Below are 56,140 nucleotides of genomic sequence, written 5' to 3' on the forward strand. Positions count from 1 at the left end.
CGGTGGCCGAGCACCATCCGGGTGGTGACGTCCTGCTTGCCGTGCCGGGCGAACTCGGGCCAGTAGCGGGCGATCGGCGCGTCGAGGTCCAGGCGGCCCCGCTGGGCGAGGAGGTGGGCGAGGATGCTCACCGGGCCCTTGGCGCAGGAGAAGACCGGGACGACGGTCCGCGGCGTCCACGGCCGGCCGGTGCGCTCGTCGGCCGTCCCGCCGTACAGTTCGACGACCTTGCGGCCGCCGACGAACACCGTGGCGGCGGCACCGAGTTCGGGGAACTCCTCGAAGTTGCGGGCGAAGGCGTCCGCGACCGCTCCGTAGCGTTCGTCGGCCCACCCCTGGTACTGCTGCATGGCTCTGCCCGTCCTTCCGGCCCCAAGATCATCGACCGGACCACGCTACGGGAGCGGTGCGACCGGTACGAGGGGTTTTCGCAGGCCGGGGTCGACGGGACGGGCGGAGCCCGCGCGGTGGGCCGCACCGGTGTGACGGACGGGGCCGGTGCGACGGACGGGGGGCGGTGACGAACGGGGGCGACGGGCTCCCGGCGGGGAGGGCGGCACCGCCGACTGCATCGGCCCAGGGGTGTACATCCGTGGGCCGACCCCCGGGCGGACGATCGACCGGCGGTCTGATGCCGCCCGCAGGAGGCGCGTGACAGCGTTCCCCTTGCCCACGGACCCTCCGGGGCACCCCGATTGACGACCCGCCACCACAGGAGGCACCGTGACCGCCACAACGTCCACCGGCCCGAGGGACGTGACGCGCCGCCGCGTGCTCGGAGCCGCGCTGGCCGCCGGAGCCGCCGTGCCGCTCGCCGCCGTCGCCGGCCCCGCCCGGGCGGACCAGGGCGCACCGGGAGCCCCGGCCGGCCCGGGTCCGTCCGCGCCCGCCCCGACCCGGCTCACGCTGCCCGCCCCGACCGGACCGCACCCGGTGGGCACCGTCCAGCTGCACCTCGTCGACCGGTCACGCCCGGACGACATCGCGGGCCCCGGGCACTTCCGCGAGCTGATGGTCACCGTCTGGTACCCCGCCCGGGACGTCGAACGGTTCCCGGTGGCGCCCTGGATGCAGCCCGCCCCGTTGAAGGCGTACCTCGACGCCGTGGGGTTCGGCGCGCTGGCCGACCTGGCGCCGGTCACCTCCGGCCACGTCGGCGCCCCGGTGCTGCGGTCGGGCCGGCGGCTGCCCGTCCTCCTGTACTCGCACGGCGCGCACAGCCACCAGGGCGACCACACGACCATCGTCCAGCAGCTCGCCAGCCACGGCTACGCCGTCGTGACGGTGGCCCACACCTACGACACCTTCGCGGAGTTCCCCGACGGGCGGCTCGTCGCCCCGCTCGACCACCCGACCGACGCCAGCCTCCCCAGGGGCTTCGCCGCCGACCTGCGCTCCGTCCTCGACGCCGTCGAGCAGCTCGCCGCCGGGTGCAACCCGGACGCCGAGCGGCGCGCGCTCCCGGCCGGACTGCTCGGCGGCCTCGACCCCCACCGCATCGGCGCGTTCGGCTGGTCGAAGGGCGGGTCCGCCACCGCCTGCGCGATGCTCGACGACCGGCGGATCAGGGCCGGGCTCAGCCTCGACGCCCCGATGCTGATGAACCCGCCGCTCACCGGCGACCTGGACCGTCCGTTCATGCTGATGACCGCCGAGAAGACCCCGACGCAGGAACCGGCCGTCGCCCGGTTCTGGACGCTCCTGCGGGGCTGGCGGCTGGCCGTCCAGGCCCAGGGCGCCGCCCACGTGTCGTACGGCGACGACGAGGCGCTGTTCCCGCAGGTGGCGAAGCTGGTCGGGTGGAGCGGGCAACAGCTCCAGGACGTGATCGGCACCCTCGACCCCGACCAGGGCGTGCGGATCCAGCAGGCGTACCCGCTCGCGTTCTTCGACCAGCACCTGCGCGAGCGCCGGGACCACCTGCTCGACGGGCCCTCCCCGGCCTTCCCGGCGGTGACCTTCCTCGGGTGAACCCGGGGCCGTGGGGCCTGGCCGCGGGGGGCGTGACCCTGGGGGGGGCGGCCGCGGGGGCGCACCGGCGGGGGCGCGGCCGCAGCCAGGAGTCCGGGCCTGCGCGACCGGGAGGCCGGGGACGCGGTGGAGCGGGGGCCGATCCGCCGGCCCGCCGCTCCACCGCGGGCGGGCTACTGCTCGCGGCCGGTGACGTAGAACGGCTTCATGTCGACGACCGCCGCGGTGGCCGTGTGCCCGAGGCCCTCGCGGGCGGCGTTGGTGAGCAGGCCGGGGTCGGCGGCGGCGTGCTCGGCGAACAGGCCGCCCAGACCGCGGGCCCGCACGTACTCCGCCTTGGCGCGCACCGAGCGCGGGGTGTCGAGGGAGAGGAACACGCCGCTGGCGGGGCTGTACAGGAAGTCGGCGTTGGCGGCGGTGTCGGTGTACAGCTCGAAGCCGTTGCGGCCCCGGCCGTTCTCCAGGTCCAGGTGGTGGCGCAGCACGTCGGCGTAGGTGCTCACCCCCGGACGGAACGAACCGAGCGTCCCGCCCGCGTCCCCCTGGTAGCCGCCGCGCAGCGGCGAGACCGCGTCGACCCGGGCCCGGCGCGCGTTGCGGGTGGTGGTGGCGTAGCCGACGTGGATGCGGCGCGGGTCCACGCCGAGCCCGTCGGTCAGCCGGGTGACGGCGGTGTCGACGTCGCGCAGCGAGGAGTGGTGGCCGAGCCCGGCCGACCAGGGGCTGCCGAAGAGGTCGAAGGACATCAGGTCGAGCCGGTCGGCGCCCGAGTGCAGCAGCAGCGGGACGTTCATCGCGGCCAGCTGGGCCGGGACGGCCGGGACGGCGACGGCGATGGTGGCGCGGACTCCGGCGGCGGTCAGCGCGGCCCTGGTCTCGCGGACCAGCGCCGCGTACTGCTCCGCACCGTCCGGCCAGCGCCAGTCCAGGTGGAGCGTGGAGAACATCGGGAAACGGCCGAGGAGTCGTGCGACCGAGTCCGCGAACCGGCGGCGCGCGGCGGCGTCCCGGGCGACGGCACCGAAGGCCTCGCCCAGCTCCCAGCCGCCCACGTGCAGCCCGACGGCCAGGCCGGGGCTGCGCTCCTGGAGGCGGCGCGCGGCACCGAGCAGGCCCTGCGCCCGCTGCTGGTCGAACAGGGCGCGGTAGTCGTTGGAGACCCAGCCGTCGAAGCCGTAGCCGAAGTAGGCGGCGACGGCGCTCCACGCGTCCGTGAAGACGACCGCGCCGTGGTCGGTGGCCGGGACGCCGAAGTCCTGCGCGGCCTGGGCGGTGGCGGCGGCCAGCGCGCCGCGGTCGCCGACGATGCCGACCAGGCCGAGGACGAGCTCGTCGAAGGCGCCGTCCGCGGCGACGATCCCGGTGAGGTCCGCACCCGGCCCGCCCTCGGCCCCGCCGTCCTGGGTCAGCCGGCTGTCGTAGGCCCAGGAGGTGTCCAGGAAACCGGAGACCGTCTGGTGGCCGCTGCGCCGGTAGGTGTTGAAGACGGGCTTGGCGACCCGGCAGGGCGTGTAGGAGAGGCGGCGGTCCTCCGTCGCCGGGTCGAAGCCGTTCTCGGCGTAGGTCCGTTCGGCGGCGTCGACGGCCAGCCCGTCGAGTCCGGGGTCGGACGGGTGCACCAGTTCGCTCATGGCGGCTCTCCCTCGGCGTTTTCGATCACGGAAAGTGCCCGGACGGGTGCCGGGCGTGGTCGCGCGGGCAGCGTAGCGGCCGGGCCGGTCGGTGCGGGCGGGTTCGGGAGAACGGGTTGACGGGCGGTCGGGTGCGTGCGAGCGTGACCGGCCTCCGGGCGTGGTGTCCGGCTCCCGTCGGGCGCGGGCTTCCGCGGTTTCTGTGATTGCCTTCCGGCTCCCTTCCGGCTCCCTTCCGGCTCCCTTCCGGCTCCCTTCCGGCTCCCTTCCGGCTCCCTTCCGGCTCCCTTCCGGTTCCCGTGCGGTTCCGTGCGGTTCCGTGCGGCGAGTTCGCGCCGTCGCGGCTACCGGACCCCGCGGTCGGGCAGGCTCGGTCGGACACCGAGCGAAGGAGCCCGCCATGGCGGCAGTGCACGAATCCGTTCTCGACGCGATCGGCGGGACGCCCCTGTTCCGCCTCGCCCGCCTGGGCGCCGGGCTCGCCACGCCGGTCTACGCCAAGGCGGAGTTCCTCAACGTCGGAGGCAGCGTCAAGGACCGCGCCGCGCTCTCGATGGTGCTCGCCGCCGAACGGGACGGGCTGCTCCGACCCGGCGGGACGATCATCGAGGCGACCTCCGGCAACACCGGGATCGGCCTCACCATCGTCGGCCGGCAGCGCGGCTACCGGGTCATCGCCGGAGTGTCCGACCGCTCCAGCGCCGAGAAGTCGGACATCCTGCGGGCATACGGCGCGGAGGTGGTGACCGCGCCCACCACGGTGCCCGCGGAGGACCCGGCGCACCTGTTCAACGTCGTCGAGCGGCTCGCCCGGGAGATCCCCGGCGCCTGGCTCGCCAACCAGTACGACAACCCGGCCAACCCGGACGCCCACGTGCGCGGCACCGGCCCCGAGATCTGGGAGCAGACCGGGGGCCGTATCACCCACTTCGTCGCGGGCGTCGGCACCGGCGGGACCATCTCCGGCACCGGCGGCCACCTCAAGCGGGTGTCCGGCGGCGAGGTGACGGTGATCGGCGCCGACCCGGAGGCCTCGCTCTACGGCGGCGGGGACGGCAGCCCCTACTTCGTCGAGAGCATCGGCCACTTCCTCCACCCCGACACCGTCGAGGACCGCTGGCCGCAGGCCTACCGGCGGGACGTGGCGGACGCCTTCGAGCGCGTGCCGGACCGCGAGTCCCTGCTGACGGTCCGCCGGCTCGCCCGGGAGGAGGGCATCCTGGCCGGCCCCTCCTCGGGCACCGCCGTCGCCGCGGCCCTGCGGGTGGCGCGCCGGCTCGGGCCGGGCGACCTGGTCGTGGTCCTGCTGCCGGACTCCGGGCGCTCCTACCTGTCCAAGGTGCACAGCGACGACTGGATGCGGCGGTGGGGCTTCCTGGAGGAGCCGGGGGAGGGGGCGCTGCGGTCCTTCCTGGACACCGCCGGCCCGCTCGCGACGGTGACCGCGGACGCGACCGTCGGCGGGGCGCTGGAGGCGCTGCGCACCGCGCCGGGCGGTGTCGCGCCGGCCGTCCTGGCGCGGGCCGCACGCCCGTACGGGGTGAGCGCGACGGAGGTGGTCGGCTCGGTGTCGCACGCGGTGCTGGCCGCCGCGCTCGCGGACGGCACGGCGAAGCCCGGCGACCCGGTGGCCGGGCTGCTGGGCCCGGCGCTGCCGACGGTCGGGGTCGGGCAGTCGGCGGCCGAGGTGCGGGAGGCGCTCGGCGGGACGTACCCGGCCGCGCTGGTGCTGGTGGACGGGCGGGCGGTCGCGGTGCTCCCGGCGGGGGCGGTCCGCTAGGCGCCGCGCCGCGCCGCGGGCGGGCCGGGGGCAGGGGGCGGTCAGGGGGTGGGTCTGCCAGGAGCTCTTCGGCAACCCCTCCGCCGCCGGCGACGCCTGGCCCGTGCAGCACGCCGTCGCGGCCTCGCTGCTGTGGAGCGCCGTGCTGCTCACGCTCTGCGTGCCGCTCGCCGTAAGGAAGTTCGCCACGCACGGGCGGTGAACGCCACCGGGGCGGCGGGGTCGGCGGGGTGGTGAACGCCGTCGGGGTGGTCAGGGGCCCCGGGGCCGTCCCGGAGGGCGGGATGTGCTGGACACCGGTGCCGGTGCGGCCGAAGGTGGAGCCCATGGAGTTCACCCACCTCGGCCGCACCGGCCTGACCGTCTCCCGACTCTGCCTGGGCACCATGAACTTCGGCCCCTACACCGAGGAGTCCGACGCCCACCGCATCATGGACACCGCCCACGAACGGGGCATCAACTTCTTCGACACCGCCAACGCCTACGGACGCGACGGCGAGGGCAACCTCAAGGGCCGCACCGAGGAGATCATCGGCCGCTGGTTCGCCCAGGGCGGCGGCCGCCGCGAGCGCACCGTGCTCGCCACCAAGGCCTACGCCCCGATGGGCGACTGGCCCAACGAGGGGCGGCTCTCCGCCCTCGCGATCCGCCGGGCCGTCGAGGCCAGTCTGCGCAGACTCCGGACCGACCACATCGACCTGTACCAGATGCACCACATCGACCGGGACACGCCCTGGGAGGAGATCTGGCAGGCGATGGAGCTCCTGGTCGCCCAGGGCAAGGTCATCTACGTCGGCTCCAGCAACTTCGCCGGCTGGCACATCGCCCAGGCCCAGGAGGCCGCCCGCGCCCGGCACTTCCTCGGCCTGGTCAGCGAGCAGTCCCTCTACAACCTGCTCGACCGCACCGTCGAACTGGAGGTCGTCCCCGCCCTCCAGCACTACGGCCTCGGCCTGCTGCCGTGGTCCCCGCTGCGCAGCGGCGTCCTCGGCGGCATCCTGCGCAAGGAACGCGAGGGCACCCGCGTCCGCGGTGCGCTGGAGCACGCCGGCGCGCTCCTGGAGACCCACCGCGAGCGCCTCCAGGCCTACGAGGACCTCGCCGACGAGCTCGGCACCGACCCCGCCGACCTCGCCCTCGCCTGGCTACTCTCCCGCCCGGCCGTCACCGCCCCCATCATCGGACCCCGCACCCCGGCCCACCTCGACGCGGCCGTCGCCGCCGTCGACCTGAAGCTCGACCAGAAGACCCTCGACCGCCTCGACGAGATCTTCCCCGGCCACCGGCCGGCCCCGGAGGACTACGCCTGGTAGCCCGCGCCCGCCGCCGCCACCGACCGGGTCCTGCTGGCGGTGGCGGTGGCGGTGGCGGTGGTGCGCGGTGCGCCGGTGCCGATGGTGCGTGGTGGTGGTGGCGGCCGGTCGTTGTGGTAGCAAGGCGGGTATGACGGAACGGCCTGACGGGCGCAGCTCGTACCATCACGGGTCCCTGCCGGAGGCGTTGGTCGGGGCGGCGTTCGAGCTGCTCGACGAGTGCGGGCAGGACAAGGTGAGCATGCGGGAGGTGGCGCGCCGGGCGGGGGTGTCGGCGGGGGCGCCGTTCCGCCACTTCGCGGACCGGCAGGCGTTGTTGACGGCGCTGGCGGACCGGGTGCTGGCGGACTTCGCGCGCTGGCAGGAGGCCGAGGCGGCGTCGGTGGAGGCGGCCGGCGGCTCGGTGATGCGGGCGATCGGGCTCGGGTTCGTCCGGTACGCGCTGCGTCATCCGCGCCGCTTCGAGCTGGTGCGGTCGCGGGTGTTCACGGCCTCGCGGGAGCCGGAGCTGCGGGAGCAGCTGGACGGCATCGACCGGGCGCTGACCGGGATGATCGTGGCGGACCAGGAGGCCGGCCGGCTGCGCCCCGGGGACCCGTTGCTGGTGGGCCTGGCCGGGCAGGCGCTGGTGTACGGGCTGGCGCAGATGATCGTGGACGGGTACCTGCCGGCCGAGAAGGCGGAGGAGCTGGTCGTGCAGGTGCTGGACACCTTCGGTCAGGGGATCGCCAACCGCCCTCCGCAGTAACCGACTTGTGCCCGCGGGGAGCCTTGACCGGGTTACCGGGCCCTGATGTAATCACCGCTTACATGGGGTGCGGAACGGGTACGGGGAGGTCGGGATGTCCACGGGAACGACGTTCGTCCGCTCGATGTTCGCCAAGGCGGCACCGGGCTACACCACCGCGGCCGCCACCGGCGACACCGTGGTGCTGCTCATCGGCATGCGGATCAACCGCTTCTGGGCCGTCCACCACTGGGGCCCGGTCATGTTCGCGATGTTCCGGATGCTGCACGAACTCGCCCGCAGCCCGGAACGGGGCCTGCGCGGGCGCATCCTGCTCACCGCCTCGCCGCGCACCTACTACGTCGTGCAGTACTGGGAGTCCAAGGAGAAGCTGTACCGGTACGCCACCGCGCCGGACGGCTTCCACCACACCGTGTGGGGCATCGCCAACCGCAAGCTGCGGGAGGGGAAGGCCCGGCAGCACGTCGGGCTCTGGCACGAGACGTACATCGTGCCGGAGGGCGGATACGAGTCGATCTACTTCGACATGCCGCCGTTCGGCCTCGCCGGCGCCACCGGCTCGTTGCCGGTGGAGGAGCGCGGGCGGCACGCGGCGGCGCGGCTGGCGTTCCGGTCCGGGACGGAGGGCGGGGCCGGGGCGGCCGGGGCGGCGGGAGGGACCGGGGCGGCCGGGGAGGGCGGCGTGGGTGAGACGAGCGGCGCGTCGGCCGCCGGGAAAGCCGCCGGGAAGGCTGCTGGGAAGGCCGCCGCGGAGGGCGGCGCCGCCTGACCGGGGGCCTGCAGGGAGTGTCGCGGGTCGGTCCGTCGGCGCGGTGTGGGAGCGTCGGGGGATGGCGGACGAGGCTGTGGTGCACCAGGTGCCGTACCACTCCCAGTGGGAGTCGGCGGAGCTGGTGCGGGCGATCATCGACGGGCAGGTCGACGCGGCCGAGGACCCGCGCTGGGGGCAGTCCGGCGCGGGCACCCCGGAGGAGTACGCGTGGTGGTCGTGGCGGCTCTGCGGGGTCGCCTGCCTGCGGATGGCGCTCGACCACTGGTGGGGCCTGGCGCCGCCGGCGCTGACCCTGGCCGAGGAGTGCGTGGCGGCGGGTGCCTACGTCCGGGACGGCGAGAGCCTGCGCGGACTGATCCACACCCCGTTCGCCGCCTACGCCCGGGAGCGCTGGGGACTGGCCGCGCGGGCCGCGGAGTTGACGCCCGAGGAGGTCTCCGCCGCGGTGGCCGACGGGGGGCTGGTGATGGTGTCGGTGCATCCGGCGATCCGCGAGCCGGCCGGTCCGGAGCCGGTCCGGCGGGGCGGGCACCTGGTGCTGGCGGTCGGCACCACGGAGACGGCGGTGGTCCTCCACAACCCGTCCGGGTTTCCGGGGGAGTCGCAGTCCTTCGCACACGTTCCGTGGCGGGCCTTCGCGCGGTTCTACTCCGGGCGGGGCATCGTCCTCGGGCCGCCGGGGACGTGACGGCCGGCTGGGTGCGACGACGGTCGTCGTGCCTCCCGGTGCCCGGTCTCATGGCACCCGGCCTCTCGGCGCCCGGCCCTGACCGGCCGGGCGCCACGGGGCCGAGGGCTACGGCTTGTCCGGCAGTCCGGCCGGATTGACCGGGAGGCTGCCCCGACAGAGCGCCGAGATCGGCTTCAACGCGGACGCCAGGGCGTCCAGTTCGGCCCGCGGGTAGTTCTCCCACACCCGTGCCGCGGCCAGGTCGGTGGCGGCCTCCAGGGACTGGTGCCGGATCCGGCCGAGCTCGGTGACGGTGCCCTCGGGGGTCAGCCAGCCCCGCTCGACCAGCCGGGCCGCGGCCGCCTCCCACTCCTGGTCCGTCCACCCGCGCAGCGGCTGGATCATCTCCCGCCGCATGTCCATCGCGCAGCGGACCACCAGTGCCTCGCAGCCGTCCAGCCCGGCCGTCACCAGGGCGGCCACGTGGCCGTCCCCGCGGTGCTCGCGCATCACGGTGGCGGCCTGCCAGAGCCGCTCGTACAGCCCGGTGGGCCGGGGGAGCGCGGCGTTGGCGGCGGCGAGCACCCGGCCGACGCAGTCCAGCCGGCCCGCGGCCCGCTCCAGCGCCTCCGCCACCAGCTCGACCTGCTCCTGCGGCACGTGCTCCAGCAGCCGGGCCAGCGCGTCCGCCGAACCCTTCAGCCGGGCGGCCAGCGCCTCCTCCGGGCCGGCGTGCGTCCACACCTCGGGCAGCGCCCGCTCGACCAGCGCCGGGGCGAAGTTGAAGAAGGCGGCCGTCACCGGTGCCGCGTCCACCGCGCCCAGCGGTGCCGAACGGCTGGCGAAGTAGCCGCGCCAGGCGCCGTGCAGCCCGACCGCCTCGAAGGCGTCCCGGCCCTCGGGCACGAAGTAGGTGACGGCGTGCACCGGCTCGAAGAGCCACCACAGGGCTCGGGCGGGGTGGACGACATCGGCCATGGCGGGGACCTTCCTCACGGGGACACGGGAACGCGCGGTGGTGCGGCGAAGCGGGAGGGCCCGCGTCCGGCGGGCGCCGGCGGCCCGGGCGTGCGGGTCGTCCCCCTGCTGATGGCCCCGGCCGCCGCCGGGGTAACCCCGCGCGCGGTGTGATGACGGTCACGCGGGGGAGGGGGCGGGCGCCCGGTGCACCGGTGGCGCGAGATGATGGGGGTGAGGTGTCCGTTCCCGGGGCGCCTCGGCCACGCGTGGACGCCGGGGCGGATACCCGTGCGGACGCCCGTCGGCGCTCTCGTGTGAACCCTCGTGTGAAGGTAGTCGGTAATGGCGCAGATCAACCCCAGCATCCTGTCCGCGGACTTCGCCCGGCTCGCCGAGGAGGCCGAGGCCGTCAGGGGCTCCGACTGGCTGCACGTGGACGTGATGGACAACCACTTCGTGCCCAACCTGACCCTGGGCGTGCCGATCGTCGAGTCCCTCGCCCGCGCCACCGACATCCCGCTCGACTGCCACCTGATGATCGAGGACCCGGACCGCTGGGCCCCCCAGTACGTCGAGGCCGGCGCCGGCTCCGTCACCTTCCACGTGGAGGCCGCCGCCGCGCCCGTCCGGCTCGCCCGGGAGATCCGCGCCAAGGGCGCCCGCGCCTCGATGGCGCTCAAGCCGGCCACGCCGATTGAGCCGTACGAGGACCTGCTGCCCGAGCTCGACATGCTGCTGATCATGACCGTCGAGCCCGGCTTCGGCGGCCAGGCCTTCCTGGACATCATGCTGCCGAAGATCCGCCGCACCCGGCAGCTGATCGACAAGCACGGCCTGGAACTGTGGCTGCAGGTCGACGGCGGCGTCTCGGCGAGCACCATCGAGCGCTGCGCCGAGGCCGGCGCCGACGTGTTCGTGGCCGGCTCGGCCGTCTACGGAGCCGAGGACCCGGCCGCCGCCGTCGGCAAGCTGCGGGACCTCGCGGCCGCGGCCACCGCCGACGCCTGGTGGGCCTGCTCGCACTGAGCCCCGTGGGCAGGGACCCGGCAGTGGCGGGTCCCAGCGGGTCCGGGCGGGTCCGAGCGGGTCGAACCGCGCGGACCCGCCCGGCGTGTGGTGGAGGAACCGCCGGCCGTCCTGGAGGATCGGTGCCGAACGCCCCTCGCCCGGCCCCTCTCCGCACGGTGGTGCAGTGCACATGAGCAACCTCGACCGCAAGCCCGCCCCGACCGCCTGCGGCCGCGAGGCCGACACCGGCCCGGTGCGGGACCTGCTCACCGGCCGTCAGGTCCCGCTCGGCGAGAGCACGGTGGTCCGCCGCCTGCTCCCCAACCTGGGCCGCCGGATGGTCGGCGCCTGGTGCTTCGTCGACCACTACGGCCCCGACGACATCGCCGACGAGCCCGGCATGCAGGTCCCGCCGCACCCCCACACGGGCCTCCAGACCGTCAGCTGGCTCCACCAGGGCGAGGTGCTGCACCGCGACAGCCTCGGCAGCCTGCAGACCGTCCGCCCCCGCGAACTGGGCCTGATGACCTCCGGCCGGGCGATCTCGCACTCCGAGGAGTCCCCGCGCCCGCACGCCCGGTTCCTGCACGGCGCCCAGCTCTGGGTCGCCCTCCCGGACGCCCACCGGCACACCGCCCCCGCCTTCGAACACCACGCGGACCTGCCCGTGGTCACGGCCCGCGGCCTGCACGGCACCGTCATCCTCGGCACCCTCGACACCGCGACGTCCCCCGGCACCGCCTACACGCCGCTGGTCGGCGCCGACCTCACCCTCATCGAGGGTGCCGACCTCCGGCTCCCCCTCGTCCCCGACTTCGAGTACGCCGTCCTCGCCATGTCCGGCGGCGTCGACGTCGACGGCGTCCCCGTCGAGCCCGGCTCCCTGCTCTACCTCGGCTGCGGCCGCCGCGAACTCCCCCTCCTCGCCCGCACGGACGCCGCCGTCCTCCTCCTCGGCGGCGAGCCCTTCGAGGAGCGGATCGTCATGTGGTGGAACTTCATCGGCCGCTCCACCGAGGAGATCGCCCGGGCCCGCACCGACTGGGAGACGGGGTCGCGCTTCGGTACCGTCCACGGCTACGCCGGCGCCCGCCTCCCGGCCCCGGAGCTGCCCGCCACCCCGCTGAAGCCCCGCGGCCGCGAGCGCTGACGCGCGGCACGCGGACGGGTCCGCGCACCGGGGGTGGGCGGACCCGTTCGGGGGTCGTTCGGGGCGGTTCAGGGGGCCGCCCGGGGGGTGGTCAGTTGGTGCGCGGCTGGCTGAAGCGGACCATGTTGCCCGCGGGGTCGCGGAAGGCGCAGTCGCGGACGCCGTACGGCTGGTTGATCGGCTCCTGGATGACCTCGGCGCCGGCGGCGCGGATCCGCTCGAAGGTGGCGTCGCAGTCCTCGGTGCGGAAGATCACCGCGCGCAGCAGGCCCTTGGCCATCAGGTCGGCCACGGCCTTGCGGTCGGCGTCGTCGGCGTTGGGGTCGGCGAGCGGGGGCTCCAGGACGATGTCCACCTCCGGCTGCGCGGACGAGCCGATGGTCACCCAGCGGAGGTCCCCGAAGGCGACGTCGTTGCGCACCTCGAGGCCCAGCGCGTCACGGTAGAAGCCGAGCGCCTTGTCGTGGTCGTCGACGGTGATGAAGGTCTGTCCAACTTTGATGTCCATGTCCTTCACGCTACTTAGCTCCCGGACCTCCTGCTTCTCCGTTCCTGACCGGCCGGGTGTAGACCTTCGCGACGCAGGCCGGGACGGCGGCGTCCTCGTAGTGGTCCCGGGCCCGGTAGGCGCTCGGGCTCTCGCCGACCAACTGGGTGAACCGGGTGCTGAACGAGCCCAGCGAGGTACAGCCCACCGCCATGCAGACGTCGGTCACCGAGAGGTCGCCGCGCCGCAGCAGCGCCATGGCGCGCTCGATCCGGCGGGTCATGAGGTAGCCGTACGGCGTCTCGCCGAAGGCGGTGCGGAAGCTGCGGGAGAAGTGGCCGGGGGACATCAGGGCGGTCTGGGCGAGCGCGGGGACGTCCAGCGGCTGCGCGTACTCGCGGTCCATGCGATCACGGGCCTGGCGCAGCCGGACGAGGTCGGGGAGTGGCACACGGGACGCACGGGACATGCCGGCCAGCCTAGCGGGCCGACCGGGCCGGGTCGCGCCGTTGCCGGGGCGGGGTGCGGACAGTGCCGGACGGGAACCGGGAGTCCGGCCAATTGTGCTGTGGAGGTGGTGGGTTGAACGTGTGTGCGGGTGTGTCAGGAGGGGTGTCCGGCGGGCCGCCGGGGCGGGTCGGCCCGCCCCGGCGGCGCGTGGTCACCAGGCCGCCGGGAGGCGGGCCGGGCTGCGGGTGGTGGTGCCGAGCTGCCAGGCGATCCGGTGGACGGGCGTGGTGAGGTGCAGGCCGGGGAGGGCGGTGGCGAGGCGGCGGAGGGACTCCCGCATCTCGAGCCGCATCCGCCAGGCGCCGAGGCAGTAGTGGGGGCCGGCGCTGAAGGCGAGGGTGGGGGCGGGGAGGGCGGTGTCGAGGTCGGCGTCGAGGCCGTCGGGGAAGACGGCGCGGTCGCGGTTGGCGCTGCCCAGGTTGACGGCGAGGACGGCGCCGGCGGGGATGTCGACGCCGCCGATGCCGACCGGCTCGGTGGCGCGGCGGGTGGTGGCCTCGTCGTCGCCGAGGGGGATGAAGTGGAGCAGGCGTTCGGTGGTGCGCTCGGTGGTGTCCGGGTCGGCGAGGCGGGGCCAGTGCTCGGGGCGTTCGCCGAGCAGGTAGACCAGGGCGTTGCCGAGGGCGCCGGTGACGCTCTCGTTGCCGCTGGCGGTGAGCCCGCAGACGAGGTGGACGAGCGACTCCTCGGGGACTCTGCCGTCCTGGTCGGCGGCGTGCACCAGGCGGCTGACGAGGTCGTCGCCGGGTGTGCGCCGCCGGCGGGCGATCAGTTCGGCGGTGAAGGCGGCGTACTCGGCGAGGGCGCTCTCCGGGTTCTGGGCGGGGTCCTTGGCGGGGTCCTGGGCGGCGGGGTCCTCGGCGGACCGGTCCTGGGTGGCGGGGGTGTCCGCCCCGCCGTCGGCGAGGACGGCGCGGGTCCAGCGGCGCAGGCGTTCCGCGTCGAGGTGGTCCGGTCCGTCGCCGTCGAGGCCCATCAGGCGGGTGGTGACGGCGAAGGGCACCGGGCGGGTGAAGGCGGTGACGAGGTCGGCCGGGGGGCCGGCGGCCGCGAGCGCGTCGACGGCCTGCTGGACGGCCTCGGCGACCCAGGGCTGCCAGTCGGCGATGGCGCGGGCGGTGAAGGCGCGCTGGACGGTGCTGCGCAGCCGGCGGTGGGCGGGGCCGTCCTGGTTGAACAGGGAGGCGGGGTTGCTGGCCACGTCGGCGCCGCCGCCGGGGGTGCCGACGGTGTGCAGGTCGCCGCGGGTGAAGCGCGGGTCGGTGAGGACCTGTCGGACGTCGTGGTAGCGGGTGACCAGCCAGGCCGGGGTGCCGTCGGGCAGGGTGGTGGGGTGGGGCGCCCGGGCGGGGGTGACGGGGAGCCGGTGGAGCGGGGGGAGGTCGGTCCCGGTGTCGGGTGCGGCGGAGGACATGGGTCCCTTCGGGGGTCGGGGTCCAGCGCTGAGGTGAGGATCCAACTGTGTTATTTTCATGGGAAATTGGTGCCTTTGGGCGTGTTTCCCCTTGGATCCCGATGGTAGCGATTCCGCCCCTGCCGAACGGGGTTCCCGCCGGTGGTCGGGGGTTCTTCTCAGTGGCTCGGGTCAGCGGTCGGGTCGGCACTCGGTCCGGCGGCCGCGTCGGCGGGCAGCAGCGGGCGCAGGGCGCCGAGCACCGCGCCGATGCAGGCGTCGCGCAGCTCCTCGCGGGTGCAGCTCTCCTCGGTGAGCCAGTCGACGACCAGGACCCGGACGAACACCAGCCAGCTGCCGAGGACCTGTGAGACCGCCCGCCGGGCCGTCTCGTCCGTGAGGGGGAGGACGCCGAGCAGGCGGCCGCGCAGGGTGTCGAGTTCGCCGGTGATGATCGTCTGGATCACCGGGTCGCCGGCCAGGACGCGGTTGGCGGCGAGCACGGCGTGCCGGTTGGCGACGAAGTAGTCCAGATGGGCGTCCATGCCCTCGACGAGCTGTTCGAGCAGGGTGTCGGCGGAGTCGAAGCGGGACTTGGCGAGCAGCTCGTCGGCGGCCTGCCGGTAGACGGCGGCGAACAGGTCGTGCTTGCCCGGGAAGTGACGGTAGAGCAGGGCGCGCGAGACGCCGGCCTGTTCGGCGACCTCCTCCATCAGCACCTCCTCGTACGGGCGGGCGGCGAAGAGCCGGGCGCCGACGGAGAGCAGCTGGGCGCGTCGGTCGGCGGGGGACAGGCGGCGGCGCCGTTGGTGGACTGGCATGCGGCGAAGGCTACTTGACACGTGTCCACTAGCGCGCGCTAGCTTAGTGGACACGTGTCAACTAACCGTCCGACGGGTGGTGGGTTCATGGCCAGGGTTCTGCGGGTGCTCGGGTGGACGATGGGGGTCGCCTGCGTGGCGATCGGCTTCTACCACCTGCTGGCGGGGAACGCGGCGATCCCGGGCGAGGAGGACGCCGGTGCGACGGTCGACAGCTTCGGCCGGTTCATGGGCGCGATCTTCGCCGGTTACGGCGCGGCCTGGCTGTGGGCCGTCCGGCAGTCGCCGATGCCGGCCCACGCGGTGCGGTGGCTGACGGCGGTGTTCCTGCTGGGCGGGCTCGGCCGGGTGTTGTCGACCGCGGTGGCCGGGTGGCCGGACGGGTTCCAGGTGGTGCTGATGGTGGTCGAACTGGGCCTGTCCCCGGTGTACTTCCTGCTCGCGGACGCGGACGAGCGGGCTGCCGCCGCCCGCGCCCGATCGGCGGGCTGACCGGCGGGCCGAGGGACCCGGCCCGCCGGTCGGCCGGAGCACCGGCCCGCCGGTCAGGCGCTCAGCTGCTCAGGCCGAAGCCCTGCAGGTGGGCGGTGAGCGCGGCCCGGTCCGGCCGCCCCGCCGTCAGCGAGACGTAGCCGTCCGGCCGGACCAGGGCGACGGCCGTGCCGCTCAGTCCGTAGGCGCGGCCGACGTGGCCGCCCGGGTCGGTGACGACGGCCCGGCGCAGGCGACCGGCCCGTTCGAGCCCGTCGAGCCACTCCCGTCCGTCGAGCCCTTCGAGCCCGTCGAGCCCGTCGGGCCGCCCGGGCGGTGCGGTCGGGCCGGTCGGCGCGGGCCGTCCGGCGAGGGTCAGCAGGGTGAAGTGGGTGCCGCGGAAGAGGTCGAACAGCCGGGTGGGCGTGCCGTCGGCGGTGGCGCAGGGGGCGTCCGGGGCGCGGTCCCCGGCACGGATGCCGGTGCCGTCGTCCAGGTCGAGGCCGAGCGGGCCGCCCCGGTAGCCGACCGAGAGCCCGGTGAGGTCGGCGCCCGCGGTGCCCGCCAGGCTGGCGAACTGCGCGGACAGGGCGCGGGCGCCGTCGGCGGAGAACAGCGCCTTGTGCTGGGCGGAGGTGGCGGCGAGGACGGTGGCGGCGACGGGCAGCCGTTCCGCCTGGTAGCTGTCGAGCAGGGCGTCGGGTGCGCCGCGCAGTACCGCGGCGAGCTTCCAGCTCAGGTTGTGCGCGTCCTGGATACCGGTGTTCATGCCCTGGCCGCCGGCCGCGGAGTGGCAGTGCGCGGCGTCACCGGCGAGCAGGACCCGGCCCTGGCGGTAGCGCTCGACCATGCGGACGGTCGGCCGCCACACCGTGGACCAGGACGGTTCGTGCAGTCGGACCCCGGGCAGGCCGGCGCGTTCGGCGAACAGCCGGCGGAAGGTGTCCAGGGTGGGGGCGGGCGGCTCGCCGGCCGCGCTCGGCGGGACGGAGGCGTGGATGGCCCAGTTGTCGTCCTCGCGCATCGGCACCAGCACCATGGCGCCCGCGCCGAGGTCGGGGTGGTTCCAGACGTGCATGAGGTCGGGGTCGAGCCCGTCCACGGCGAGCGAGGCCATCAGGAAGCGTTCCTGGTCCCAGGTCTCGCCGAGGAACGGGATGCCGGCCAGCTTGCGGACGGTGCTGCGGCCGCCGTCGCAGCCGACCAGGTAGCGGGCGCGGAGGTGTTCCGTCGCGGCGCCGCGACGGACGGTGGCCAGGACGCCCTCGGGGTCCTGCCGGTGGTCGAGCAGCTCGGTGTCGAGTTCGACGGTGACGCCGTACCCGGCGAGCCGGTCACGCAGGACGGCCTCGGTGTGGTGCTGGCCGAGCAGCAGCATGCCGGGGTGGGGCCGGTCCGGGGTCGCGGCGCCGGCGGGCCGAGGGGCGACCTCGTGGACGATCCGGACGCCCTGGTAGCTGCGGACCCCGAGGTCCGACCGGCCGCGGGCGAGGATGCCGTCGACGACGCCGAGGTCGTCGAACACCTCCAGCGTCCGGGAGTTGACGCCCTTGCCGCGGACGCCGCGGTCGCGGAACCGCGGCTCGCGTTCGAGGACGCGGCAGTCGATCCCGGCGCGGGCCAGTCCGAGGGCGAGGGCGAGGCCCACCGGGCCTGCGCCGACCACCAGGACGTCGGTCGTTCGGAGAGTGCGCATGACGGGTTCCCCCCAGGTCATCCGGACATAAGATACGGAGCGTTTCTTAGTCACGACTGTAGACTCATCCGGATAAGAAACGCAACGTATCTACGAATCGACGAAGGTCGGGTGCGGCACTCGATGGCGGACGGATCGGCGGCAGGCGGATCGGCAGCGGGCAGATCGGCGGCAGGCGGAGCGGCGAGGGGCGGAGCGGCGCCCGGCGAACCGGTGACGTCCGGCGTGCCGGTGGGCGAGGAGGTCCGCGGCAGGCCCTCGCGGCGCCGCGGCGACGAGCTGGAACGGGCGATCCTCGACGCCGTCTGGGCCGAACTCGCCGACCACGGCTACGACCGGCTCACCATGGACGGCGTCGCCGCCCGGGCCCGGACCAGCAAGCCGGTGCTGTACCGCCGCTGGCCGAACCGCGCGGCGCTCGTCGTCGCCGCCCTCGGCCGCAACGCCCCCGACTACCGGGAGCCGCCGGACACCGGCGACCTGAAGGCGGACCTGGCGCTCTTCCTGCGCGGCCTGCTGCACCGCTTCGACGACCTGCCGACCGACGCCGTGCACGGGTTCCTGGTCGACCTGATGCGCGACCCCGAGCTCCGCGGGATCTTCCGCGGCGGCCTGACCGCGCAGGGGCCGGTGAGCAGCCTGGAGGTGATGATGCGCCGGGCCGTCGACCGGGGCGAGATCGACCCCGCGCGGCTCACCCCGCGGGTCCTCTCCCTCCCGCTCGACCTGCTGCGCGACGCCTTCCTGATCGGCGGGACGGTGCCGCCCGACCGGGTCGTCGACGAGATCCTCGACGAGGTCGTCCTCCCCCTGTTGCGGGCGCCGTCCGACGCGCGGTGACCGGCCGGGCCGCCGGGGGTGCCCCGTTCCGGGGTGCCCGCGCCCTGCGGGGCCGCTCCTTGCGCACCCCCACCTGACGCACCCCCGCCCGGCATACCCCCGCCCGGTAACGCGGAGCGGCCCCCGACGACCAGGTCGTCGGGGGCCGCTCCGCGTCGTGCCGCGGTCCGTCAGCCGTCCAGGCGGCCGACCAGCTCGTAGCCGGCCTCGTCGATGGCGGCGGCGACGGCCTCGTCGGAGAGCGGGGCGGTGCTGTCGACGGTGACCCGGCCGGTGGCGAGGTCCACGGCGACGGCGCCCACGCCGTCGATCCGCTGGAGCTCGGCGGTCACCGCGGTGACGCAGTGCCCGCAGGTCATGCCCTTGACCTGGAAGACGGCCGGGCCGGCCGTCGCGGCGGCGGGGGCGTCGGTGGCGCCGGTGCCGCACGAGCCGCAGCAGGAGGCGGTCTCGGTGGACTCGACGGTGACGGCGATCTCGGTCATGGCTGTGCTCCTGTCATCGTGCCGGGCGCCGGCCGCGCGATCCGGTCGGCTGCTTCACCACTGAAGCTAGCATACCCCCAGGGGGTAATTGAAGAGGGGTGTGGAGCGGCCGGGAGCGGGCGGGTGGACCGCCTCCAGCGATCGTCAAGTCATCCTTGTGGCGGTCCTGTTGCGCCCTCCGGGGCAGGGTGGAACGCCCGCCGGCATCCCGGGCCGGCCGGCCCCTCGGCAGGCCGCCGACCCCACCACACGAGGTGAGCACCCCATGGACCACACCACCCGCCCCGGCCCGCGCGGCCTGCGCGAGATCCTGGCGGCCGGCGAGCGGACCTACTCCTTCGAGTTCTTCCCCGCCAAGGACGAGGCCGGCGAACGCGCCCTGTGGGCCGCCATCCGGCGGGTGGAGGCGGTGGCGCCGACCTTCGTGTCCGTCACCTACGGCGCCGGCGGCTCCTCGCGCGACCGCACCATCGGGACCACCGAACGGATCGCCGCCCAGACCACGCTGCGCCCCGTCGCGCACCTCACCGCCGTCGGCCACTCCACCGCCGAGCTGCAGGCCGTCCTGCGGCGCTACGCGGACGTCGGGATCCGGGACGTGCTGGCCCTGCGCGGCGACCCGCCGGGGGACCCGAACGGTGTCTGGCGGCCGCATCCGCAGGGCCTGCGGCACGCCGCCGAACTGGTCGAACTCGTCCGGGGCTGCGGTGCGTTCACGGTCGGCGTGGCGGCCTTCCCGGAGCGCCACCCGCGTTCGGCGGACTGGTCCGAGGACATCCGGCACTTCGTCGCCAAGTGCCGGGCGGGGGCGGACTACGCCGTCACCCAGATGTTCTTCGAGGTCGAGCACTACCTGCGGCTGCGCGACCGGCTGGCGGCGGCCGGCTGCGACACCCCGGTCATCCCGGAGATCATGCCGGCCACCGACGTTCGCCAGATCGCCCGCTTCGCCGAGCTGAGCGGTGCCTCCTTCCCGCCCGCGCTCGCCGCCGCGCTGGAGGCCGCCCGCGGCGACCGGGCGGCGTCCCACCGCATCGGGGTGGACCACGCGACCCGGATGGCCGAGCGCCTGCTCGGGGAGGGGGTGCCCGGGCTGCACTTCATCACGTTGAACCGCTCGACGGCGGCCCTGGAGATCCACCGGAACCTGGGACTGGACCGCCCGGCGCCACTGGGCTCCGCGGCGCCGTCGTGCTCCCCGGCGCCACAGGACCGGCCGCTGACCGGCGCCCGGGCCTGAAACCCGGCCCGATCCCGATCCCGGACCCGATCCCGGACCCGATCCCGGGCCGGGCGCCGCCCCGCCGCCGAATCCGCCGAAGCCGCCGTGCCGGGCGGTCCGTGGTGGACCGCCCGGCACGGCGCGCAGGTGGGCCTCAGTGCTGGTGGTCCACGGTCTCCCCGGTGGTCGGGGCGGCCGCCGGGCCGGGGGCGGCGGCGCCCTCGGTGGTGACGGTGAAGGCGGCGGTGTGCACGGCGTCCTGGTGCTTGAAGTCCAGGAAGAGCCGGTAGCTCCCGGCGCTCGGCGCGGTGGTGGTGAAGCCGATCTCCGGACCCGGGGCGGTGGTGTCCGGGTGGACGTGGAGGTAGGCGAGGTCCCCGGCCCGGAGGGCGACCAGGTGGCCGGAGGCGCCGAGGTAGGGCTGGAGGTCGGTGACCGGTCGGCCGTCCCGGGTGACGGTCAGGGTGAGCCGCCCGCTGCGCCCGGGGGTGAGCTCGCCGCCGAGGGCGACGGTGTAGCCGTCGACGGTGACGGTCCGTCCGGTCTCGGGCAATGGCGCGGGCCGCAGGTCGCCGGCGGCGTGCAGGTCGGCGCCCAGGGTGAGGCCCTCGGTGGCGCCGGCGGGGGTGAAGTCCGCGAAGACCCGGTAGGTGCCGGCGGCCGGCAGCGCGGCGGTGGCGCTCCAGGTGCCGTCGGCGGCGCGGGTGGGGTGCAGGTGCTGGTACCCGGAGAGGTCGCGCGGGGCGACGATCAGGTGCAGTTCCTTCTCGTGCGAGGGCTGGAAGGCGGTGACGGCCCGGCCGTCGGCGCCGAGGATCCGGAAGCGCAGGTCGGTGGGGGTGCCGGCGGTGACGAAGGGGTCGTCGAGGCTGAGGGTGTAGCCGCGCTCGGAGACCTGCAGCCCGCCGGGCAGGTGGTCGGCCGGGGTCGCGGCCTCGGTGTGTCCGGCGTGTCCGCCGTGCCCGGTGGTGCCGGCGGGCGCGGGGGCGGGACCGCGTCCGGTGGCGTGGCCGACGCCGAGGGCGAGGCCGAAGGCGGCGGTGAGCCCGGCGGTGAAGGCGGTGATCTTCAGGGCGGTGTTCATGGCGGGTCTCCTCGGTGGTGGGCGGCGGGCGCGGGCGGATGCGGCGCGGGTGGAGGGGTCAGGCGCGCAGGAGGCGGGCGATGGCGCGGGAGGCCTCGGCGACCTTGGTGTCGGCGGCCGCGGTGCCGCCGTCGGCGACGGCGTCCTGGACGCAGTGCGCGAGGTGGCCGTCGAGCAGGAGCAGGGCGACGGACTGGAGGGCCTTGGTGGCGGCCGAGACCTGGGTGAGCACGTCGATGCAGTAGGTGTCGTCGGCGACCATCCGCTGGAGGCCGCGGACCTGGCCCTCGATCCGGCGCAGTCGGCGCCGCAGGCGGTCCTGGTCGTGCCGGTAGCCGGTCATGCGGGCCTCCTCGGGAGCTCCGGCGGGGCGCTGCCGGCCCCGGTCCGATGCCCCGAGTGAATACCCCGTGGGGGTATCAAGTCAAGCGGTTCGGTCGGTCCGGAAAATACGGGAGGGGGGTATCGGTGAAGCCTTGCCCTGGATACCCCTCAGGGGTATAAATGAACTCGGCGCCGCCCGATACCCCCCATGGGTACCAGTCCGGTGGGTCCGGATCCGGCGGTGCCACCCGGCACGTCGCACGCGCCCTGTCCGACGACAGTCACGAGGAGCAACGATGACCACCCAGGCACCCGCCTCCACGGAGGTGGAACTCTCGATCGGCGGCATGACCTGCGCCTCGTGCGCGGCCCGCATCGAGAAGAAGCTGAACCGGATGGACGGCGTCTCGGCGAGCGTCAACTACGCCACCGAGAAGGCGAAGGTCTCCTACGAGGGCGACGTCGTGGTCGCCGACCTGATCGCCACCGTCGAGGCCACCGGCTACACCGCGGCGCTTCCCGCGCCGCCGGCCGCCGAGGGTGCGGGCGGGCCCGCGGAGCCGGCCGACGAGCTGGCCCCGCTGCGGCAGCGGCTGTCCACCGCGGTGGCCCTGGCGGTGCCGGTGATCGCGATGGCGATGGTGCCGGCCCTGCAGTTCGACAACTGGCAGTGGCTCTCGCTGACCCTGGCCGCCCCCGTGGTCACCTACGCCGCCTGGCCGTTCCACCGCGCCGCCTGGACCAACCTCAAGCACGGCGCGGCGACGATGGACACCCTGGTCTCGCTCGGCACCGGCGCCGCGTTCCTCTGGTCGCTGTGGGCGCTGTTCCTCGGCGACGCGGGCATGCCGGGCATGCGGCACGGCTTCGAACTGACCATCGCCCGCAGCGACGGCTCGTCGAACATCTACCTGGAGGCCGCCGCCGGCGTCACCGCCTTCATCCTGGCCGGCCGCTACTTCGAGGCCCGCTCCAAGCGCACCGCCGGGGCCGCCCTCAAGGCCCTGCTGGAGCTGGGGGCCAAGGACGTGGCCGTCCTGCGGGCCGGGCAGGAGGTGCGGATCCCGGTCGCGGAGCTCGCGGTGGGCGACCGGTTCGTGGTGCGCCCCGGGGAGAAGGTCGCCACCGACGGCACGGTGGTCGAGGGCGCCTCGGCCGTCGACGCCTCGATGCTGACCGGTGAGTCGGTGCCCGTGGAGGTCTCCGTCGGCGACGCGGTCACCGGTGCGACCGTCAACGCGGGCGGCCGACTGGTCGTCGAGGCCACCAGGGTCGGCGCCGACACCCAGCTCGCCCGGATGGCCCGGCTGGTCGAGGACGCGCAGAACGGCAAGGCCGCCGCCCAGCGCCTCGCCGACCGCATCTCCGCCGTCTTCGTCCCGATCGTGATCACCCTCGCGGTGGCCACCCTCGGCTACTGGCTGGGCACCGGCGAGGGCTGGACCGCGGCCTTCACCGCGGCCGTCGCGGTGCTGATCATCGCCTGCCCGTGCGCCCTCGGCCTGGCCACCCCGACCGCGCTCATGGTCGGCACCGGCCGCGGCGCCCAGCTCGGCATCCTGATCAAGGGCCCCGAGGTGCTGGAGAACACCCGCAAGGTCGACACCGTCGTCCTGGACAAGACCGGCACCGTCACCACCGGACGGATGACCCTGCTCGCCGTGCACACCGCCGAGGGCGTCACCGAGGCCGAGGCCCTGCGCCTGGCCGGCGCCCTGGAACACGCCTCCGAACACCCCATCGCCCGGGCCATCGCCACCGCCGCGGCCAGGGCCGGTGCGCTGCCCGCCGTCGAGGGCTTCGAGAACGTGCCGGGACTGGGCGTCCAGGGCGTGGTGGACGGCCACGCGGTGGTCGCCGGCCGGGAGGCGCTGCTGAACGACTGGTCGCAGTACCTGCCCGGGCACCTGGCCGAGGCCAAGCGCACCGCCGAGGCGGCCGGCCGCACCGCGATCGCGGTCGGCTGGGACGGCGCGGCGCGGGCCGTGCTGGAGGTCGCCGACGCCGTCAAGCCGACCAGTGCCGAGGCGATCGCCCGGCTGCGCGCCCTGGGCCTGACGCCGGTGCTGCTGACCGGGGACAACCGCGCGGCCGCCGAGGCCGTCGCCGCCGAGGTCGGCATCGCCCCGGAGCACGTCATCGCCGAGGTCATGCCGCAGGACAAGGTGGACACCGTCCGCCGGCTGCAGGCCGAGGGCCGGGTCGTGGCCATGGTCGGCGACGGGGTCAACGACGCGGCCGCGCTCGCCCAGGCCGACCTCGGCCTGGCCATGGGCACCGGCACCGACGCCGCCATCGAGGCCGGCGACCTCACCCTCGTCCGCGGGGACCTGCGGGCCGCCGCCGACGCGATCCGGCTCTCCCGCCGGACCCTGGCCACCATCAAGAGCAACCTGTTCTGGGCGTTCGGCTACAACGTGGCCGCCCTGCCGCTGGCCGCGGCCGGACTGCTCAACCCGATGATCGCGGGCGGGGCGATGGCCTTCTCCTCGGTCTTCGTGGTCGGCAACAGCCTGCGGCTGCGCCGCTTCCGCTGAGCGGCACCGCCGACGGGTACGACCGGGAGCACCACCGAGGGCCAGCACCGAGGGTCAGCACCGAGGGTCAGCACCGAGCAGGACCGCTGAGAGCACCGCGCCGCGGCCCCGGAACCCACCAGGTTCCGGGGCCTCGGCGCGTTCCGGCCGAGCGCCCACGGCGAGGCCGGGCCCGGGCCCGGGGGCCCCTCCGGTCCTGTCCGGTCCGGGAGAGGCGCCGGCCCCGGGCCCGGCACCGGCGTCAGCCCTGTTCCGGCAGGGCCACCGGCAGCCAGCGGTACGCCGCGTCCTCCTGCCAGCACTGCAACTCGCCCTCCACCACCGCGGCCAGGCACAGCCGCCAGTCGTCGCCGACCGCGAGCGCGACCCGGGTGGCCGGGCGCAGCGTGGGCCGCCACCAGCGCGGGCGGCGGGCGGCGCCGCCGGCCGGCAGCCGCAGCCGGACCCCGCCCGCGCCGGCCAGCGCGACGGTCGGGCCGCCCCGGTGCCCGGCCACCGCGACGCCCAGGGCGGGTTCGCCGTCGCCGATCTCGGAGCCCGGCCCGGCGCCCGCCCCGAGCGGGTGCAGCCGGACGGAGCCGTCCGTTCGCAGCGTGACGGCCTGCGGCCCGGCGGAGGTGAGGGCCAGGGCCCCGGCGCGCGGTGCGCCGGGCGGTCCGACCGGGGCCGGGTGCTCCGCCGAGCCGGGCCGCCAGCTCAGCACCTGTTCCCGGTGTTCGACCAGGACCAGCCAGGATCCGGGGCGTTCCTCCAGGGCGGCGAGCACCCGGTCGGCCGGGCAGCCGGGCAGCTCCCGGCCGGTGAGGGTGAGCCCGGGCGCCCAGCGGTAGGAGCGCAGTGCGCCGCCGACCGCCGTCCAGACCGTCATCTCCCCGGCCGGGTCGACGCCCCCGGCGAGCCCGCTGACGCCGCGCGCGGCCTCCCACCAGCCGGCCGCGGTGCCGACCCAGAGCGATCCGCCGCGGTCCTCGGCGCAGACCACCAGCTCGCCCTGCCGGCCTGCCCAGCCGGCCGTCAACTCGCGGACGGGGCCGGGCCCCTGGCCGGTCGGCAGCCGGTGGCCGGGGTGTCCGGGGCCGGTCAGGGCGGTGCCGTCCGGGCCGCCGGTGACCAGCAGCGGCCGGCCGGCCCGGTCGGGCAGTACGGCCAGGCCCGCGGTGCGTGCCACCGGCCGGTGGGCGCGCAGCAGTTCGCGTCCGCGGCCGACCCAGGGGCCGAGCGGGGCGGGGCGGCGCTGCGGGTCGCGGGCCAGCGGCTCGCAGGCCCACCGGACCAGCTCCTCGCCGTAGCCGGCGGCGAGCAGTTCGGCGCGGGCCTGTTCGGCGGCGAGCCGGTGGTCGAGGCGGCCGTGGTCGGGCAGCAGCAGGGTGCGCGCGAGGGTGCCGACGGCGAACAGGTCCTTGGCCGTGGTGGGGAAGCCGCCGACCTGCTCGGCCTCCGGCGGGACGTGGCCGGGGGTGAACACGGCGACGGTCAGGGTGTGGTCGAGCGGGGCCAGGAAGGTCAGGTCGATCAGCTTGACCTGGCCGTGGGCGTCCACCAGGACGTTGGCGGGGGAGATGTCGCGGTGCACCCAGCGCTTGCGGTGCAGCTCGTCGACGATCCGGCAGAGCCGGGACAGGACCTCGGCCGCCGCGGCCGGCCCGCCGCGCTGGGTGCGGGCCCAGGTGTGCAGCGGGACCCCTTCGACCCAGGGGGAGATCTGGTAGCCGAGCAGACCGCCGGCGGGCAGGGCGCCGGGCCGGTGCGGGGAGGGGCCGAGCAGGAAGCTGGGCACCACCAGGTCGGTGACGCCCAGGCGGTGGGCGTTGTGCGAGACGTCGTCCCAGCGGCCGAGCCAGCGGCGGACCTCGGAGGGGTCGCGCTCCAGCATGATCTTCGCGGCGACGAGCTCCTTGAGCCCGCTGTGGCCGGTGCGCACCGCCCGCCACACCTCGGCCTCGCCGCCCCGGTGGTGGAACTCCAGGAGCTCGTACTGCTCGGGGTCGAACTCCGGCCCGAACCGGAGCCCGGGTACCCAACGCGACTCGGACACTCGACCCCCGACTCGATGCCTCGGCTTTTCAGCTGATCCCAGGATAGTGCTCTCCGCTGTTCGGACGTCCCACGAAGGGCCTATCCTGCATTCGATCGGACAACATCATGACAGTACGTCAACTCATGATCATCACCAGCATGTTGATCATGAAATCGGTGGATCTGACCAGCAGGGGGACGGTGCATGGTGCAGCTCGCGGTGCTGCTGATCGTGGTGGCACTGGTCGGTGCGGCCGCCGTCGTACTGGCCCGGCGCCACCGCGCCCTGGACGCCGGGACGGTGGCCGCGGCCCTCGCCACGGCCGCCGAACGGCTCGCCGCCGGCAAGGCCCCGCAGGCCCGGCGCCGCTACGCCCGGCTCGCCCGCCGGCTCGCCGAGGGCCCCGCCGAACTGCTCCCGCAACGCGGCCTCGCCCTCCTCGGCCAAGCCGAGGCCACCATCCCCACCGGAGACCAGCAGGCCACCCTCGCCCTGCACCGCGAGGCCTTCCCGCTGCTCGCCGACCCGGCCCGGCAACTGCCCCGGTGGAGCCTGCGGCGCCTCGCCGCGGAACGCACCGCCGCCGCCGACGGCGACCTCGGGCCGGTCCTCGCCCTGCTGCAGGCCACCGCCGACGGCGCCGAACCCGGGGAGGAGGCCGAGGCCGTCGCCCGCACCCGGGACTGGCTGCAACGCCTCTGCCGCGAAGGCAGCCCCGCACAGCGCGAGCACGCCACCGCCGCCGCCCTCGCGGCCCTGCCCGGCCGTGACTGGCCCGTCCTCGCCCGCGCCGCCCAGCTGCGCGGCACCGACCGGGCCGCCGAGGCCGAGACCCTGCTCGCCGCGGCCGCCCCCGGCGGCAGCGGCGAACTCTGGTTCCGCTGGGGCGCCCAGCTGTTCAGCCTGCACCGCGACGAACCCGCCGTCGTCGCCTTCGACGAGGCGCTGCGCCGCGGCGCCGGCGACCCCTCCCCGTGGGGGCGCGGACCGGCGCTGCGCACCGAGACCCTGCTCTTCCGCGGCCTCGCCCGCCAGCGGCTCGGCGCCACCGACGCCGCCTGGGCCGACCTCGCGGCCGCCGCCACCGAGGCCCCCGGCGACCCCCGCCCCCGCTACGCCCTCGGCCGGCTCGCCCTGCTGCTCGGCGCCGACGAACGGGCCCGGGAGCAGTTCGCCGCCGCCCTCGCCGTCCAACCCGGCTTCGCCCCGGCCGGGTTCGGCCTCGCCCTGGTCAACGAGCGGGCCGACCGCCCCGCCGAGGCCGCCGCCGACTACCGCGCCGCCCTCGACCGGGCCCCCGACTGGCGCCCCGCCCGGGTCCGGCTCGGCGCCGCCCTGCTCGCCGCCGGCCGCGCCGCCGAGGCCGAACCGCTGCTCCGCGCCGAGGCCGACCGCGAACCGGACTCCCGCTGGGCCCGGATCGCCGCCTTCCACCACGGCCTCGCGCTGTCCCGCACCGACGACCCGGCCGGGGCGCTCACCCGCTGGGAACCGCTGCAGGACGAGGAGCTGCACGACCGCCTCGCCCTCGCCCGCGACCGGCTCGCCCGCACCCGACTGGCCGCCGACCCGGCCGCCGCCCGGGAGCTCTGGCAGCAGGCCGCCGCCGAGCACCCGGCCGCCCCCGGCTACCGGGCCGCGCTGCGCGAAGCCGCGCTGCGCGAGGCCGCCCACCTGCTGGTCACCGGCCGCGACCGGGCCGAGGAGCGCGAACGGGCCGCCGCCGCCCTCGCCCTCGCCGACACCCTGCCCGGCGCGATCACCCACCGGCAGGCCCGGCTGCGCGCCGCCCTGGCCCTGGCCGAGGGCCGGACCGAGCCCCTGGCCGGTCTGCTCGACCCCGCCGCCGGACCGCGCGAGCGCTACCACCTGGCCGCCGCCGCCCTGCTGGCCGGCCGCCCGGTGCAGACCATCGCGCTGCTCGCCCCGCTCGCACCCGACCCGGCCGGCGACCCGGCGCTCGCCCGGCTGCGCGCCCTGCTGGCCGAACGCGCCGGCAACTGGGCCGCCGCACTGGACTGGTACCGCCACTTCCTCACCGTCGGCCCGGCCCCCGCGCCGCAGGCCGCCCCGGCCGACTGCGCCGTCTGCGCCGGCCCGGCCACCGGCGCCTGCGGCGGCTGCGGCCGCGAGGCCTGCGACGCCCATCTGCACCGGGCCGCCGAGGGCGCCCCGCCGCGCTGCGTCCGCTGCGCCGGGCCCGCGCTGCGCGCCGTCCTGGACTGCGCCCGCCGGGCCGGCACGCCCGAGCAGGCCGAACCCGTCCTCGCCGCCTGGGCCCGGGCCTTCGGAGACAGCCCCGCGGCCGCGCCCGTCCGGCTCGACCTGGCCCTGCTCCGCGCCGAACTCGGCCGACTGGACGAGGCGCTGGCCGAGCTGCCCGCGCAGGCCGGGGCCGCCCGCAGCGCCGTCCTGCTCCGCCGGGCCGCCGCCGCGCTCGACACGGGGGAGCCCGGACGGGCCGCCGGCGACCTGCGCCAGGCCCTCGGCCACACCCCGGACCACCCGCAGGCCGGCCCCGCCCTCGTCCTGCTCGCCGAGCACGAGGCCCACCAGCACGCCGTCGAGGGCCGCCACCGGGAGGCCTGGGACGGCTACCACGCGCTGCTGCTCCGGGACCCGGCCCAGCCGCGGCTGCTGCACGCCCTCGGACTCGCCGGCTACCGGCTCGCCGCCGCGGCTCCCGAGGGCGCCGAACCCGACGAGCGGACCTGGGCGTGGACGCTCGGCTGCCTGGTCGCCGCCCTGCACCAGCCCGAGCTGTGGGCGGAGTCCGCCCGGATCACCGGCCGCCCGCTCGAACCCCAGCGGATCGCCACCGCCCGCACCGCGCTCACCGACCGCCTCCGGGACGACCTGCGGGCACTGGACCGCGCCGCCGGCCGCGGCGGCGACGAGGTCACCGCCTGGACCCTGCGGCTGGGCATGGAGACCCACAGCGCCGACGCCTTCGCCCGGGAGGACGTCCGCCTGGCGCTGCCCGGCCGCCCCGCCCGCCGCCTGGCGCTCGGCCCCACGCTCGACCGGCTGCTCCGGCAGGAGCCCGGACTCGCCGCCTGGGCGGCCGCCTTCGACCGGGCCGTAGAGCCCTGGCGGCGGCCCGGGGAGCCCGACGGACACCCGCTGGCCCGGGCGCTCGACCTGTTCGGCGGGCTCGGACCGCAGCACTACCTCCTCCTCCAGGGCCGTCAGGCCGCCGCGGTCGGCGCCCTGGACGCCGTGCCCGAGGCCGAACGCGGCGCCGACTGGCAGGCCCTGCTCGCCGAGAGCCTGGTCGGCCAGGCCCGCGAGCACCACCGCAACCAGGACTGGCGCGAGGCCCTCGACTGCCTCACCCGCGCCGGCACCGTACCCGGCGCCGTGCTGCCCGCCGACGCCCCGGCGATCGCCGCCGAGTCCGGCCTGCGGGCGGCCCGCGCCCTGCTCAAGACCAGCGACGACGACCAGGCGGGAGCGACCGAACTCCTGGAGAAGGCGCTGGCCCTGGCCCCCGACCACGCCGAGGTGCGCGGCGACCTCGGCGCCACCTACGCCCAGTGGGCCCGGAAGATCAACAACGAGACGAAGGACTACCCGCGCGCCCTGGGCCTGCTCCGCAAGAGCCTCGCACTCACCCCCGGCGACCCGACCGCCCGGCACTTCCTGGAGGCCGCCCTCGGCAACCGGGCCAGCCAGCTCAGCCGGCCCGACGCCCCGGACGCGGAGCTGGAGGAGGCCGCCGAGGCCTGGCGGGAGCTGATCGCGCTCAACCCGGACCCGGACCACCGGCACGGCCTCGCCTTCGTGCTGCGCCACCTCGCCCGCTCCGCCGCCTTCGCCGACCAGCGCACCCTCGCCGTCGGCCGGATGGCCGACGCGCTGCGCGCCGACCCGGACTGGGACGGCGACCCGGAGCGCGAGGCGCCGCGCCGGGTCGGCGTGATGCTCGCCAACCACGTGCTGGACAACCTGCAGGACAGCCCGTTCACCACGCAGGCCGCCATGCTCCGCAAGGCCAGCTCCTACGACGACTCGCCCGACATCCGGCGGCTGATGGTCAGCGTCTGGCGCGGCGAGGCCGTCGGCCACTACGAGGCCCGCCGCTACCCCGACGCGATCCGTCTCCTGGAAGAGGCGCTCGAGCTGTCCGGAACCCCCGAGGACGTCGCCAAGCTGCACACCGAACTCGGCGTGGTGTTCAGCTCCTACGCCGTCGCCCGGGCCAACGCCCGCGGGTTCCGGGAGGCCCGCGCACTGATCCGCCAGGCCGTCGAGCACAACCCGGACGACCGGGAGCTGCGGGCCCTCCAGCGGAGGATCAACGCGCTCCGCTGACGGCAACCGCCGTGCCGCCGGTGCCGTCCTGATGTGGTGGGGCGTCAGATTCCCCATCCCGAGGCCGAGTCGGGAGCCACCGGACGTCTGCGGCAGGCCGCACGCCACCGGACGTGAGCCGCACGTCAAAAGCTGCAAGCCGCAAGCCGCTAGCCGTGATTCGTGAGTCGTGAGGAGAGAAACCGCCCGCCATGCCACTGCACGAACCGTCGCCGTACGAGGTCCTGGGCGTTGCGCTCACGGCCGGCGTGCGCGAGATCAACCTGGCCGTCGGACCGGCGATGAAGGCCGGCCGCTTCACCCGTCAGCAGATCCAGGACGCCGCCGCGCTGCTGCGCCACCCCGACCGGCGGCTGGAGGCGGACCTCCAGCGCCCGCTGCCGCCGGAGCCCGTCGACCAGGCCGCGGGGCTGCTGGCGCCCGCCCTCGCCGAGCCGCTGCTGGTCGTCGAGCGCCCGGCGCTGCCGCCCGCCGCCTCCCTGCTGGCGCTGCACCGGGCCGAGCTGGCCGCCGACTTCACCGAACCCGCCCCCGGCGGCGCCGACCCCGAACCGCCCGTCCCCGCCCGCTACGCCGCCGACCTGTCGGTGCTGCCGCAGATCGAGGTACCCGAGTGACCGACGCACCGACCGACGTACCGACCGCCGGGCCGGCCGACGGCCTCCGGCCGCTGGACGTCCCGCAGCGCGCGCTGGAGGTCGACCTCGACCAGGCGTTCAGCCAACTCCTCTTCCGGGCCTCGCTGTTGCAGCGGCTCCGGGCGGAGGAGGCGCAGGCCGCCCGGGCCACCCAGCGTGACCTGCTGGGCATCCTGGTCGAGGTCGACGACGCGCTGGCCTCGCTCGGCCTGGACCAGGAACTGGTGCTGCTCGGGCGCGGCGCCGGGATCGAGGCCACCCGACGCCGGCTGCTCGGCCGCCTGGCCAAGGCCGGCGTGCGCCCGATGCGGCTGGAGGGCCTGGCGGCGGACCCGGCGCTGACCGAGATCGTCGGCGTGGAACCGCGGACCGGGGTGGCGCCGGAGACGGTCCTGCGGACGGTCATCACCGGGTTCTTCTGGGGTGAGGAGGTGCTGCGCCGGGCGCAGGTGGTCGTCGCCGCGCCGCCGGGGCCGGACCCGGCGCCGGAGCCGGTCCACGCGGCGGACACCGGGGGCCCCGAGGGCCCCGGGGGCTTCGAGGGGTTCGGGGACGCGGGCGCCACCGAGGACCCCGGGCCGGCGGACCCCGCGACGCCGGACGTCGCCGGGGAGCCGGCACCGGAGCCCGGGCCCGAACCGGAGCCGGCACCGGAACCGGAGCAGACCGCGGGACCCGGGGGGCCCGGGCGGCCCGCCGTCCGGCCCCCGGCCCGCCGGAAGGGCGCGGCCGCCGGTGCCCGGCGCAGGCGCAAGAAGTAGCCAGGACCACGAGGGGCAAGAGGGGAACGACATGTACCGCACACTCGGCATCGACCTGGGCACCACCAACTCCGTGGTGGCCCACCTGCGCCGGGGCGAGCCGGAGATCATCTTCAACCGGCAGAACCAGGAGGCCACGCCCTCCGTGGTCGGCAGCGGTCGCAAGGGCGAGCTGCTGGTCGGCTCCACCGCACGCAGCCGGACCGCCGTCGACGGCGCCAACGTGATCCGCTCGGTGAAGCGCTTCATGGGCCGCAAGTTCAAGGACCCGCAGGTCCAGGCGGCCCTGAAGGAGGTCGACTACAAGGTCACCGCGGGCACCGACGGCGACGTCAACGTCTGGTTCAACGGCCGTTCCTACACCCCGATCGAGATCTCCGCGATCATCCTGCACCGCCTCAAGGAGGACGCCGAGCAGCGCCTCGGCGAGCCCTTCCACCGGGCCGTGATCACCGTGCCCGCGTACTTCGGCGAGCGGCAGGTCGCGGCCACCCAGGAGGCGGGCCGGATGGCCGGCCTGCACGTGCTGCGGATCATCAACGAGCCGACCGCCGCCGCGCTCGCCTACGGGATCACCACCGAGGCGGGCGACGAGGGCCGGACCGTCCTGGTCTACGACCTCGGCGGCGGCACCTTCGACATCTCGATCCTGCTGCTGGTGCCGGGCTCGGTCTCGGTGCTCGGCATCGAGGGCGACAACCTGCTCGGCGGCGACGACTTCGACCGCGCCATCACCACCGCGCTGCTGGAGGACATCCGCGAGGAGTACGGCGCCGACTACCAGCCGGACCTGCGGGACCGCCCCAAGATCGCCTCCACCGCAGAGACCATCAAGATCGAGCTCTCCCACCAGGAGGCCTCCGAGGTCATCCTGCCCGGCCTCGGCGCCGGCCAGCTGGTGCTGGAGACCGAGTTCGAGCGGGCCCGTTTCGAGGAGCTGATCGAGGCCCGGATCGAGCGCACCATCGAACTGACCCACAAGGCCATCATGCAGGCCAACCTCACCGTGGGGGACGTCGACGAGGTGGTGCTGGTCGGCGGCTCCACCGCCATCCCGCTGGTGGCCCGGCGGCTCGGCGAGGTGTTCGGCCCCCGGCGGATCCGGCGCGGCGTCAACCCGATGCAGTGCGTGGCGCTCGGCGCGGCCGTGCAGTCCGCGCTGGTCGGCGAGGTGGAGTGCCCCGAGTGCCGGGCCCCCGGCGACCTCTCCGCCTCCAACTGCGCCAACTGCGCGACCTCGCTGCTCGGCGGCCCCCGGATCTCCTGCACCGGCTGCCACATCCCGTTCGACGCCGAGGCCGCGGCCTGCCCCAAGTGCGGTCTGGGGGCGAGCGGTTCGCCCGCCCCCCGGTCGGCCGCGCCGGTGCGGTCGCCGGCCCCGACCGTCGCCCACGGGGAGAACTGCCCGCGCTGCGGCACCCCCGCCGCGCCCGGCGTCACCGCCTGCGGGCTGTGCGGCGAGGCCCTCAACTCGGCGGCGCCCGGCGGCACCAGGGTGGCCTCCACGGCCGCCGAGGACGTCGGTCTGCGCTGTGCGGCCTGCGGCGTGGTCAACCCGCCCGGCAGCGAGGTCTGCCAGGGCTGCGGCGAGCTGATGCAGGTCACCAACCCGTTCGACATCACGCCGAAGAACCTCGGCATCGAGCTCAACGACGGCCGGCTGGCCGTGATCATCCCCAAGAACACCAGCTACCCGACCGGTTCGCCGGTCAGCCGGGAGTTCGTGGTCGCCGGCAGCGGCCGCCAGCGGCTGGAGGTCGCGGTCTACGAGGGCGAGCACGAGATCGCCCAGCAGAACGAGCTGATCGGCCACCTGACCCTGCGGCTGCCGGCCGGGCTCGGCGGCCGCACGCCGGTGGAGGTCTCCTTCGGTCTGGACCGGGACCGCACGATCACCCTCTCGGTGCGGATCCAGGGGGGCGGCGAGAAGACCGTCAAGCTGGAGCGGGTCACCCTGGACCCGGAGCTCAAGGTCCAGGTCGAGGAGCAGCAGCGGCAGATCGAGTCCTTCACCGACCGCTGGGGCGGCGAGCTGACCGAGGCCGAGCTGCGCGAGGCGCAGCAGCTCATGGACCGGCTGGACGACCTGGCCGCCGGCCAGACCCGCGGCCAGTCGGTGGACGAGGCGCTGGAGCGGGCCCAGCGCCAGCTCCGCGCCCAGCGCTGGGTGCGCGGCTCGGAGGCGTACCTGAGCCTGTTCCTCCACTACTGCGAGAAGCACCTCGACCCGAGCGACCTGGACCGGCTGCGGTCGGTGGCCGCCGAGCTGCGGCTGCGCCGCGAGGCCGCCGACTGGGAGGGCGCGATGGTCGCGGCCCAGCGGGCGGACGAGCTGTGCGACTCGCTCGGGCACACCTTCCGGATGCTCACCATGTGCAACGTCTACGTGAACCAGAACATGGTCTCGCCGGCGCTGTCCCAGCTGATCATGGCGGAGCTGCGGGGGCTGGACGAGGGCGTGGAGGCGCCGAACATGGAGAAGGTCAACCGGCACATGTCGAACCTGCTGGCCCTGTACGCGCAGGCGCAGCGGGAGCTGGGCAGCGAGCCGCCGGCGGAGTCGCTGGGCCCGGTGCGGCCCGAGGAGGCGGGGCCGCGATGAGCTCTCCCGAGACCACCCGGACGACCCCGGCGGACGGGGTTCCCCCGCACGACGCTCCCGGGCACGACAACCCCGCGCCCGGAGGCCCCGGGTCGCAGGTGCCCGCCCCGAGGGCGGCCGGGCCCGCGGTGCCCCCGCTGGAGGTGCCCTGTCCGCAGTGCGCCGTCCCGGCGGATCCGGAGGGCCTGCGCTGCCCCTCCTGCCGGGAGGACCTCGCGGCGCTGGTCCGGCTGCGGCACGCGGGCCGGATCGACTACAACGAGGCGCTGGCGGCCCTGCGGACCGGGGACGACGCGGCCGCCCGGGTGCTGTTGCGGCGGTCGCTGGCGGCCGAGCCCGGGCTGCGGCCGGCCCGGGACCTGCTGGACGCGCTGGTGACCCGGACGGGTGACTGACCGGTGGCGGCCGCGGTAGGCCCGTCGGGGGCGGGCCCACCGCCGCCGCCCACGGGGTGCGGGGCGCCGACACGCCCTCCAAGCGAGCAATCCGGGCGTTCCCCGGGTGGCGTCGCGTCTGATCGGAGGTGAGTGTGATCGTCACACGGATGTTCGCCACCCTCACAAGGAGTGACGCAATGCGTATTCGCACCACCCTCGCCGCCACCGCGCTCGCCGCCGTCGCCGTCCTCGCCGGTGCCGGCACCGCCGCCGCCGGCGACGCCACCGCCAACGGTGTCGCGTTCGGCTCGCCGGGCGTCCTGTCCGGCAACCAGATCCAGATCCCGATCAACCTCGAGGCCAATGTCTGCGGCAACACGATCGGTGTCATCTCGATCCTGAACCCGGCCATCGGGAACACCTGCATCAACGGCTGACCCCCGGCACCGGGGCCGCCCGTCGCACCTGACGGGCGGCCCCGGTGGCGTGTCCGCACCCCCGTTCGGGGGTGGCGGCGCGGCGCCCGGGCCGGGAGCATGGTGCCCGTCCCGCCCCGCCGTACCCAGGAGCCGTACGTGCCGATCCAGCCGACCCCGCGCAGCTACTCCTCCGGCACCGCGGACGTCCCGCTGCTCGGCGACACCATCGGGGAGAACCTCGACCGCGCGGTGCGCGCCTTCCCCGGGCGGGACGCCCTCGTCGACCGGGCCACCGCCCGCCGCTGGACCTACGCCGAACTCGCCGCCGACGTCGACGCGCTCGCGCTCGGTCTGCTCGACCTCGGGATCGCCAAGGGCGACCGGGTCGGCATCTGGGCCCCCAACTGCGCCGAGTGGACGCTCACCCAGTACGCCACCGCCAAGCTCGGCGCGATCCTGGTGACCGTCAACCCCGCCTACCGCCCGCACGAGCTGGAGTACGTGCTGAACCAGTCGGGCATCCGGCTGCTGGTCGCCGCCGAGCGCTTCAAGACCTCGGACTACGCCGGGATGATCGAGGAGGTGCGGCCCCGCTGCCCGGAGCTGGAGCGCGTGGTGCTGATCGGCGGCCCCGGCTGGGACGCGCTGCTGGCCGCCGGACGCCGCGGGGACCCCGGCCGACTGGCCGAACGCGGAGCCGAGCTGGCCCCCGACGACCCGATCAACATCCAGTACACCTCGGGCACCACCGGCTTCCCCAAGGGCGCCACCCTCTCGCACCACAACATCCTCAACAACGGGTACTTCGTGGGCGAGTTGCTCGACTACACCGAGCAGGACCGGATCTGCGTCCCGGTGCCCTTCTACCACTGCTTCGGCATGGTGATGGGCAACCTCGCCGCCACCTCGCACGGCGCCTGCACCGTCATCCCCGCCCCGTCCTTCGACCCCGGGGCCACCCTGGCCGCCGTGGCCGCCGAGCGCTGCACCTCGCTGTACGGCGTGCCGACCATGTTCATCGCCGAGCTCGCCGACCCGGACTTCGACCGGCACGACCTCTCCAGCCTGCGCACCGGCATCATGGCCGGTTCGCCCTGCCCGACCGAGGTGATGAAGGAGGTCATCGAGCGGATGGGCATGGCGGAGGTGTCCATCTGCTACGGCATGACCGAGACCTCGCCGGTCTCCACCCAGACCCGCACCGACGACCCGGTCGAGCGCCGGGTCTCCACCGTCGGCCGGGTCGGCCCCCACCTGGAGGTCAAGGTCGTCGACCCGGTCACCGGCCGCACCGTCCCGCGCGGCGAGCCCGGCGAACTCTGCACCCGCGGCTACTCCGTGATGCTCGGCTACTGGGGCGAGCCGGAGCGCACCGCCGAGGCCGTCGACGCCGCCCGCTGGATGCACACCGGGGACCTCGCCGTGATGGACGGGGACGGCTACCTCGCCATCACCGGCCGGATCAAGGACATGGTGATCCGGGGCGGGGAGAACCTCTACCCGCGCGAGATCGAGGAGTTCCTGCACGGCCACCCCGACATCCTCGACGTCCAGGTCATCGGGGTGCCCGACCCGAAGTACGGCGAGGAGCTGATGGCGTGGATCCGGATGCGCGGGGGCGCCGAGCCGCTCACGGCCGAGGCCGTCCGCGCCTACTGCACCGGCCGGCTGGCCCACGTGAAGATCCCGCGCTACGTGCACGTGGTCGAGGAGTTCCCGATGACCGTCACCGGCAAGATCCGCAAGGTCGAGATGCGGGAGATGGCGGTGCGCCTCCTCAACCCGTGAGCCGTCCGCCCGGGTGAGCCGTCCGCGCGTGCGCCGCGCACGGGCCGGCGGCCCGGGGTGCCCCCGCCTGCGGGCACCCCGGGGTGCCTCACCAGCGGTGGTGGACCAGCGCGCGGATGCGGCGGTCGTAGAGCTCGGCCGCCCCGGCCAGCACGCGTTCCGGGAGCGGCGGCAGGGCGGCGGCCGCGGAGTTGGCCGCCGCCTGGGCGGGGGTGCGGGCGCCCGGGATGACGCTGGTGACGCCGGGCTGCTGGACGATCCAGCGCAGCGCGGTCTGGGCGGGGGTGGCGCCCTCGGGCGCCAGCGCGGAGAACTCGGCGGCCGCCTCCACCCCGGTCGCGTAGTCGACGCCGGAGAAGGTCTCGCCGACGTCGAAGGAGTCGCCGTGCCGGTTGTAGGTGCGGTGGTCCTCGGCGGGGAACACCGTGTCGTGCCGGTAGGCCCCGGAGAGCAGCCCGGAGGCCAGCGGGACGCGGGCGATGACCGCCACGCCGGCCTCCCGGGCGGCCGGCAGCACCTCGGCGAGGGGCTTGCGGCGGAACGGGTTGAGGATGATCTGGACGCTGGCCACGTTCGGGCGGGCGATCGCGGCGAGGGCCTCCGCGCAGGTCTCGACGCTGACCCCGTAGGCGGCGGTCCGCTTCTCGGCGACGAGCGTGTCGAGCGCCTCGTAGACGGCGGGGGTGGCGAGGACCGCGGTCGGCGGGCAGTGCAGCTGGACCAGGTCGAGGGTGTCCACGCCCAGGTTCTCCCGTGAACGGTCGGTCCAGCTGCGGAAGGCGTCCAGGGTGAAGGCCTCCGGCTGCTGGGGGCCGCGGCGGCCCAGCTTGGTCGCGACGGTGATCGCGGCGGCCCGGTCCGGGGCGAGCCCGCGCAGGTACCCGCCGATCAGGCGCTCGCTGCGGCCGTCGCCGTAGACGTCGGCGGTGTCCAGGAAGGTCACGCCGGAGCCGACCGCGGCGTCCAGGACGGCGTGGGCGTCCGGTTCGGAGACGTGCCCCCAGTCCGCGCCGAGCTGCCAGGTGCCCAGGCCGATCACCGACAGCTGCCGGTGGCCGAGCCTGCTCGTCGTCCGCTTCTCCATGAGGGCCGTCCTCGGGTCGTGGGGGTGGGGTTTCCGGACACCATCCTGGCACAGGAATTGCCAGACTAGACAAATGTTTGCCAAGTTCCTATCGTCCAGAGCAGATATCCGGAGGAAGACCGATGAACCGGGAGGTTCCGACCATGCGGTTGAACAAGGCGACCGTGTTGCTCACCGGTGCGGCCGGAGGCATCGGCCGCACCCTGGCCCGCCGGCTCGCCGGGGCGGGCGCCACCCTGATCGTCACCGGCCGGCGCCGGGAGCCGCTGCGGTCGCTGGCGGCCGAACTCGGCGCCCGGCCGGTGGTCGCCGACCTCGCCGACCCGGAGCAGGTCCGCCGGCTCGCCGAGGACTGCCCGAACGTCGACGTGCTGGTGGCCAACGCCGCCCTGCCCGCCAGCGGCGAGCTGCTCGACTACACGCCCGAGCAGATCGACCGGGCGCTGGCCGTCAACCTGAGCGCACCGGTGATGCTCAGCCGGCTGCTGACGCCCCGGATGGTGGCGGCCGGCCGCGGGCAGCTCGCCTTCGTCGGCTCGATGTCGGGGAAGGCCGCGACGCCCTACTCGTCGCTGTACACCGCGGGCAAGTTCGGGCTGCGCGGCTTCGCGCTGAGCCTGCGCCAGGACCTGCGCGGCACCGGGGTCGGGGTCTCGCTCGTCCAGCCCGGGTTCGTGGGCGGGGCCGGGATGTTCGCGGACACCGGGGCCGAGGTGCCGAGCGGCGTGCGCACGGTGTCGCCGGAGCAGGTCGCGACCGCAGTCCTCCGGGCGATCGAGGAGGACCGGGCCGAGACCAACGTGGCACCGCTCACCCTGCGGCTGCGCTGCGCGGTGGCCGGGCAGTTCCCCGGCTACGCGGAGCGCGGCGGGCGCGGGGACGAGACGGCGGCCCGACGCATCGTCGCGGCGCAGCGCGCGCTGCGCTGAGGCCGGCCGGCCCGTGCTCCGGGGCGTCACGGGGCGCCCCGGAGCACGCGTCGGCCGCAGGCTCACACCCCGGCCCCGGCCCCGGCGCGGCGCCCGGGGCGGGCGGCCCGGGTCACCAGCGGCCCGGTCAGGGTGCCGACGGCGAGCAGCAGCGCGGCCAGCAGCAGCCATCCCGGCCGGCCCCACGAGAGCACGAAGACCCCGAGGACGGCGGGGCCGAGCGCGTCGCCCAGGCCGGCGCCGAAGCCGAACACCCCGGAGTACTGGCCCTGGGCCCCGGGCTCGGCGAAGCCGAAGGAGTACTCCATCGACGCCGCGGCGTGCCAGAGCTCGCCCGCCGTGTACACCGCCGTCGCGACGGTGAGGAGCAGCGCGGCCGCCCACCACGGCGGCCCCTCGGCGGCCGCCGTCAGCAGCAGGGCGGCGGCCAGCGCCCCGCCCGCCCAGCGCAGCCGCCGGCCGGCCGCGTCGACGCCGGTCACGTCGCGCGCCGCCCGGACCTGGAACGCCGCGATCAGGCCGGTGTTGAGCAGCAGGACGGCGGAGGTCGTCCAGCGGGGGGCCGAGGTGTGCCCGACGATCCACAGCGGGAGCGCGAACGCGGGCACCGAGTAGTGCAGCTCCAGCAGCCCGTTGGCCGCCGTCGCGACCAGGAAGGGGCGGTTGCGCAGGGCCGTCCAGCCGGACCGCGGCCGGTCCGCCCCGGCCGCCCGCGGGGCCGGCCGGGGCAGCCGGGCCAGCACCAGCGCGCAGGCCAGGAAGGCCAGCACCCGGCCGACCAGCAGGGCGGTGTAGGCGCCGCGGGTGTCGGCCTGGACGGCCAGCCCGGCCAGCACCGCGCCCAGCGACAGGGCGAGGTTGGTCACCGCCTGCAGGTAGGCGCGGAACGCGGCCGGCCGGGTGCCGCCGAACGCGCGGACCAGCGGGTCGCGGCTGGCCGGGTTGGCCGCGTGCACGGCCGCGGTCAGGCAGGCGACGGCCAGGAACGGCCAGAACCCGCGGACGAACAGGTAGCCGGTCGTGAAGGCGGCGCCGAGCAGCATGACGCCGATCTGGGTCCGGCGGGCGCCCCAGCGGTCGGCGATCCGGCCGCCGGCGAGCCCGGCGAACAGCCCGGTGACGCCGCCCGCGGTGAGGCCGAGCGCGACCTGGCCGGTCGGCAGGCCGACCACCCGGGTGAAGTAGAGGGCGCTGCTCGCGACGAACAGGCCGCTGCCGAAGGTGTTCACCACCGTCGCGGCGGCGAGGACCCGCTGCGGCCCCGGCTCGGGGAGCAGCCGGGCCCACGGCGCCGGGCGGTGGGCAGCGGCGGGTGCGGCCGGTGTCCCGGGTGCCGCGGGTGCGGTGGGGGTCGGGGCGGTGAGCGTCATGCCGGGACCCCGACCGGCGCCGCGGACCCGTTCGGCACGGTGACCAGCCGGTCGTCGAACCAGCGGCGCAGCTCGTCGAAGCGGCGCAGCAGCGCGGCCTCGGACTCCGCGGCCACCAGGACCTGGGCGGCCCGCTGGTCGGTGCTCGCGAGCGAGTCGGACCAGCTGGTGCCCGGGGCGGCCTCCACCCGGGCGTACTCGACGCCGGGCAGGGCCTCCAGCTCCCCGGCGGAGGGGCAGGCGACCACGGTGCCCGGCCGGCCCGGCAGGAAGCTGCTGCCGATCACCCGGGGGTCGGTGCGCACCTCCCGGTCCGGCAGGCGGCCCAGCCCGCAGAGCAGCATGGCCTCGCCGAGGTCGATCCCGAACTTGGCCAGCGTCTCCTCGTGGATCAGCCCGCCGCCGCGGCGGGCCGCGCACTCGCTGAAGACCAGCCGGCCGTCGGCGGGGTCGTGGAAGAGCTCCATGTGGAACACCCCGTCGGTCAAGCCGAGGGCGGTGAGGGAGCGGCGCACGAGCGGCTCGGCCAGGGCGTACCGCCAGGCTTCGCGCTGCGGGTCGATCCGGCGCATCCAGAGCGGGCGGTCCTGGTCGACCACGCTCAGGCAGGGGCTGCCGTAGGCGCCGAGGGCCAGGAAGCGGACCTCGCCGTCGAGCACGAAGCCGTCCGCGATCCACTCCTCCCCGCTGACGAACTCCTCCAGCAGGAACGTCCGTTCGGTGGAGCGCCCGGCCCGCAGGCGGTCGCCGAAGGCGCGCAGTCCGGCGAGGTCGGTGACGGTGGCGGTCAGCCGGGTCGAGGCGCCGGCGACGGGCTTGACCACCGCGCGCGGGTAGGGGAGCGCGGTCAGCCCGGTCAGGTCGTGGACGTCCTCGATCACCGTGGTGCGGGCGGTCGGGACGCCGGCCGCGCGGACGGTGCGCTTCTGGACCTCCTTGTCGCGGAAGCGCACCGCGGTGTCCGGGTCGATGGCCCGGCAGCCCAGGTGGCGGGCCAGCAGTCCGGCCGTCACCAGGGCGAACTCGTCGGTGGTGACCACCGCGTCGTAGCGCAGACCGGCGAGGCCGGCCCGGTGCAGGGCGGCCAGTACGGACTCGGCGTCGCTCTGGCTGTCGGCGTGGACGGCGGTCAGCTGCGCCGGGACGGGCACCGCGCCGGCGTCCCGTTCCGGGGCGCCGGTGACCACGACGGCGTCGACGCCGAGGCGTACGCACGCGTCGAGGGTGTACCTGGCCGCGCCCAGGAGCAGGACGAGCGGCCGGGGGTCGTTCTCTGTCACGTTCCCTCCCTGTTCTCCGGCCGAGCATATACAGATGTTGCCAGTGAGAGGCAAGTTATTGCCAAGAGTTGCCAGGCCTTCTAGAGTCGACCCCGACAACCGGCGCCCAGCGCAGCCGCCCACTCAGACAAGGAGGGCATCCGGACCCATGTGCCGCCTGATCCTGGCCTCCGGGACGTTCGACCCGGCGGACATCGTGGCCGCCGCCGTACAGATGAGCCGTGGCCTGACCGCCGACCACGACAACGCCACCACCGTGCACGCACACGGCTGGGGCGCGGTCTGGCGCGACCCCGGGAGCGGAGCGCTGCGGGCGCACCGGGACGAGCGCCCGGCGGCCGAGAGCGCCCCCGACTCCCCGGTGGCCACCGCCCGCACCGACTTCCTGGCCATCCACGTCCGTAACGCCACACTGCCCGAGAACCGCGGCCCCGCCTTCACCCACCCGCTCGAACGCCCCGGCGACCCCTGGTACTTCATGCACAACGGGTACCTGCCGACGGCCTACCGCGGGCTCGGGCTGGCCGCCTCCGCCTTCGACTCCGCGGAGTACTTCGACTACCTGATCCCGCCCGGCACCGACCGGCTGGACGAACGGACGGCGCTCGCCCGGCTCCGGGCCCTGGAGCCCGGCGGCACCTCCGGCAACGCCGTCGCCGTGCACCCCGACCGGGCCCACCTCGTGCACTGGAGCCCGCCGGACACCCGCACCCCGCGCTTCTTCGCGATGCGGCGCACCACCACCGCGACGGCGCAGATCGTCGCCTCCGAGACCGTCCCGGCCCTGGCCCCGCCCGCCGCCTGGCGGCCGGTGGCCCCCGGCGCCGTGCTGACCTTCCCGTTCACCGCCCCCACCACCGAGAGGACCCCGACATGCCCGAGCTCTGGGGCCGCGTCGTCCACCACCTCGACCAGCCCGGCGAGCCCGCTCCGGACGGTCCCGGCCTCCTCAAGGGCCTGATCTCCGGCGACCACGCCGTCGTCGTCCTGCGCGGGCTGCTGTCGGAGGAGGAGTTCACCGCCAACCGGGAACGCGTCGTGCCGCTGTTCGGCCGGGCCGACACCACCGAGTACAGCAACGGCAGCCTGACCACCCTCGGGCCCTACCTGGCCAAGCACCTGGCCGCCCCGGACACGTACTTCGAGCAGGCGGCCGCCGCCGAACGGCTCACCGCCGGCGTCGGCTTCGACCTCGCCGACCGGGTGCGCGCCCGGCTCGCCGAGGTGCTCGGGCTGGACGCCTTCGACGTGGCCGCCGAACCGGACGGCCGCGAGTACGCCCGGAAGAACGTCCGGATCTACTCCGACGGCGTCCGCACCCCGCTGCACAACGACAACATGATGCGCGACGCCGCCGGGACCGGCCTGGTGCTGGCCGGGCTGCTGCACCACCTGAGCGTCGTGGTCTGCATCCAGGAGTGCGACGGCGGCGGCGAGTTGGAGATCCACCGCAAGCAGTGGGAGCCCCTGGACGAGGAGTTCAAGGTGGTCGGCGGCCTCGGCTACGACCAGGCCGTCACCCGCGGCGCCCCCGCCCACCGCTTCAAGCCGCAGACCGGCGACGTCTACCTGCTCAACCCGACCCACTACCACTCGATCGAGAAGCCGACCGGGACGGACCGGGTCACCATGGGCTTCTTCTTCGGGTTCTTCGACCCCGCCCTGACCCGCGCCGTGGCCTGGGTCTGACCCCCACCGCCCCCGGCCGCGCGGCGCCGTCCCCCGCCCCCGCCCCCGCGGGCGGCGGACGGGCCGGCGCCGCGCCCGAACCCCGGCCGCACCGGCGGCCCGGACCCCGGCCGTACCAGCGACCCGAACCCCGGCCGCACCAGTGGGCCCGAGCCCCCGGCCCGAACCCCGAGAGAGAGCCGAACCGACGATGGCGAGCCCTGACAGCAACGGCGGCGTGCCCGCCGCCGAATCCCGCGCGAGGATCCAGCGGATCGTCGAGCAGGAGGACATCGAACTGATCCGCTTCCTGTGGGTCGACCACAACTCCGTCACCCGCGGCAAGGCGGTCTCCCGCCAGGCCCTGCCCGGCCGGATGGACTCCGGCATCGGCCTGGCCCGGAGCCGGCAGGCGTCCAGTCTGCTCGACCTCGGCCAGCCCGTCCCCGGGTTCGACGCCGTCGGCGAGGTCCGGCTCGTCCCCGACCCCGACTCCTTCGTCCGCCTGCCGCACGCCCCCGGTTCGGCCGCGATGCTCTGCGACCTGCTCACCGTGGACGGCGACCCCTGGGACGCCTGCCCGCGCACCTTCCTCAAGGAGGCCCTGGCCGCCGCCGGCGAGTACCAGGTGGTCGCGGCCTTCGAGCCGGAGTTCACGCTCTGCTCCACCCAGCCGTCGCCGGGCGTGCTTGACCTGTTCGACGACAGCCTCTGCTTCGACAACGAGGGCTTCGACGCCGCCGACTCCTACACCGTGGACCTGCTGCGCGCGCTGCGCTTCCAGGGCCTGACCGTGGAGACGTACCACCCCGAGTTCGGAGCCGGCCAGCACGAGATGACGCTGCGGCACGCGCCGGCCCTGCGCGCCGCGGACAACTACGTCTGGCAGCGCGCCACCACCCGGGGCACGGCCCGACGCAAGGGCCTGTGGGCGACCTTCGCACCGGTACCGGCCCCCGGCATGCGCGGCAACGGCAACCACGCCCACCTCTCGCTCTGGCAGCCCGGCCAGGACGGCCGCCCCCCGGTGAACCTGTTCGCCGACCCCTCCGACGAGCTCGGACTCTCCACCCTGGCCCGGCACTTCATCGGCGGACTGCTGGCGCACCTGCCCGGGCTCACCGCGCTCACCAACGCCAGCGTCAACAGCTACCACCGCCTGCGGCCCGGCATGTGGGCGGGCGCCTTCGGCGCGTACGGACTGGACAACCGCGAGGCCGCGATCCGCATCCCCACCCGGCTGCGCGGTGACGAGGCGGGCTCCACCAACGTCGAGGTCAAGATCTGCGACTCCACCGCCAACCCCTACCTGGCGCTGGGCGCCCTGGTCCACGCCGGGATGGACGGCGTCCGCCGAGGCCTGGACCCGGGCGAGCCGCTGCACGCCGACCCCAACCGGCTCTCCGCCGACGAGCTGCGCCGGCTCGGCGTCACGGCGCTGCCGCGGACGCTGGAGGAGGCCGTGGACGCGCTGGAGCGGGACGAGTTCCTGATGTCCGTGCTCGGCCCGGCCCGCGCCGCCCTCTACCCGGCGATCAAGCGGGCGGACGTCCGGGACATGAAGGAACTGGGTTCCGACTCCGAGTACTTCACCCACGCCGTGCGGTTCTGAACCGGCACGGTCCGCACCGCCACCCGGCGGTCCGGACGGTCCCGTCCCGGACAGCCCCGTGGACTCCCGTCCTGAGCGCCGCCCCGGACCCCCGTCCCGGACCCCTGTCCCGGGCCGCCGGACGGCAACGATCGGAGGCGCCGGCCATCGCGGCCGGCGCCTCCGATCGTGTGCGTGCGGGCCCCGCTCAGCGCCGGGCCGCCCGGGCCGCCAGCGGCGGTGCCAGCACGGCGGCGGCCGCGTAGCCCAGTCCGAGCACCACCCACCCGGCGCCGCCGAGCCCGGACAGCGCCAGCGTGATGACGAACGGCCCGCAGGAACGGCCCAGTTGGGTCCCCACGCTCCAGGCGCCCTGGTACTCGCCGAGCCGGCCGTCGACCGCGAGCTCGTAGGACAGGCCCCAGGCGCCGGCCGACTGCAGCAGCTCGGCGGCGGTCAGCAGGGCCACCGCGAGGAGCAGCACCGCCACCGCGGGCAGCGGCGGCAGCGACCCGGTGGTGGCGAAGACCAGCGAGCAGGCGAGCACGGCCAGCCCGCCCCGGCGCATCGCCCGGGCCGCGCTGCCGGTGTCGGTGACGCCCCGCCCCGCCCGCATCTGGAAGCCGATGGCCAGGAACACGTTGGCCAGCAGCAGCGCCGAGGCCGTCCAGGACGGCGCCGCGGTGTGCTGGGTTACCCACAGCGGCACGGCGATCTCCAGCAGCTCGCCGTGCAGGATCAGCAGCCCGTTCAGCAGGGCGAGGCCCAGGTACCAGCGGTCGCGCAGCACCGCGGCCCCGCCGCCGGTGCCGGCCGGGCGGCCGCGCGGCGTCTCCGGCAGGCGCAGCGCGACGAGCCCGACCAGCAGGACGCACACCGCGCCGCCGGCGATCAGCAGCCGGAAGGCGAACGGGGTGCCGACGACCAGCGCGGCGCCGAGCGCGGGCGTGCCCAGGGTGGCGCCGACGTTGTGCACCACCCGGTTGTAGGCCAGCGTGTCCACCCGGTTCTCCGGGGTGGTCAGCGCCCCGAGGTAGGCCTGCCGCACCGGGTCGACGGCGCTCTCGGCGAGCCCCGCCAGGCAGACCACCAGGAGGAACTCCGCGAAGGAGTCGACCAGCAGGTAGCTGCCGAGCAGCAGGCCGCGGACGACGCCGAGCCCGACCAGCAGCCGCCGGTGGCCGATCCGGTCGCCGAGCAGCCCGGCCGGCAGCGCGGCCGAGAGCCCGATGAGCGTCGCCATCGAGAGCCCGGTGCCGACCTGCACGGCGCCGAGCCCGGCGACCCGGGTGAAGAACAGCACGCCGCCCGCGAGCATCACCCCGCGGGCGAGCGAGTCGAAGAACGACAGGGCGGCGTAGACCCGCAGCGGCCCCCGCGGGGGCACCGCCCGGGCCCACCGGTCGGCGGCCGGGCCCGGCTCCGCGGCCGGCGGGGCGGCGGTGCCGCCCTCGGCGGTCCCCGGGGCGGTCCGGTCCGCGGCCGACGTGGTGGCGGCCGACGTGGTGGCGGCCAACCCGGAGGTGGCCGTCGTCGCGGTGGCCGCCGGGCCGACGGCGGTCGTGGTGGTGCTGGTGGCCGTCCCGTCGCCCGACGGGTTGTCACCGGCCATGGTCTCTCCTCTCCCGGTGTGCGGCGGCGGGGCCGGTGCGCACTGCCCCCGGCCCCGCCCTGGTCCCCGTGCGCTCAGCGCAGGCGGTACACCCGGTCCTTGAGGGTGTCGACCACCTCGCGGTCCCGGCGCAGCTCCTCCTGGTCCGCGCCGGCCATGAACAGCCGCAGCGGGCTGGACAGCAGGTCCACCGTCGGCCGGATGCGCCGGCCGGGCGCGGATCGGACCACCACCGAGTGCACGGTGGGCAGTGCCGCGATCCGGTCCACGACGGACTCGTCGACCGAGTCGACGACCCCGTCCAGCGCGGTCGGGCTCTCGTAGACCGCCGCGGCCAGCCGCGGCCGGTAGACCCGCCCGCCGAGGCGGCGGGCGAAGTCCTCGGGCTCCAGCAGCGCGCGGGCGACCAGGGCCGCCGGGTTGGTGCCGAGCACGTGGTCGTAGAAGTCGGGCTGCATGGCGCCGTTGAACCGGGCGCCGATCTCCACCAGCGCCGGCCCCTGCGGGGTCATGATGACCTCGGCGTGCGAGGCGCCGTGCCGGATGCCGAGCGCGTCCAGCACCCGGCGCACGTACGCGACGAGGGCGGGCACCGGCTCCGCGTCCGGGTCGCGCAGGACGTCCCGGTCGTAGATCTTCCGGCCGCCGTCCACGACGTTCTTCTCGTACTCCCACACGGCCGCGACGAAGCTGTGGCCGTCGGCGCTGACCGAGTCCACGCAGTACTCGGTGCCCGGCAGGAAGGACTGCACCAGCACCTCGGTGTTGCGCTCGGCGAACATCGAGGTGCCGGCCAGCACCCGGTGGGCCGCGGACTCCACCTCGGCCTCGTCGTGGCAGATGTAGACGTTGTCCGAGGAGGCGGAGGACAGCGGCTTGACGACCACCGGGTAGTCGGCGCGCGCCCGGGCCCAGCCGACCACCGCCTCCGCGGTGTCGGCCTTGAACTGCTCGGCGCAGCGGATGCCCGCGGCCCGCAGCGCCTCGATCATCCGGAACTTGTCACGCCGGGCCGCCGACAGCGCGGTGCCGTTGCCGGGCAGGCCGAGCCGCTCGGCGAGTGCGTCGGCCAGCGGGACGCCCGGCTCCTGCCCGGCGACGACGGCGACCGGCGCGAGCGCGGCCAGCCGGGCGACGGTCGCCTCGAAGGCGGAGGCGTCCGGGCAGACCAGGCTCTCCCGGTAGTCCTCGGCGCGGGGCGGGATCATGGCGGGCCTGGGCTCGGCAGTGCTGAGGACGTGGACGGCCGGGTGGCCCGCGGCGGCGAAGGCGCTCACCAGGGCCGAGGCGTTGGAGTAGCCGTCCACGATCACGACGGGCCGGTCGGAGGGCACGGGGTGGGCGGCGCGCGGCGCCGGCGCGGTAGACGTGGTCAACGTGGGGTCGCTTTCTGGGAGTTCTGCCGGGAGGTGGCGCCGTGGTGCGGCACGTTCCCCGAACGGTCGAGGGCGGGGCTGGGCGGTCGAGGGCGGGGTGGGGCGGTCGACGGCGGGGCGGTCGAGGGCGGGGCGGGCGGGGAACAGGTCGGGCGGAGGGCGGGGCCGGTCAGCGGGCCAGCGCGGCGCGCCCGGCGAGCACCTTGCGGAAGGCCGCGGCGAGGTCGCGCACGTCGGACTCGTCGCCCAGCAGCGCGGCGTGGTGGAAGGTCAGGAAGCCGGCCGCCACCCGGCGGCTGACCGGCAGGTCGTAGCGGCCCGGGTCGAGCCGCTTCAGGTGGTCCGGGCCGAGGTCGAAGCGGCGCCTGGTGGCCGGGGCGTACAGCGGGCTCTCGTACAGCGGCCGGTACACCGGCCTGACGTGCAGGCCGAGTTCGGCGGTCAGGGCCTCGGCGACCAGGCCCGCGGGCAGGCCCCGGAACTCCTGCTCGGGCAGGCCGACCGCGTAGCCGAAGTACGTCCGGTCGGTGGTGCCGGGCGCGCTCGTCTGGGGGCGGAAGCCGTCCGCCGCGAGCAGCGCGTCGAGCCGCTCGGCGTTGGCCCGGCGGGCGGCGTTCTGGGCGTCCAGCTCCCGCAACTGCGCCACCAGCAGGGCGGACTGGAACTCGGACAGGCAGCGGTTGCTGCCCATCAGCTCGCCCGTCTCCACCAGCTCCGGCAGACCGACCGGTGGCGGTGCGGCGGCCCGGGTCCGGCCGTCGGCCCGCAGGTGCGCGATCCGGCGGGCGAGGGCCGGGTCGTCGGTGACGGCGGCCCCGCCCTCGCCGCTGGTGAGCACCTTGGTGTGGTGCATGCTGAACGTCCCGACGTCGCCCAGCGTGCCGGCCCGGCGGCCGCGGTAGACCGCGCCGTGGGCCTGGGCGGCGTCCTCGATCAGCGCCAGCCCGTGCCGGTCCGCGACCGCCCGCAGGCCGTCCAGGTCCGCCACCGCCGAGTACAGGTGCACCACGACGACGGCCCGGGTCGCGGGGGTGACGGCCGCCTCGACGGCCGCCGGGTCCAGGCACAGCGTGTCCGGGTCGACGTCGGCGAAGACCGGCACGGCGTTGACGCCGGCCACCGTCGAGGCCGAGGCGGCCCAGGACACGGCAGGGACGATCACCTCGTCGCCCGCGCCGACCCCGCAGGCCTCCAGGGCCGTCATCAGGGCCGCCGTGCCGCTGGCGGTGGGGACGCAGTGGGCCGCGCCCAGGTATCCGGCGAACGCGGCGGCGAAGCGCTCCTCCTGGGTCGGGGCCCCCAGGTACGGGCTGGCGATCGACCAGCGGCCGGAGTCCAGCACCTCGTTCAGCGCGGCCCGCGCGCCGGCCGCCGGGCGGGGCCAGCGCGGCCAGGCCCGGCCGGTCCGGACGGGTGCGCCGCCGTGGACGGCCAGTGCCGTGCTCATGCGCGCACCTCGCCGGGCCCGGCGGGGGCCGCCGCCCCGGCGCACCTCGCGGTGCCGAACTGGTCTCGCTCGCGCATGGGACGTCCTCCTGAGGGGGGTGCGGGGTGGGTGCCGCCGGGGCCGGCGGCACCGGACGGGCCGGGCCGGTGGGCGCCGACCCGGGCCGGAGCCGGCCGGCGCCGGTTCAGAGCAGGCCGCGGACGGTCCCGCCGTCCACGCCCCAGACGGAGCCGGTGACGAAGGACGCGGCCTCGGAGGCCAGGAAGGCGATCACCCGGGCCACCTCCTCCGGCGTGCCCATCCGGCCGAGCGGCAGCTGGCGCTTGCTCAGCTCGTGTTCGACGGCGGCCTTGGCGTCGCGGCCGTGGACGCTGCCGAGGGTGTCGGCGAAGCCGCCGGGGCGGGTCCACAGCGGGGTCCAGACCGGGCCCGGCGCGACGGCGTTGACCCGGACGGCCGGGCCCTCGGACAGGGCCAGGCTCTTGGTCAGGCTGAGCAACGCGACCTTGGAGACCTGGTAGTCGGCGGGCCCGGCCTCCGGCTGGCGGGCCAGGTCGGAGGCGTTGGTGACGATGCTGCCCCGGCCGCGCCGGCGCATCCCGGGCAGCACCAGCCGGGCGGCCCGGACGGCGCTCAGGAAGTTGAGCTCGAAGGTGTCCAGCCAGTCCTGGTCCGAGAGCTCGTCGAAGGTCCGGGCGTAGCACTGGCCGACGTTGTTGACCAGGACGTCCACCCGGCCGCCGAGGCCGTCCAGGGCCGCGCCGACGGCGTCGGCCACGCCGCCGGCGGTGGCGAGGTCCCCGGTCACCGTCAGGACGGCGGGTACGCCGTCCGCCCCGCCCAGCTCGGCCGCGAGCTGCTTCAGCCGGTCCTCGTCGCGGTCGACCAGGGCGAGCCGGGCGCCCTCGGCGGCGAACAGCCGGGCCGTCTCGGCGCCGATGCCGCTCGCGGCGCCGGTGATCAGGGCGTGCTGCCCGTCGAGTCCGAGCCTCATCCGACCCCCACCTCCGTGCTGATCAGCCGGAGGCGGTCCGAGACACCGGTGTTGGCCACGGTGACGGCGTACCCGGGGGGTACGGCCACCGACAGCCCGGCCGAGCCGACGGTGGGCACGCCGTCCACCGAGATCACGGCGCTGCCCTCCAGGACGTGCAGCACGATGCTGCGCCCGGCCGGCACCCGCTCCTCCAGCCGGCCCGAGGCCGGCACCTCCAGCAGCCGGAACCGGTGCCAGTCCCCGGTGAAGTACGGGGTGAGGTCGACCTCGGCGGCCAGGCCGGTGCCGGCCGGGGCGAGCAGGTCGGGGACGTGGATCCGGCCGGGGGCGGCGGCGGGGCCCTCGCCGGGGAAGACCTCGGTCACGAAGAAGTGCATGTCCTCGGTGCCGCGGTTGGCGATCGAGTGGGCGGAGCCGATCGGGGTGGTGACGAGGTCGCCGGCGGCCACCTCGATCTCGACCCCGTCCATGGTGACCACGGCCCGGCCGGAGACGATGTAGTAGATCTCCTCGGTGCGCAGGTGCACGTGCTCGCCGACCGAGCCGCCCGGCTCGATCACCACGTACTCGACGCAGTTCCACTCGCCTTCCAGGTGCATGCCGTTCATCAGCATCTTCCAGCGGCACACCCCCTCGCCGCCGACCTGCGCCCGGGTGACGGCGGGTCCGGAGACGTCGTTGGTGATGGGGCCGAAGGGGCGGCGCTCGCCGCGGACGACGGTGGCCATCAGGCGCTCACCAGCTCGGCGCGGCGGGCCAGCACGGAGTCGATGCCGATCCGGACCACGGCCTCCTCGACCTGGGTGATCTGGGCGCCGCCGGGGCGGTGCGGGCGGCCCAGGCCCTCCAGGAGGATCAGGTCGCAGCTGCCGTCGCGGTGCGGCAGGTAGCCGCGCTTGTTGTCGAGCCGCACGACGCCCAGCAGCGCGTCGGTCTCCAGCCCCGCGGGCAGCGCGGTGGGCGCGCCGTTGAGTTCCAGCAGGCGGCGGTGGGCCGCCTCGTCGGCGCGGTCGAGCAGCCCCAGCTCGCGGGAGACGCGGGCGGCGGCGAGCATGCCGACGCCGATGGCGAAGCCGTGCCGCAGCCGGCCGTCCGTCAGCAGCTCGGCCGCGTGGCCGACGGTGTGCCCGTACTCCAGGGCCAGGGCCCCGTGCTTCTCGGTCGGGTCGTCGTGCATCACCGAGGTCTTGGCGTCCACGCACAGGTCGATGAACGAGGTGATCACGTCGGGGGAGTAGCGGCCGTCCGGGCGCAGCAGCGCGGCGACCTCGTCGTACCGCTCCGGCACGATGGCCAGCACGTTCTTGATCATCTCGCAGAGCGCGGACTGGGTCTCCGCGGCCGGCAGCGACTCCAGGAAGTCCAGGTGGTTCCAGACCAGCACGGGGGCGTGGAAGGTGCCCAGGTGGTTCTTGCCGCAGCGGGAGTTGACCGCCTGCTTCAGCGAGAGCACCGAGTCGGACATGCCCAGCAGGGTGGTCGGCATGTGCACCAGCCGGATCCCGCGGAAGATCAGCGCCGCCAGCAGGCCGGCGATGTTCCCGACCACGCCGCCGCCGAGGGCCACCACGACCGAGCGCCGGGTGATGCCGCTGCGCAGCGCCTGCTCGGCGAGGCGGTCCAGGGTGGTGAGGCTCTTCTCGGTCTCGTCGGCGGCGGCGCTCAGGACGACGGTGGGGGCGAGCAGGGACAGCTGCCGCTCGGTCTCGGCGACGACGTGGGCGGGCAGGCCGGCGTCCGCGACGACCACGAAGCGGTCGGCGTCCAGCCGGGCGAAGCGGGTGCGCAGGTCGAGCCAGGCGGTGCGTCCGTGCCGGACGTGGAAGTCGTAGCGGACGTCGCCGAAGCGCACCTCGCGGTCGAGGCCGGCGGTCGGGGCGGTCGGGGCGGTCATGACGCTCATGGGTTCTCCCTCACGGAGACGGGGCGGTGGGTGTCGGTCGGGTGCGGGGCCGGGTGCGGCCCGCGCGGGAAGAGGGCGTCGACGAAGCCGTTGCGGAACTTGCCGTCGGGGTCGAGCCGGTGGGCCAGCGCCGCGAAGTCGGCGGCCCGCCGGTAGCCGGCGGCGGTCGCGGCCGGGGCGGCGGCGGTGAGCTTGCCCCAGTGCGGCCGGGCGCCCAGCGGCATCAGCCGCCGCTCCACGGCCTCCAGGACGGGCCGGACGACGGGCAGGTCCCGCACCCAGGTGAAGTGGAAGGTCGCCGAGTCGCGCCGGTAGGCGGGGCTCAGCCACAGGTCGTCCGCGCGGACCGTCCGCAGTTCGGCGACGTGCAGCACCGGGGCGACCAGCTCGCCGAGTTCGCGCACCGCGGCGATCGCGGCCGGGGCGGCCTCCCGCGGCAGGTAGTACTCGGACTGCAGTTCGGCGCCGGCGCCCGGGGTCAGGTCCGGCCGGAAGTGCGGCAGGCGTTCGTGCCAGGGCCCGGCGACGCCCAGCTGCGGCGTGCTGGAGCCGGCCGGCATGCCGGGGACGGGGTGCATCGGGCGGTCCGCCGGGCGGCCGCCGCTCCAGGTGCCGGCGGGGCGGTCGACGCGGTGCTTGAGCCAGACGTCGGCCCGGCCGCTGCGCCAGTCGGTGAATGCGCTGACGCTGTAGGCGGCGCCGAACACCTCGTCGTAGCGGTCGGCGACCTCCTCCAGCGGCACGTCGACCCGCACCCGCTGGGCGACCCGGTAGGCCGGTTCGACGGCCAGGGTCAGCCGGGTGACGACGCCGAGCGCGCCGAGCGCGACCACCGCGCCGGGGAAGACCTCCGGGTCGTCGGCCCGGCTGAGCCGGACGGTCCCGCCGTCGGGGCCGACCAGTTCCAGTGCGGTGACGGCGCCGGACAGGCACTGCTGCCCGTCGCCGGAGCCGTGCGTGCCGGTGGCGACGGAGCCCGCCACCGAGATGTGCGGCAGCGAGGCCAGGTTCGCCAGGGCCAGGCCGGAGCGGTGCAGGGCGGCCGCGACGTCGCCGTAGCGCAGGCCGGCCGCCACGGTCGCCGTCGACCGGTCGGGGGCGACGACGACCTCGGGCGGGAGGCCGTCCAGCACCACCTGGTCGTCGACGGTGTCGGCGACCAGGCTGAAGGAGTGGCCGCTGCCCAGGGCGCGGATCCGGGCGGTCCGTGCCACCAGACGGCGCAACTCCTCGACGCTGCAGGGGCGGTGGAGCCGCTTGCGGGCGTAGACGACGTTCCCGGCCCAGTTCGCGGCCGGTTCCCGGGCGCTCACCGGGCACGCTCCGCGCGGCCCGCGCCCGCCGGGGACGCGCCGCTGAGGCCCGCGCCCACCGGGGGCGCCTGGGTGGGCGGCGCCAGCTCGTCGACGGTGACGAAGCGGTAGCCGCGCCCGTGCAGCCCCTCGATGATGGCGGGCAGCGCGTCCACGGTCTGGGTGCGGTCGCCGCCGCCGTCGTGCAGCAGCACGATGGAGCCCGGCCGGGCCTGCTCCAGCACCAGGGCGGAGATCGCCTCGGCGCCCGGCATGGTCCAGTCGTCGGGGGCGACGTCCCAGAGCGCGATCCGCGCGAAGGTCTCCTCCAGCCAGCCCAGCACCTCGGGCGTCCGCGCCCCGTACGGGGGGCGGAACAGGGTGGGGGCCGGGCCGCCGGAGGCCGTGGCGATGGCCTCGTCGGTGCGCTCCAGCTGCTCGACGAGCTGCGCGCGGGTCAGCTCGGGCAGGAACGGGTGCGACCAGGTGTGGTTGCCGATCCGGTGGCCCTGCTCGCGCATCCGGACCAGCAGGTCGGGGTGCGCGCCCGCGTTCATGCCGACGCAGAAGAACGTCGCGGGGACGCGGTAGCGCTCCAGCACGTCGAGGATCCGGTCGGTGTAGGGCGGCAGCGGGCCGTCGTCGAAGGTCAGCGCGACCTCGCGGCGTCCGGCCCCGCCGTGGCTGATCAGGCGTCCGGCCCGGGTGAGGGCGGCCACCTCGGCGGTGGTGGAGGCGATCCAGGCCTCCAGCTCGCCCTCCCGGCCGGTCTGGGTGCCGCGCCGGCGCTCCAGCGGGACGAGTGCGGAGGGCCGCAGCCGTGCGGTGCGGGCCAGTTCCTCGGCGCCGACCGAGCTGAACGGCGGGCGCGCGGGCAGGGCGTGGGCGTCGATCCGGTGCACGGTGATCCCGGCGGCCATCAGGCGGCCGTCGAGGATCCCGTTGGTGCTCTCCACCACGGTGACCAGCGGCCCGTCGAGGCCGCGCAGGTGGCGGATCAGTTCCTCGGTGCGCGCCGGTGCGAAGTGCAGCGGCGCCGCTGCGAGGCCGGCCTGGTCGACGGTGTGGACGTGGTACCCCTCGGCGCTCCAGGAGACTCCCGAGTAGAACATCCGAGTTCCTTCCTTGGGTGGTCCGGTGGTCCGGTCACGCGGGCTTGCGGTACTCCGTGAAGTGCCGCTCGGCGAAGAGCTCCGGCCGCGTCCCGCGGTCGAGCTCCAACTCGCGTGCCCGGCGCAGCATGTGGCGCCAGTACGGCTTCACCGGCGGCCACAGGGCGCCGGTCTGGCAGTACGACGCGTCGACGAAGTAGCGCTCCTTGCCGGGGTGGTGCGGGTTCGGCCGGCGGGCGTGGAACAGCGCCGAGTGCAGCACCACCGTGGAGCCGGGCGGGAGTTCGTCGACGACGACCTCGCCGGGCAGCACCCCGGTGTCCAGGTGGGCGAGGGCGGTCTTGGGCGCGGCCCGGTGGTGCGAGCCGGGCAGCACGACCAGGGCCGAGGTCTCGCGGTCGAGCCCGTCGAGGTAGTGCAGGGTGTGCACCATGCCGTACGCGCGGTCCGAGGCGAGCGCCTGCTCGTAGTCGTGGTGCCACTGCTTGCCGGCCAGGCCGGGGGCCTGGCGGTCGCTGTGCAGGTGGTGGAAGACGAAGGACGGGCCGAGCAGCCGGTCGAGCACGGCCAGCAGTGGCGGGTGACCGATCAGTTCGCCGTGGGCGGGCAGTTCGAGTTCCAGCACGGGCGGGTCGCCGTGCACCGCGGGTTGGAGGCAGCAGGCGATGGAGCGGGCCCGCAGGCCCTCGTCGACCCAGCGGTCGACCTCCGGTCTGAGCCGGTCCACCAGGTCTGCGGGGAGGAACGAGGGGAGGATCAGGTAGCCCTGTTCCGCGAACCGGTCGAGCTGTTCGGGGCTCAGCGGCGCCGTGGCGTCGAGTGGGGTCGCGGTGGCGTCGAGGCGGGTCGGGTAGTGGAGCGACACGTGCGTTGACTCCGTTCGGCTGGTTCGGACGAGCGGGCGTGGGGGCCGCTTACGGCCAGTCGATGCCGTTGCCCGGGGTGTTGATCCCGGGGCCGTGGGTGCCGCCGGTGGCGGTGGGCGTCGGGGTGGCGGTGGGAGTGGCGCCGGACGGCCCGGTGGGCCAGTCGATGCCGTTGTCCGGGCCGCTGGCGGCGCTGGTGCGGGTCGGCGGGGTCGGCCAGTCGATGCCGTTGCCGGGCCCGTTCAGGCCGGCCACGGCGGCGAGGCCGAGGACGGCGAACAGGGCGGCGGCGGTCAGCCGGGTGCGAGCACGCATGGGTCACTCCAGGACATGGGTGTGTGTGGGGGGTGTTGCTGGGGGCAACTCGTGGTGTCTGCCGTTGCCAACGAGGCCAACTTAGTCAGGCCGTCCGAGCCTTGGCAATAGGTTGCCTCAAGTTGGCAAGTCTAGACCAACTGACGTAGCCTAGGTTTGCCCATCTGTCCCGATTTCCACTACGCTGCGGTGCTGTCATCAGCTCTCGCCCGCCATCGGATGCTGAATTCAGGCGGCTTCGCACTCGCTGAGCAGCACCTGAATGCGGGCCTCCGGACATCAGGGACTCACATTGATGGAACAGCCTCTTTTCGGGCGCCGACTGAAGGAATTGCGCGCCAAGCGCGGCCTCTCCCAGGCGGCACTGGCCGGCGAGGAGATCTCCACCGGATACCTCTCGAGACTGGAGTCGGGGCTGCGGCAGCCGACCGACCGGGTGGTGGGTTACCTCGCCGGGAAACTCGACGTGGACCGGTCCGCCTTCGACCTGCCGCCGTCGGGCAACTCGC

The 56,140-nt window shown here is 75.6% G+C and carries 47 protein-coding genes and 2 pseudogenes (2 of these 49 cut by a window edge); 24 read left to right on the top strand and 25 right to left on the bottom strand.

Translation table 11 applies throughout. The features are described 5' to 3' along the window. On the bottom strand, positions 1-350 hold the 5' end (the start) of the coding sequence (locus AB0N04_RS02180; RefSeq protein ID WP_360214296.1) for a serine hydrolase domain-containing protein. 793 nt of this gene lie to the left of the window's left edge; the window shows 350 of its 1,143 coding nt (coding positions 1-350); it begins with the start codon at positions 348-350; the stop codon falls past the left edge of the window. A 373-nt stretch (positions 351-723) separates the two neighbouring features. On the opposite strand from AB0N04_RS02180, the gene AB0N04_RS02185 reads away from it, so the two are divergent. Then, on the top strand, positions 724-1,971 hold the full coding sequence (locus AB0N04_RS02185) for an acetylhydrolase (protein ID WP_360214295.1): 1,248 nt from the start codon (positions 724-726) through the stop codon (positions 1,969-1,971). Positions 1,972-2,144: 173 nt separating this feature from the next. On the opposite strand, the gene AB0N04_RS02190 is transcribed toward AB0N04_RS02185, so the two are convergent. After that, positions 2,145-3,602, bottom strand: coding sequence for a glycosyl hydrolase family 18 protein (locus tag AB0N04_RS02190; RefSeq protein ID WP_360214293.1), 1,458 nt, complete (start codon positions 3,600-3,602; stop codon positions 2,145-2,147). A gap of 400 nt (positions 3,603-4,002) precedes the next feature. Between AB0N04_RS02190 and AB0N04_RS02195 the strand changes: the two genes are divergently transcribed. The 5 genes and pseudogenes from AB0N04_RS02195 (at position 4,003) to AB0N04_RS02215 (ending at position 8,903) form a co-directional block, all read left to right on the top strand. Then, on the top strand, positions 4,003-5,382 hold the full coding sequence (locus AB0N04_RS02195; RefSeq protein WP_360214291.1) for a pyridoxal-phosphate dependent enzyme: 1,380 nt from the start codon (positions 4,003-4,005) through the stop codon (positions 5,380-5,382). A gap of 326 nt (positions 5,383-5,708) precedes the next feature. After that, positions 5,709-6,695 carry an aldo/keto reductase gene (locus AB0N04_RS02200; protein ID WP_360214289.1) on the top strand — a complete coding sequence of 329 codons (987 nt, stop codon included), beginning with the start codon at positions 5,709-5,711 and terminating at the stop codon, positions 6,693-6,695. Positions 6,696-6,825: 130 nt separating this feature from the next. Continuing rightward, positions 6,826-7,443, top strand: coding sequence for a TetR/AcrR family transcriptional regulator (locus tag AB0N04_RS02205; protein ID WP_360214287.1), 618 nt, complete (start codon positions 6,826-6,828; stop codon positions 7,441-7,443). A gap of 124 nt (positions 7,444-7,567) precedes the next feature. Beyond that, a pseudogene (locus AB0N04_RS02210) lies at positions 7,568-8,062 on the top strand (DUF4188 domain-containing protein); the annotation flags it as partial. A gap of 211 nt (positions 8,063-8,273) precedes the next feature. Next, the gene (locus AB0N04_RS02215; RefSeq protein ID WP_360214285.1) at positions 8,274-8,903 is read left to right on the top strand and encodes a C39 family peptidase; all 630 of its coding nucleotides are present in this window, start codon (positions 8,274-8,276) and stop codon (positions 8,901-8,903) included. Positions 8,904-9,011: 108 nt separating this feature from the next. Here the strand turns inward: AB0N04_RS02215 and AB0N04_RS02220 are convergent, their stop codons facing one another. Further along, the gene (locus tag AB0N04_RS02220; RefSeq protein ID WP_360214283.1) at positions 9,012-9,863 is read right to left on the bottom strand and encodes a hypothetical protein; all 852 of its coding nucleotides are present in this window, start codon (positions 9,861-9,863) and stop codon (positions 9,012-9,014) included. A gap of 324 nt (positions 9,864-10,187) precedes the next feature. On the opposite strand from AB0N04_RS02220, the gene rpe reads away from it, so the two are divergent. Next, entirely contained in the window at positions 10,188-10,871 is a 684-nt protein-coding gene (rpe, locus tag AB0N04_RS02225; protein ID WP_360214281.1) for a ribulose-phosphate 3-epimerase, read from the top strand. Positions 10,872-11,043: 172 nt separating this feature from the next. Then, a complete protein-coding gene (locus tag AB0N04_RS02230) occupies positions 11,044-12,003 on the top strand; it encodes a pirin family protein (protein ID WP_360214279.1) in 960 nt (319 codons plus the stop codon). Between the two features lie 91 nt (positions 12,004-12,094). On the opposite strand, the gene AB0N04_RS02235 is transcribed toward AB0N04_RS02230, so the two are convergent. From AB0N04_RS02235 to AB0N04_RS02250, 4 genes are all read right to left on the bottom strand, one after another. After that, a complete protein-coding gene (locus tag AB0N04_RS02235; RefSeq protein ID WP_360214277.1) occupies positions 12,095-12,511 on the bottom strand; it encodes a VOC family protein in 417 nt (138 codons plus the stop codon). A 10-nt stretch (positions 12,512-12,521) separates the two neighbouring features. Further along, entirely contained in the window at positions 12,522-12,959 is a 438-nt protein-coding gene (locus AB0N04_RS02240) for a helix-turn-helix transcriptional regulator (RefSeq protein ID WP_360214275.1), read from the bottom strand. 192 nt (positions 12,960-13,151) lie between these two features. Then, positions 13,152-14,414 (bottom strand): cytochrome P450, encoded by a 1,263-nt coding sequence (locus AB0N04_RS02245; RefSeq protein WP_360214273.1) that lies wholly within the window; start codon positions 14,412-14,414, stop codon positions 13,152-13,154. A gap of 158 nt (positions 14,415-14,572) precedes the next feature. Beyond that, positions 14,573-15,214, bottom strand: a complete 642-nt coding sequence (locus AB0N04_RS02250) for a helix-turn-helix domain-containing protein (protein WP_360214271.1) — start codon at positions 15,212-15,214, stop codon at positions 14,573-14,575. Positions 15,215-15,301: 87 nt separating this feature from the next. Here AB0N04_RS02250 and AB0N04_RS02255 point away from each other — a divergent pair, with 87 nt between their 5' ends. Further along, entirely contained in the window at positions 15,302-15,706 is a 405-nt protein-coding gene (locus tag AB0N04_RS02255; RefSeq protein ID WP_360214269.1) for a DUF4345 domain-containing protein, read from the top strand. Positions 15,707-15,767: 61 nt separating this feature from the next. Here AB0N04_RS02255 and AB0N04_RS02260 read toward each other — a convergent pair whose 3' ends face one another. Then, the gene (locus tag AB0N04_RS02260; RefSeq protein ID WP_360214267.1) at positions 15,768-17,381 is read right to left on the bottom strand and encodes an FAD-dependent monooxygenase; all 1,614 of its coding nucleotides are present in this window, start codon (positions 17,379-17,381) and stop codon (positions 15,768-15,770) included. Positions 17,382-17,594: 213 nt separating this feature from the next. On the opposite strand from AB0N04_RS02260, the gene AB0N04_RS02265 reads away from it, so the two are divergent. Continuing rightward, a complete protein-coding gene (locus AB0N04_RS02265; RefSeq protein ID WP_360214265.1) occupies positions 17,595-18,221 on the top strand; it encodes a TetR/AcrR family transcriptional regulator in 627 nt (208 codons plus the stop codon). 170 nt (positions 18,222-18,391) lie between these two features. Here the strand turns inward: AB0N04_RS02265 and AB0N04_RS02270 are convergent, their stop codons facing one another. Further along, positions 18,392-18,706: a cation transporter gene (locus AB0N04_RS02270; protein ID WP_360223465.1), complete on the bottom strand. Its 315-nt coding sequence runs from the start codon at positions 18,704-18,706 to the stop codon at positions 18,392-18,394. Between the two features lie 265 nt (positions 18,707-18,971). On the opposite strand from AB0N04_RS02270, the gene metF reads away from it, so the two are divergent. Further along, positions 18,972-19,946, top strand: coding sequence for a methylenetetrahydrofolate reductase [NAD(P)H] (gene metF, locus AB0N04_RS02275; protein WP_360223468.1), 975 nt, complete (start codon positions 18,972-18,974; stop codon positions 19,944-19,946). Positions 19,947-20,082: 136 nt separating this feature from the next. Here the strand turns inward: metF and AB0N04_RS02280 are convergent, their stop codons facing one another. Both AB0N04_RS02280 and AB0N04_RS02285 read right to left on the bottom strand, forming a co-directional pair. Continuing rightward, entirely contained in the window at positions 20,083-21,012 is a 930-nt protein-coding gene (locus tag AB0N04_RS02280; protein WP_363363037.1) for a hypothetical protein, read from the bottom strand. Between the two features lie 58 nt (positions 21,013-21,070). Then, a pseudogene (locus tag AB0N04_RS02285) lies at positions 21,071-21,349 on the bottom strand (metal-sensitive transcriptional regulator); the annotation flags it as partial. 283 nt (positions 21,350-21,632) lie between these two features. Between AB0N04_RS02285 and AB0N04_RS02290 the strand changes: the two are divergent. After that, the gene (locus tag AB0N04_RS02290; RefSeq protein WP_363363039.1) at positions 21,633-23,873 is read left to right on the top strand and encodes a heavy metal translocating P-type ATPase; all 2,241 of its coding nucleotides are present in this window, start codon (positions 21,633-21,635) and stop codon (positions 23,871-23,873) included. Positions 23,874-24,114: 241 nt separating this feature from the next. On the opposite strand, the gene AB0N04_RS02295 is transcribed toward AB0N04_RS02290, so the two are convergent. Next, complete coding sequence (locus tag AB0N04_RS02295; RefSeq protein WP_360217920.1) at positions 24,115-25,908, bottom strand: hypothetical protein; 1,794 nt, start codon at positions 25,906-25,908, stop codon at positions 24,115-24,117. Between the two features lie 186 nt (positions 25,909-26,094). On the opposite strand from AB0N04_RS02295, the gene AB0N04_RS02300 reads away from it, so the two are divergent. The 7 genes from AB0N04_RS02300 to AB0N04_RS02330 all read left to right on the top strand — a co-directional run bounded on the left by AB0N04_RS02300 (position 26,095) and on the right by AB0N04_RS02330 (position 36,789). Continuing rightward, the gene (locus tag AB0N04_RS02300) at positions 26,095-30,204 is read left to right on the top strand and encodes a hypothetical protein (protein ID WP_360217917.1); all 4,110 of its coding nucleotides are present in this window, start codon (positions 26,095-26,097) and stop codon (positions 30,202-30,204) included. Positions 30,205-30,395: 191 nt separating this feature from the next. Further along, the gene (locus AB0N04_RS02305) at positions 30,396-30,821 is read left to right on the top strand and encodes a hypothetical protein (protein ID WP_360217914.1); all 426 of its coding nucleotides are present in this window, start codon (positions 30,396-30,398) and stop codon (positions 30,819-30,821) included. Next, complete coding sequence (gene grpE / locus AB0N04_RS02310) at positions 30,818-31,603, top strand: nucleotide exchange factor GrpE (protein WP_360217911.1); 786 nt, start codon at positions 30,818-30,820, stop codon at positions 31,601-31,603. Before AB0N04_RS02305 ends, grpE begins: the two co-directional genes overlap by 4 nt. A gap of 31 nt (positions 31,604-31,634) precedes the next feature. Continuing rightward, positions 31,635-34,205 carry an Hsp70 family protein gene (locus AB0N04_RS02315; RefSeq protein WP_360217908.1) on the top strand — a complete coding sequence of 857 codons (2,571 nt, stop codon included), beginning with the start codon at positions 31,635-31,637 and terminating at the stop codon, positions 34,203-34,205. Further along, positions 34,202-34,600: a hypothetical protein gene (locus AB0N04_RS02320; RefSeq protein ID WP_360217905.1), complete on the top strand. Its 399-nt coding sequence runs from the start codon at positions 34,202-34,204 to the stop codon at positions 34,598-34,600. Before AB0N04_RS02315 ends, AB0N04_RS02320 begins: the two co-directional genes overlap by 4 nt. A gap of 179 nt (positions 34,601-34,779) precedes the next feature. Next, on the top strand, positions 34,780-35,019 hold the full coding sequence (locus tag AB0N04_RS02325) for a chaplin (protein WP_360217902.1): 240 nt from the start codon (positions 34,780-34,782) through the stop codon (positions 35,017-35,019). A 138-nt stretch (positions 35,020-35,157) separates the two neighbouring features. Further along, the gene (locus AB0N04_RS02330) at positions 35,158-36,789 is read left to right on the top strand and encodes an AMP-binding protein (protein WP_360217899.1); all 1,632 of its coding nucleotides are present in this window, start codon (positions 35,158-35,160) and stop codon (positions 36,787-36,789) included. A gap of 88 nt (positions 36,790-36,877) precedes the next feature. Here AB0N04_RS02330 and AB0N04_RS02335 read toward each other — a convergent pair whose 3' ends face one another. Continuing rightward, entirely contained in the window at positions 36,878-37,873 is a 996-nt protein-coding gene (locus tag AB0N04_RS02335) for an aldo/keto reductase (RefSeq protein WP_360217896.1), read from the bottom strand. Between the two features lie 143 nt (positions 37,874-38,016). Between AB0N04_RS02335 and AB0N04_RS02340 the strand changes: the two genes are divergently transcribed. Continuing rightward, positions 38,017-38,802 (top strand): SDR family NAD(P)-dependent oxidoreductase, encoded by a 786-nt coding sequence (locus tag AB0N04_RS02340; RefSeq protein ID WP_360217928.1) that lies wholly within the window; start codon positions 38,017-38,019, stop codon positions 38,800-38,802. A 62-nt stretch (positions 38,803-38,864) separates the two neighbouring features. On the opposite strand, the gene AB0N04_RS02345 is transcribed toward AB0N04_RS02340, so the two are convergent. Both AB0N04_RS02345 and AB0N04_RS02350 read right to left on the bottom strand, forming a co-directional pair. Continuing rightward, the gene (locus AB0N04_RS02345; protein ID WP_360217893.1) at positions 38,865-40,172 is read right to left on the bottom strand and encodes an MFS transporter; all 1,308 of its coding nucleotides are present in this window, start codon (positions 40,170-40,172) and stop codon (positions 38,865-38,867) included. Beyond that, the gene (locus AB0N04_RS02350; RefSeq protein WP_360217890.1) at positions 40,169-41,452 is read right to left on the bottom strand and encodes a hypothetical protein; all 1,284 of its coding nucleotides are present in this window, start codon (positions 41,450-41,452) and stop codon (positions 40,169-40,171) included. Before AB0N04_RS02350 ends, AB0N04_RS02345 begins: the two co-directional genes overlap by 4 nt. Positions 41,453-41,600: 148 nt before the next feature. Here AB0N04_RS02350 and AB0N04_RS02355 point away from each other — a divergent pair, with 148 nt between their 5' ends. The 3 genes from AB0N04_RS02355 to AB0N04_RS02365 all read left to right on the top strand — a co-directional run bounded on the left by AB0N04_RS02355 (position 41,601) and on the right by AB0N04_RS02365 (position 44,732). Continuing rightward, positions 41,601-42,413 (top strand): class II glutamine amidotransferase, encoded by an 813-nt coding sequence (locus AB0N04_RS02355; RefSeq protein WP_360217888.1) that lies wholly within the window; start codon positions 41,601-41,603, stop codon positions 42,411-42,413. Next, entirely contained in the window at positions 42,326-43,141 is an 816-nt protein-coding gene (locus AB0N04_RS02360; RefSeq protein ID WP_360217885.1) for a hypothetical protein, read from the top strand. The genes AB0N04_RS02355 and AB0N04_RS02360 overlap by 88 nt, the downstream gene beginning before the upstream one ends. Before the next feature lie 190 nt (positions 43,142-43,331). Beyond that, a complete protein-coding gene (locus AB0N04_RS02365; RefSeq protein ID WP_360217882.1) occupies positions 43,332-44,732 on the top strand; it encodes a glutamine synthetase family protein in 1,401 nt (466 codons plus the stop codon). A 187-nt stretch (positions 44,733-44,919) separates the two neighbouring features. Here the strand turns inward: AB0N04_RS02365 and AB0N04_RS02370 are convergent, their stop codons facing one another. The 10 genes from AB0N04_RS02370 to AB0N04_RS02415 form a co-directional block, all read right to left on the bottom strand. After that, entirely contained in the window at positions 44,920-46,323 is a 1,404-nt protein-coding gene (locus AB0N04_RS02370; protein WP_360217879.1) for an MFS transporter, read from the bottom strand. Between the two features lie 74 nt (positions 46,324-46,397). Then, the gene (locus tag AB0N04_RS02375) at positions 46,398-47,699 is read right to left on the bottom strand and encodes an ATP-grasp domain-containing protein (RefSeq protein ID WP_360217876.1); all 1,302 of its coding nucleotides are present in this window, start codon (positions 47,697-47,699) and stop codon (positions 46,398-46,400) included. 169 nt (positions 47,700-47,868) lie between these two features. Next, complete coding sequence (locus AB0N04_RS02380) at positions 47,869-49,146, bottom strand: DegT/DnrJ/EryC1/StrS family aminotransferase (protein WP_360217873.1); 1,278 nt, start codon at positions 49,144-49,146, stop codon at positions 47,869-47,871. A gap of 184 nt (positions 49,147-49,330) precedes the next feature. Further along, entirely contained in the window at positions 49,331-50,140 is an 810-nt protein-coding gene (locus AB0N04_RS02385) for an SDR family oxidoreductase (RefSeq protein WP_360217870.1), read from the bottom strand. Further along, positions 50,137-50,871: a cupin domain-containing protein gene (locus tag AB0N04_RS02390; RefSeq protein ID WP_360217867.1), complete on the bottom strand. Its 735-nt coding sequence runs from the start codon at positions 50,869-50,871 to the stop codon at positions 50,137-50,139. The genes AB0N04_RS02385 and AB0N04_RS02390 overlap by 4 nt, the downstream gene beginning before the upstream one ends. After that, positions 50,871-52,046 carry a 2-deoxy-scyllo-inosose synthase gene (locus AB0N04_RS02395; RefSeq protein ID WP_360217864.1) on the bottom strand — a complete coding sequence of 392 codons (1,176 nt, stop codon included), beginning with the start codon at positions 52,044-52,046 and terminating at the stop codon, positions 50,871-50,873. Before AB0N04_RS02395 ends, AB0N04_RS02390 begins: the two co-directional genes overlap by 1 nt. After that, positions 52,043-53,359, bottom strand: coding sequence for a D-arabinono-1,4-lactone oxidase (locus AB0N04_RS02400; protein WP_360217861.1), 1,317 nt, complete (start codon positions 53,357-53,359; stop codon positions 52,043-52,045). Before AB0N04_RS02400 ends, AB0N04_RS02395 begins: the two co-directional genes overlap by 4 nt. Then, entirely contained in the window at positions 53,356-54,450 is a 1,095-nt protein-coding gene (locus AB0N04_RS02405; protein ID WP_360217858.1) for a polysaccharide deacetylase family protein, read from the bottom strand. Before AB0N04_RS02405 ends, AB0N04_RS02400 begins: the two co-directional genes overlap by 4 nt. 34 nt (positions 54,451-54,484) lie before the next feature. Further along, positions 54,485-55,315: a phytanoyl-CoA dioxygenase family protein gene (locus AB0N04_RS02410; protein WP_360217855.1), complete on the bottom strand. Its 831-nt coding sequence runs from the start codon at positions 55,313-55,315 to the stop codon at positions 54,485-54,487. Between the two features lie 49 nt (positions 55,316-55,364). Further along, positions 55,365-55,631, bottom strand: coding sequence for a hypothetical protein (locus tag AB0N04_RS02415; RefSeq protein WP_360217852.1), 267 nt, complete (start codon positions 55,629-55,631; stop codon positions 55,365-55,367). Positions 55,632-55,926: 295 nt separating this feature from the next. On the opposite strand from AB0N04_RS02415, the gene AB0N04_RS02420 reads away from it, so the two are divergent. Further along, positions 55,927-56,140, top strand: partial view of a helix-turn-helix domain-containing protein gene (locus tag AB0N04_RS02420; protein ID WP_360217849.1) — the 5' end (the start) only. It continues 998 nt past the right edge of the window; only the first 214 of its 1,212 coding nucleotides appear in the window; the start codon lies at positions 55,927-55,929; the stop codon falls past the right edge of the window.

It is taken from the genome of Kitasatospora sp. NPDC051702 (genome assembly GCF_040681575.1).
GTDB lineage: Bacteria > Actinomycetota > Actinomycetes > Streptomycetales > Streptomycetaceae > Kitasatospora.

What these genes read in the sequence shown, in the direction of transcription:
- AB0N04_RS02190 (WP_360214293.1), bottom strand. Translation starts at nt 3,602, where the DNA reads ATGAGCGAACTGGTGCACCCGTCCGACCCCGGACTCGACGGGCTGGCC.
- AB0N04_RS02195 (WP_360214291.1), top strand. Translation starts at nt 4,003, where the DNA reads ATGGCGGCAGTGCACGAATCCGTTCTCGACGCGATCGGCGGGACGCCC.
- AB0N04_RS02200 (WP_360214289.1), top strand. Translation starts at nt 5,709, where the DNA reads ATGGAGTTCACCCACCTCGGCCGCACCGGCCTGACCGTCTCCCGACTC.
- AB0N04_RS02205 (WP_360214287.1), top strand. Translation starts at nt 6,826, where the DNA reads ATGACGGAACGGCCTGACGGGCGCAGCTCGTACCATCACGGGTCCCTG.
- AB0N04_RS02215 (WP_360214285.1), top strand. Translation starts at nt 8,274, where the DNA reads ATGGCGGACGAGGCTGTGGTGCACCAGGTGCCGTACCACTCCCAGTGG.
- AB0N04_RS02220 (WP_360214283.1), bottom strand. Translation starts at nt 9,863, where the DNA reads ATGGCCGATGTCGTCCACCCCGCCCGAGCCCTGTGGTGGCTCTTCGAG.
- rpe (WP_360214281.1), top strand. Translation starts at nt 10,188, where the DNA reads ATGGCGCAGATCAACCCCAGCATCCTGTCCGCGGACTTCGCCCGGCTC.
- AB0N04_RS02230 (WP_360214279.1), top strand. Translation starts at nt 11,044, where the DNA reads ATGAGCAACCTCGACCGCAAGCCCGCCCCGACCGCCTGCGGCCGCGAG.
- AB0N04_RS02235 (WP_360214277.1), bottom strand. Translation starts at nt 12,511, where the DNA reads ATGGACATCAAAGTTGGACAGACCTTCATCACCGTCGACGACCACGAC.
- AB0N04_RS02240 (WP_360214275.1), bottom strand. Translation starts at nt 12,959, where the DNA reads ATGTCCCGTGCGTCCCGTGTGCCACTCCCCGACCTCGTCCGGCTGCGC.
- AB0N04_RS02245 (WP_360214273.1), bottom strand. Translation starts at nt 14,414, where the DNA reads ATGTCCTCCGCCGCACCCGACACCGGGACCGACCTCCCCCCGCTCCAC.
- AB0N04_RS02250 (WP_360214271.1), bottom strand. Translation starts at nt 15,214, where the DNA reads ATGCCAGTCCACCAACGGCGCCGCCGCCTGTCCCCCGCCGACCGACGC.
- AB0N04_RS02255 (WP_360214269.1), top strand. Translation starts at nt 15,302, where the DNA reads ATGGCCAGGGTTCTGCGGGTGCTCGGGTGGACGATGGGGGTCGCCTGC.
- AB0N04_RS02260 (WP_360214267.1), bottom strand. Translation starts at nt 17,381, where the DNA reads ATGCGCACTCTCCGAACGACCGACGTCCTGGTGGTCGGCGCAGGCCCG.
- AB0N04_RS02270 (WP_360223465.1), bottom strand. Translation starts at nt 18,706, where the DNA reads ATGACCGAGATCGCCGTCACCGTCGAGTCCACCGAGACCGCCTCCTGC.
- metF (WP_360223468.1), top strand. Translation starts at nt 18,972, where the DNA reads ATGGACCACACCACCCGCCCCGGCCCGCGCGGCCTGCGCGAGATCCTG.
- AB0N04_RS02280 (WP_363363037.1), bottom strand. Translation starts at nt 21,012, where the DNA reads ATGAACACCGCCCTGAAGATCACCGCCTTCACCGCCGGGCTCACCGCC.
- AB0N04_RS02290 (WP_363363039.1), top strand. Translation starts at nt 21,633, where the DNA reads ATGACCACCCAGGCACCCGCCTCCACGGAGGTGGAACTCTCGATCGGC.
- AB0N04_RS02300 (WP_360217917.1), top strand. Translation starts at nt 26,095, where the DNA reads ATGGTGCAGCTCGCGGTGCTGCTGATCGTGGTGGCACTGGTCGGTGCG.
- AB0N04_RS02305 (WP_360217914.1), top strand. Translation starts at nt 30,396, where the DNA reads ATGCCACTGCACGAACCGTCGCCGTACGAGGTCCTGGGCGTTGCGCTC.
- AB0N04_RS02315 (WP_360217908.1), top strand. Translation starts at nt 31,635, where the DNA reads ATGTACCGCACACTCGGCATCGACCTGGGCACCACCAACTCCGTGGTG.
- AB0N04_RS02320 (WP_360217905.1), top strand. Translation starts at nt 34,202, where the DNA reads ATGAGCTCTCCCGAGACCACCCGGACGACCCCGGCGGACGGGGTTCCC.
- AB0N04_RS02325 (WP_360217902.1), top strand. Translation starts at nt 34,780, where the DNA reads ATGCGTATTCGCACCACCCTCGCCGCCACCGCGCTCGCCGCCGTCGCC.
- AB0N04_RS02335 (WP_360217896.1), bottom strand. Translation starts at nt 37,873, where the DNA reads ATGGAGAAGCGGACGACGAGCAGGCTCGGCCACCGGCAGCTGTCGGTG.
- AB0N04_RS02340 (WP_360217928.1), top strand. Translation starts at nt 38,017, where the DNA reads ATGCGGTTGAACAAGGCGACCGTGTTGCTCACCGGTGCGGCCGGAGGC.
- AB0N04_RS02345 (WP_360217893.1), bottom strand. Translation starts at nt 40,172, where the DNA reads ATGACGCTCACCGCCCCGACCCCCACCGCACCCGCGGCACCCGGGACA.
- AB0N04_RS02355 (WP_360217888.1), top strand. Translation starts at nt 41,601, where the DNA reads ATGTGCCGCCTGATCCTGGCCTCCGGGACGTTCGACCCGGCGGACATC.
- AB0N04_RS02360 (WP_360217885.1), top strand. Translation starts at nt 42,326, where the DNA reads ATGCCCGAGCTCTGGGGCCGCGTCGTCCACCACCTCGACCAGCCCGGC.
- AB0N04_RS02365 (WP_360217882.1), top strand. Translation starts at nt 43,332, where the DNA reads ATGGCGAGCCCTGACAGCAACGGCGGCGTGCCCGCCGCCGAATCCCGC.
- AB0N04_RS02370 (WP_360217879.1), bottom strand. Translation starts at nt 46,323, where the DNA reads ATGGCCGGTGACAACCCGTCGGGCGACGGGACGGCCACCAGCACCACC.
- AB0N04_RS02380 (WP_360217873.1), bottom strand. Translation starts at nt 49,146, where the DNA reads ATGAGCACGGCACTGGCCGTCCACGGCGGCGCACCCGTCCGGACCGGC.
- AB0N04_RS02385 (WP_360217870.1), bottom strand. Translation starts at nt 50,140, where the DNA reads ATGAGGCTCGGACTCGACGGGCAGCACGCCCTGATCACCGGCGCCGCG.
- AB0N04_RS02390 (WP_360217867.1), bottom strand. Translation starts at nt 50,871, where the DNA reads ATGGCCACCGTCGTCCGCGGCGAGCGCCGCCCCTTCGGCCCCATCACC.
- AB0N04_RS02395 (WP_360217864.1), bottom strand. Translation starts at nt 52,046, where the DNA reads ATGAGCGTCATGACCGCCCCGACCGCCCCGACCGCCGGCCTCGACCGC.
- AB0N04_RS02405 (WP_360217858.1), bottom strand. Translation starts at nt 54,450, where the DNA reads ATGTTCTACTCGGGAGTCTCCTGGAGCGCCGAGGGGTACCACGTCCAC.
- AB0N04_RS02415 (WP_360217852.1), bottom strand. Translation starts at nt 55,631, where the DNA reads ATGCGTGCTCGCACCCGGCTGACCGCCGCCGCCCTGTTCGCCGTCCTC.